This window comes from Methylobacterium cerastii (assembly GCF_022179125.1).
Taxonomy (GTDB): Bacteria; Pseudomonadota; Alphaproteobacteria; order Rhizobiales; family Beijerinckiaceae; genus Methylobacterium; species Methylobacterium cerastii.
Genome location: NZ_BPQG01000035.1, coordinates 1 through 41,773, shown reverse-complemented (window position 1 = coordinate 41,773; position 41,773 = coordinate 1). Strand labels below are relative to the sequence as shown.

The window sequence follows — 41,773 nt, the reverse complement described above, 5'->3', positions numbered from 1 at the left end:
CTTGGTGCAGTAGACCGGCGCTCGGGGTGATGCCGGCGCCGGTCTACTGCACCAAGATCGCCTCGAAGCTCGCGCGCACCTACACCGACCGGCACGGGCTCAAGGACGTGGTCCGCGAATGCGTCGGCGTCGATCTGTCGAAGGCGCAGCAATCCTCGGATTGGGGCGCCGACACGCTCACGCCGGCGCAGGTGGAGTACGCGGCGTCCGACGTGCTCCACCTTCATGCGGCGCGCGACCGGCTGAACCGGATGCTGGCCCGCGAAAACCGGGCGGACCTGGCCGAGGCCTGCTTCGCCTTCCTGCCGACCCGCGCGCGGCTCGACCTCGACGGCTGGCCCGAGGTCGACATCTTCGCGCACACCTGAGGCGGCCCGGCGGGGCAACCGGGCCGGGGGCCGTCAGTCGTCGCAGGGCAACAGGTCGGCGCCGTCGGAGATGAACTGCGCGGTGTCGCGCACCGGGCGCGGCGTGCGCGGATCGCGGGCGACGAGGCCGGCCTCCTCGCGCAGGCGGTCGTTGCAGGCGCAGTGCGCCAGCCGGCCGGAGGCGCGGTCCGGCGTGCAGGCGTCGTGGTGGGCGCAGGCGAGGTCGAGGGCGTCCACCGGCGGGTGGTTCGGCCCGCGGTTGCCCGGGCCGCAGAAGTTGCCGTGGATCAGGAAGGCGTTGTGGGCCCTGTCGATGCGCGGCATCTCCTGCGCGTGGCCGAGCGCCGGCAGGAGGGCGAGGACGCCCACGAGGACACCCATGCGGGCGGGCGCCCGGAGGCGGATGGTCGGAGAAACGGTCACGGTCGATCCTGTTCGCTGAAGCCGCCCACGCCGGAAAGATGGGGCGTCGCCTCCGCGAGGCAACCGTTGGACGCGCTGGGCGGTCCGGTCGTCGAGTCGAAGGTCGCGTCCGGGCTCGAAGCCGGCAAGAGTTCGCGCGGCCGGCGAAGGACCAGTCGAGCACGAGCGAATTTCGCAAATGTTAAATCGAATGCTGGGCGTTGCTGCCTCGCGCAGCAAATCCCGGTGCCGGTTGCAGGATAATGCCGCCTCTCAGCCCGCGTGGGTGTCCTGTGGGCGGTCGAAATCCAACGCCGCGGTGTCGATCACGATCTGCGTGCGGCTGATCACCTCGAGCTTGCGCAAGATCTCGGAAACGTGAGCCTTCACGGTCGAATCGCCGACTTGGAGTTCGTGGGCGATCTGCTTGTTGAGCTTGCCCTGGCGGATCATCACCAGCACCCGCACCTGCTGCGGCGTCAGCCGGGCGACGCGCTCGGCCAACGGCGCCTTGCGGCCCGCGCCGCGGGCGGGCGGGCTCGTCTCGGTGAGGCCGGCGGGAATCGAGAGCGCGCCGGAGAGCACGTCCCGGATCGCCCGCGTCAGCGTCGCCTTGTCGACCGCCTTCGGCACGAAGCCGGCGGCGCCATGGTGCAACGCCTCGCGCATGATGCGCCGATCCTCGTGGCCCGAGACCACCAGGATCGGCACGCGGGGGAAGCGGGCGCGGATGGTGACGAGGCCGTCGAAGCCCGAGACGCCCTGCATCGACAGGTCGAGGAGCGTCAGCTCGATGCCGCGGTGGGCAGCGAGCGCGGCGCAGGCCGCCGCGATCCCGTCGGCCTCGTGCAGGACCGCCTCCGGGTAGGACAGCCCGATCGTGCTGGCGAGCGCCTCGCGGAACAGCGGGTGGTCGTCGACGATCAGGAGTTCCATGGCTTCGTCCGCCCGGCCGGCCGCAGGATAGCCGCCGCCGCCAATCAGGCGTTGCACATTCGCCCCCTTCGGCCAAGTCCCGGGGTGCGCCCCTACGGACGGCGGATGGTGAGACGCGGCGGATCTCCGCCAGCCCGATCCGGGCCGTCACGGGTGCGGCGCGGACGTGTTCCTCGCCTGCAACATCGGCCTGCGATCGCGGCGGGTCTTCGGGACGTGATTGGATTTCGCCGACCGCACTCCGTTTGTTCGCGCGAGCACCCGAACGCGGAGCCGGCACGACCGGGCTTCGAACGGGCGGGTGCCGATTTGCTCGATCTCGGACCGCCTTATGTCAACCTCGTCGCATCGGGCGCGCAGCCCGATGTCACCGTCCCGACCAAGCGCCCCGCGACGGACGCCTTCCAGATCCTCGTCCTCGTGGCGGGCCTGCTCACGATCGCCGTCGTGTGGGTCGGCCTGTCGTACCACCTGCACCTGCGCGAGCAGACCGCCCGGGAGCAGGCGACCCGCGACGTGGTCAACCTGTCGGTCGGGGTCGAGCAGCACGTCGAGCGGCTCCTCGTCGGCGTCGACCAAGTCATGGGCTTCATCGCCGACGACTTCTTCCGCGACCCCAAGACGTTCGACTTCCACGCCTGGCTCCGGCGCGCGACCTCCCTCGAGCACGTCGTCCACCAGATGACCCTGTTCGACGAGCACGGGGACCTTCTCTATGCGCGCACGCCGCTGCCGGCGGGCTCGCCGCGCATCAACGTCCGCGACCGGGCGTACTTCCAGGCGCTGGCCGCGAACCCGGACCAGGGCCTCTACATCGATCGCACGATGAAGGGTCGGATCACCGGCGCCTACGTGATGCAGGTGGCGCGGCGGCTCGCCCACCCCGACGGACGCTTCGCCGGCGTCATCGTCACCTCGATCGATCCCGATTACCTGGCCGGCCAGTTCAAGGCCTTCGACCTCGGCCCCCAGGGCAGCATCGCCCTCGTTGGCAACGACGGCTTCGTGCGCGCCCGCGCGCCACAGACAGCGGGCATGTACGAGCTGGATACCCGCACCCTCGACCTGCCCAGCAAATACTTCCAACAATTTCAACAAAAGACCTCGGACTCGTTCCGGATGGCGAGTCCCTACGATCACGTCACCCGCATCTACGGCTATCGCTCGGTCGGGACGCTGCCGCTCATCGTCAACGTCGGCAAATCCCTCGACGCGGTGATGGCTCCGCTGGCCGCCGAGCGGCTGCACGCCCAGGTCGCCGGCGCCATCGTGACGGCCGTGCTGCTGGCCGTGATCCTCGTTCTAATGCGTGGCTTGGAGCGCGGCAGCCGGCAGCGGGCGGCGCTGGCGCGGACCAACGCGACCCTGGCCGAGAAGGAGGGCGTCGCCCGCCAGGCCGAGGGCCGGGCGCAGGAGGCCAACCGCCTGCTGAGCCTCGCCGCGCAGATCGCCCATATCGGCCACTGGCGCATCGAGCTGCCCGGAAACGCCCTGTTCTGGTCCGACGAGGTGTTCCGCATCCATGGCCGCGACCCGGAAGCCGGGCCACCCTCTCTCGAAGCTGCGCTCGCTTTCTACCACCCGGACGACCGCGAGGCCGTCGCGCGCCACGTCGCGGACGCGGTCGAGACCGGCCAAAGCTTCTCCTTCGCTGCCCGCATCGTCACGTCCGACGGCCGCTTCCGCGACATCGTCTGCCGCGGCCTGTGCGAGCAGGACGCGGCCGGGGCCACGACGGCGGTGTTCGGGACCGTCATGGACGTGACCGACCTGCGCCAGACCGAGCGCGCCGTGATCGACAGCGAGGCGCGCTACAGGCTGCTGGCCGACCACACCAGCGACATGATCGTCCAGGTCGACCTCGACACCACCCGCCGCTACGTCTCGCCCGCCTCGCGCGGGCTCCTCGGCTACGAGCCCGAGGAGCTGATCGGGACGAAACCGATCGACATGGTGCACCCCGAGGACCGGCCCGCGGTCGCCGCCCTGCTCGCGGAGCTCGGAGACGGCCGGCGGACCGAGGCGCTGAAGCGCCAGCGCTACCGCCGCAAGGACGGGGACTACGTCTGGGTCGAGGTCGGCTACCGCCTGGTCCAAGACGCCGCGGGCCGACCCCTCGGCTGCGTCGCCTCGACCCGGAACATCACCGCCCGGGTGGAGGCAGAGCAGCGCATCCGCGCGAGCGAGCACCGTTTCCGCCTGCTGGCGGAGAACACCGGCGAGCTGATCATCCTCGGCCACGACGACGGCCGGCGCTCGTACATCTCGCCGGCCTCCGAGCGCCTCCTCGGCTACGCGCCCGAAGAGCTCGGCGCGATGCGGCTCGCCGACTACGTCCACCCCGACGACCTCGGCCTGCTCTACGCGGCGACGCGCATGCTGTCCCGCGGCCAGGCGGAGGCGACGTGCGAGTACCGGGCGCGGAACAAGGCGCGCGGCTGGATCTGGGTCGAGGGCGTGTTCCGGCGCATCCCGGACGCCCAGGCCGGCGAGCCGACGATCGTCGCCACCTTCCGCGACGTCTCGGAGCGCCGCGCGCAAGGAGAGGCCCTTGCCGACGCCAAGGCGTCGGCGGAACGCGCGAGCGCGGCCAAGACCGACTTCCTCGCCGCGATGAGCCACGAGATCCGCACGCCGCTCAACGCCATCATCGGCTTCACCGACCTGATGGTCGCCTCCGGCCGCCTGCCCCAGGACCTGCAGCGCCAGGCCGAGCTGGTGCGCACGTCGAGCGCGTCCCTGCTCATGGTGGTCAACGACATCCTCGACTTCTCCAAGGTCGAGGCCGGCGCCGTCGCCCTCGACCGGCAGGCCTTCGACCCGCGTGCGCTGGTCTACAACAGCCTCGCGATCGTGCGCGGCGCCGCCGCCGGGAAGGGCCTGGAGGTCCGGGCGGTGATCGATCCGGCCCTGCCCAAGGGCTTGGTGGGCGACGAGGGGCGGCTGCGGCAGGTGCTGCTCAACCTGCTCAACAACGCGATCAAGTTCACGGCGCGCGGCTCCGTCACCCTGAGCGTCCAGCACGGCGGCGCGACCGAGGCCGGCGAGCGCCTGCGCTTCAGCGTGGCCGACACCGGCATCGGCATCGCCCGGGACAAGCAGGACCGCCTGTTCCGGCGCTTCTCGCAGGTGGACGGCTCGATCGGGCGGGATTTCGGCGGCACCGGCCTCGGCCTCGCCATCAGCCGGCAGCTCATCGACCTGATGGGCGGCGAGATCGGCGTCCTGTCCGACGAGGGCGTCGGCGCCACGTTCTGGTTCTCGGTGGTGCTGCCGCACGGGACGGTGGCGCGCAGCATCGCCCTCGTCACGCAGGCTCCGGCGGCGCGGCGCTCGGGCCACCTGCTCCTCGTCGAGGACAACGCGATCAACCAGGAGCTGGCGCGCGCCGTCCTCGAGGTCGGGGGCCACACGGTCGACGTGGTCGACGACGGCGAGGCGGCGATCCGGGCAGTGGAGCGGAGCCGTTACGACCTCGTGCTGATGGACGTGCAGATGGCCGGCATGGACGGGCTGACCGCCACGCGCCGCATTCGCGCCCTCGGCACCCACGCCGCGACCGTGCCGATCGTCGCCATGACCGCCAACGTGCTGACGGACCAAATCGAGGCCTTCCGCGCGGCCGGCATGGACGACCACATCGGCAAGCCGTTCGAGCGGGCGGCGCTCTACCGCCTGATCGACAAGTGGCTGGCTTGGAACGCCGGAACCGCGCCGTCCGATCTGAGCGTTGCCGGGCTTCGTGCCGGCCTGCCCGATCAGCAGACCTACGACGCGATGTCGGCGCAGGTCAGGCCCGAGCGGTTGGCCGGCCTGCTGGAGGCGCTGGCCGACGAGTTGGGCGCGAGCTTCCTCGGCGGCGATGCCTCGGCGGAGGAACGCGACCAGCTTCGCTTCGAAGCACATACGCTCACCAGCTCGACCGGCATGCTCGGCTTCACGGCGTTGTCCGATGCCTGCCGGGCGCTGGAGGGCATCCACGAGCAGCGCGTGGTCGGCGAGGGGCTGGAGGTGTTCCGGCAAGACTTGGAGCAGGTCCGCTCGCTCTGCCGCCAGGCGAAGGCGGCATCGCTGGTCCTGCTTCGGGAGGCGCAGGCCGGCGGCGCCCGATCGATCGCGAACACGTAGCTCGGGCGTCGGTGCGCCGCGGGCCGAAGGACCCCGTCTCGAACATCCCCAAGCGGCGGCTCGGGGTTTCCGGCCCCGTTGCAGGTTTCGATGGCGCGCCACATACTCGCGCACCTCAACAACCCGCGGATCAACCGGGGGCGGACGACGATCGGGAGCGGGACGTGGCGGACGGAACGCAGGTGCGCACGCATCTGTGCGGCATCAGGACGGCCTGGACGGAGCGCGGCTCCGCCGGCGAGGCCGTGGCCGAGATCGCGCGGGCGTTCGGCGCCGGGGTGGCGCAGCTCCTGGTGTTCTTCTCCCCCGACTACGATCCCGAGACCCTGAACCGCCGGCTTGCCGAGGCGTTTCCGCGGGCCGAGATCGCCGGCTGCACCATGTCGGGCGGGATCGCCCCGGCCGGCGGGCTCGACCGCGGCCTGGTGGCGATCGCGTTCCCGGCCGACGGCTTCCGCATCGTCTCGACGGTGCTCGACGCGATCGACCACCTCGACGTCGAGCGCACCGCGGGCGCGGTGCGGGCCCTGCGCCGCCGGTTGGAGCCGCAGGGGCCCGACCACACCCAGCCGACCCAGTGCTTCGCGCTCTCGCTGATCGACGGGATGACCAACGCCGAGGAGACAGTGGTCTCGGCCATCACCTGGGCCCTGGAGGGCATCCCCCTCGTCGGCGGCTCGGCTGGCGACGGCCTCACCTTCCGCGACGCGGTGCTGCTGCATGGCGGCGCGATCCACCGCAACGCCGCCGTGCTGCTGCTCGTCGAGAGCGACTTCCCGGTGCAGATCTTCAAGAGCGACAACTTCGAGCCGACCGACGTCAAGTTCGTGGTGACCGCCTCGAACGGCGAGGCCCGCACCGTCTACGAGCTGAACGCGGAGCCGGCCGCGCGCGAATACGCCATGGCGGTGGGGCTCGACCCCGAGCGGCTGACACCGATGAGCTTTGCCGCCTACCCGCTCGCGGTGAAGGTCGGCGGCGAGTACTTCTGCCGCTCGATCCGGCGGCTCAACGCCGACGGCTCCCTCAGCTTCTTCTGCGCGATCGACGAGGGCGTGGTGCTGACGCTCGCCGAACCGCGCGACATCGTCGCCACGACCCGGGCCGAGCTCGCCCGGCTCGATCTGGCGCTCGGCGGCGTCGACCTGATCATCGGCTTCGAGTGCGTGCTGCGCCGCCTCGACGCCGAGAGCCGGCAGGTGCGCCAGGGCATCGCCGACCTCTACCGCCGCTACGACATGGTCGGCTTCGAGACCTACGGCGAGCAGTACCGGGCGATGCACCTCAACCAGACCCTGACCGGCATCGCCATCGGCAAGCGACCGGCTGATGTGATGAGGCCGGCCGACGCGCCGCCGGCCCCTCCGGCGACCCCATGACCCCGCACGCGCCCGGGCTGGAGGGCGAGGCGTCCCTGCGCCGGCGCATCGCCAAGCTCGAGCGGATCAACGCCGCGCTGATGGCCCATGTCGAGCGCAGCACCGACCAGCGCGGCGGCGCCTACGCCCTGTTCCAGACCGCGATCACCCTCGAGGGGCGCATCCGCACCCGCACCGAGGAGATGACGGCGCTGATGCACCGCCTGGAGCGCTCGAACGAGGCGCTGGCGGCGGCCAAGGACGAGGCCGAGACCGCCAACCGCTCCAAGACCCGGTTCCTCGCCGCCGCGAGCCACGACCTGCTGCAGCCGCTGAACGCCGCCCGGCTCTCGATCTCGGCGCTCGCCGACCTGCCGCTCGGGCCGGAGGCGAGCCTGATCGGGGCGCAGGTCGAGCGCGGGCTGCAGACCATCGAGGACCTGATCAAGACCCTGCTCGACATCTCCAAGCTCGATGCCGGCATCGTCCGCCCGCAGGTGCGGCCGGTCGCGCTGCCCGACCTGCTGGCCGGGCTGGCGGCGAGCTTCACGCCGTTCGCCGCGCGCAAGGACCTGCGCCTGCTGGTGCGCAGCCCGGACCTGGCGGTGTCGAGCGACGGCCTGCTGCTGCGGCGCATCCTGCAGAACCTGCTCTCCAACGCGATCCGCTACACCGCCTCCGGCGGCGTCGCCCTGGTCGCCCGCCGCCGCGCCGGCGCCGTGCGGATCGACGTGATGGATTCCGGCTGCGGCATCGCCGCCGACGAGCACGCGCTGGTGTTCGACGAGTTCTACCGCGGCAGCGCCGCCGCGGGCGATTCCGGTGGAGCCGAAGCCGACGGCCCGGGTCTCGGCCTGGGGCTGTCGATCGTGCGCCGCATGGCGCTGGCCCTCGACCACCCGCTGGCACTCGCCTCCCGCCCCGGTCACGGCACGCGGGTGTCGCTCACCGTGCCGGAGAGCGACGCGCCGGCCGGGGCGGAGGCCGAGACGCGCCGGCTGCCGGTGGCGACGCCGCTCTCGGGCGCCCGCGTCGTCGTCGTCGAGAACGACGCCGCCACCGCCGACGCGCTCACGCGTCTGCTCCAGACCTGGGACGCCGAGGTCGCCACCTTCCGCGACCTGGCCGGCGTCAACGCGGCCCTGCGCGCGGGCGGCCTCGAGCCCGACATCCTGATCCTCGACTACCACCTCGACGACGGCGCCTGCGGCCTCGACGTCGCCGTCGCGCTCAAGGCCGGGCGCACCGCGCCGCTGCCGGTGATCGTCACCACCGCGGACCACGCCCCCGAGATCGCGGCGGAGGCGGCGCGCCTGGGCGCAGAACTCATGCACAAGCCGATCAAGCCGGCGCAGCTGCGCGCGCTGCTGACCTACCTGCTGGCGTGAGGGCGGCGCCCGGCGATCAGGCCGCCGGCGCGACCTCGGCTGCAGCGGGGGCATGCTTCTTCCGCTTGCGCTTGCGCGCCCGGACGACGGTGTCGGCCTCCTCGTCGGCGCCGCGCTCGGACAGAGCGAAGCCGTGCAGGTCCGCCAACGCGCCCGCCGGAGCCTCGGCCAGGGCGTAGAAGGCGGCGCGGACGATCTCCTTCTTGCTTGCCTCCGGGTGCTTCTCCCGGATCGCGGCGCGGATCTCCTTCGGCTTCATCCCCGGCGTGACGACGTCGCGCATCGTCGCCGCGACTTCCGCGATGGACGCCATGTGTGGTCTCCTCGACGCAACCGGCCGGTCGATTCCGGCGGCGAAGCTTAACCCATGTGACAATGCGACGACACGGCCACACCTCTGGTATATCGCCGACCAGACCTCGTCCGCGCAGGCCCGACGCCGTATCGAAATTCCGTTCCTTCACGAGACCGGAACCAACTTCCAGGGCGCACCTCTGCCGAGAGGCGCGCCTTGTTTCGTCGGGGCTGGATGTTTCGCGACTGAGTCACCGTCCCGAGCCGCGCAGCAGCATCTTGAGGCGCTGGTCGGCGTCGTCGATGCGGGCGGCGATGCCGCGGCGGATGCATTTGCCGAGGGTGTCGCCGGCATAGAAGCCGAGTTTCGCCTCCTGCTCGCGGCAGGCGGAGGTCGGCGGCCAGGCCAGGAACGCGGCGGCGGCGATGGCGATGACGAGGATCTCGATCACCAGCCAGCTTCCCCAGCCGAGGCGGAAGCCCTCGCGCTTGCCCGCGCCGTGCCGGGGCCGGCGCGGCGCGGCCGACGCGGCCTGGGTCTCCGGCCGGGTCAGGCTGTCCGGGTTCTGCGCGGGCGCCACGATTCGGTTCAGGCGGGTGCGCGCCCGCTCCGCGTCGGTGAGCGGGCGCGGTGCGGCGCCGTCGGTGGGGTGGGCGTACATGGTCGGCTCGTTCAGAAGAGGGCGCATGGGGGCTCGGTGCCGCGGCTAAACCGGCCGCGGACCGAAATCAGTTCATCGCCCGGCGCAGGGCGGCGAGGTCGGTGGGGAGCGACAGGGCGCCGTTCAGGATCTCGCCGCGGGCGCAGGCGCCGGCCTTGAACAGCTGGCCGAGGCCGGCGCCGGCGCGCGATCCGCAATCGGTCACGAGGTAGCTCGCGGCGAACAGCGCCGTCGGGGCGAGGAACAGCGCGAGCTTGAGGAGCGAGAACGCCCGCCCGAACACGCCCCGGCGTCGCGGCCGCGGCTCGTCCCAATCCGCGTCGCGCGCGTACCGCTCGTCATCCTGGTGCATGGCCGGACCGACCTCCCGGGGCGCCTTCGATGGACCGCATGGCCGGCCGCAGCGTGAGAATGCCGTCCCGACTTGAACATCTCGCTAAGCGACGTGCTTAACGGCGGCGCACGCCCCCGGCCCTGCCGTCGCCCAAACCTTGGCGAAGCAATTGCAAAGGCCTAAGCCGCGGGGTGGGATCGGGCCGGCCGCGCGAGTCGTCCGCGGGCGGACATCCGCGCCGCCGCATCAAACCGGGAGCAGCCCTTGGCCACCATCATTCCCGTCGCCTCCTTCGACTACGTCGTGTTCGGCGCGACCGGCGACCTCACCACCCGCAAGCTGCTGCCGGCCCTGTACCACCGCTACAAGGACGGCCAGATCCCGCCGACCTCCCGGATCATCGGCGCCTCGCGCTCGGAACTTGCGGTCGAGGCGTTTCGCGCCCGCACGCGGGACGCGCTGAAGCGCTTCGTGGCGGCCGACGACCTCGACGAGGCGACGCTCGCCGCCTTCCTCGACCACCTCGACTACGTGGCGGTGGACGGGGCCGGCGACGACGGCTGGCCCGACCTCGTGGCCAAGCTCGACGAGCGGCCCGACCAGGTGCGCCCGTTCTACCTCGCGACCTCGCCCGACCTCTACGGCTCGATCTGCCGGAACCTCGCCAAGTTCGGCCTCGTCGGCGAGAAGTCCCGCGTCGTTCTGGAGAAGCCGATCGGCAAGGACCTCAAGTCGGCCCGCGCGATCAACGACGCGGTCGGCGAGGTGTTTCCGGAAGAGCAGATCTTCCGGATCGACCACTACCTCGGCAAGGAGACGGTGCAGAACCTGCTGGCGCTCCGCTTCGCCAACACGATCTTCGACCGGCTTTGGACGGCGGACGTGATCGACCACGTCCAGATCACGGTGGCCGAGACCGTCGGCGTCGAGGGCCGGGCCGGCTACTACGACACGTCGGGGGCGCTGCGCGACATGCTGCAGAACCACATCCTGCAGCTCCTGTGCCTGACCGCGATGGAGAGCCCGCTCAACCTCGATGCCAACTCGGTGCGCGACGAGAAGCTCAAGGTGCTGCGCGCCCTGAAACCGATCACGGCCGGCGACGTGCAGCAGGTGACGGTGCGTGGCCAGTACGTGCAGGGCGCCGTCGACGGCAAGCCGGTGGAGGGCTACCTCAACGAGCTCGGGCACGACAGCCGCACCGAGACCTTCGTGGCCTGCAAGGTCGAGGTTCAGTCGTGGCGCTGGGCCGGCGTGCCGTTCTACCTGCGCACCGGCAAGCGCCTGCCGCAGAAGCTCTCCGAGATCGTGGTGCAGTTCCGCGCCGCGCCGTTCTCGATCTTTCCCGAGGAGTCGTTCGGGCGCGAGCCGAACCGCCTCGTCATCCGCCTGCAGCCGCAGGAGGGGATGAAGCTCGAGGTGATGACCAAGGATCCCGGCCCCGGCGGCATGCGCCTCCGGCCGACCAACCTCGACATCTCCTTCGAGGAGACCTTCAAGCAGCGCTACCCGGACGCCTACGAGCGCCTGCTGATGGACGTGGTCCGCGGCAACGCCACCCTGTTCATGCGCCGCGACGAGGTCGAGGTCGCCTGGGCCTGGGCCGACAGCCTGCTCAAGGCCTGGGCCGACCGCCGGGAACCGCCGCGCGCCTACCCCGCCGGCAGCTGGGGCCCCACCGCCGCCATCGCCCTGATCGAGCGCGACGGGCGGACCTGGCATGAGGAGCTTCGATGACCTCGTTCGCACGCTGTCTGGCAGGCCTCGCGCTCCTCGCGACGCCGGCGCTCGCCGAAGGCCCCGGCACCGGGCAGGACTACGCCCCGAGCGGATCGCCGGGCGGCGCGCGGCCCGACACCCGGGCGCTGACCTGCGCGGACGCCGCCGCCCTCGTCGCCCGTGCCGGCGCCGTGGTGATGACCACCGGCGCGATGACCTACGAGCGGATCGTCCGCGACGGCGGCTTCTGCACCATCGAGCTGACGGCGCGGCCGGCCTTCGAGCGAGCTGACGGCGCGGCCGGCCTTCGAGGCCACCCGTGACGTGCGGATGTGCTTCGTCGGCTACCGGTGCGTCGAGCGCATGCAAGAGGGTCGAGACGGGCCGTGACGGGATCGACTGGCCTCAGGCTGCGGGGACGCCGATCAGCTCGGCCTGAAGGTCGCCGAGATAGGCGCTGAGCCGGGCGGTGATCGCCGAGTCGGCGCATTGGACCCAGAGCGGCACCGGCAGGGCGGCGCGCGGGCAGCGCAGGATGATCCGCTCGGCCGAGAGGGCGGCCTGCCGCTCGGTCGCCGCCGCCAGGAGCTTCGAGCCCGCGGGCGTCCCGATCATGATGGCGATGCTCGTCATGCCGGGCCAACCCGCGAGCGCGCCGTCCGTTGCCTGCGTGCGGGTGGCCGGGACGGCGTGTCGCGTGCGCTATCCCGCCCGTCGGGCGTACCCTATCTTGGCCGCGGCCCGCGGGAGACGGAGGCCCGGGCAAATGGGGGTTGGAACGCCGTGCGACGCCTCCTGAAGTTCCTGCACACGATGGGCGCGATCGGCCTGATGGGGGCGGCGGCCTGCCTGCTGGTGCTGTGCGTGTTCGTACCGCCCACCGCCGACCGGGCCGGATACGCGCTGATGCGCGGGGCGATGGGTGCGGTCGCCACCTGGATCTTCCTGCCCTCGCTCGCGCTCACCCTGCTGTCCGGCCTGCTGGCCCTGGCGCAGCGCGCCTTTCACCGGGCGGTCTGGGCCTGGGCCAAGCTCGCCACCGGCGTGCTGATGTTCGAGGGCGGGCTCGTCTACGTGCAGGGGCCGATGCGGCAGGAGGCCGAGTTGAGCGCCGAGGCGCTGGCCGGCCGCCTCGATCCCGGCCTGCTCGCCCAATCCCTCGGGCCGGAGCGCAACACCCTGTGGCTGCTGCTGTTCGTCGCCACCGCCAACGTCGTCCTCGGCGTCTGGCGCCCGCGGCTGATGCGGCGGGTCGTAACGGCCTCGCGCTCGGCGGGATGACGCTGCGCGGGCTTGTGATGACGCTGCGCGGGCTCGCGACGGGGAACGGATGCACCGGAGATCCGTTGCGCACGAGCGAAATCCGGAGGCCCCCATGGTCGCGATGCCCGTCCGCTACAGCCCCGACCTCGAGCAGGTGAAGCCCGACGAGGGACAGACCATCGAGCGGCTGAACCAGACCTTCGACACCATCCTGACGCGGGTCGCCGACGATTCGGGGCACGCGGTGCGCTCCGTCCACGCCAAGTCGCACGGCATCCTCGAAGGCGTGCTGACGATCGACGCGAACCTGGCCCCGGAGCTGGCGCAGGGCCTGTTCGCCGCGCCCGGCACGCACCCGGTCTACATGCGGCTCTCGACCAACGCTGGCGACATCCTGCCCGACGCCGTGTCGCTGCCGCGCGGCCTCGCCCTGAAGGTGCTCGACGTGCCCGGCGAGCGCCTGCCCGGCGCCGAGGGGACGACGCAGAACTTCATCTTCGTCAACGGCAAGGTGTTCCAGGCGCCGAACGCCGAGAAGTTCCTGGGCAGCCTCAAGCTGCTCGCGGGCACCACCGACCGGGCCGAAGGCCTGAAGGTCGCCGCCTCCACCGTGCTGCGCGGGGTGAACAAGGCGCTGCACGCGGTCGGCATCGACAGCACCACCGTGGGCGCCCTCGGCGGCGCGCCGAACGTCGACCCGCTCGGCGAGACCTATTACAGCGTCACCCCGTTCCGGTACGGCGACCATGTCGCCAAGTTCTCGATCGCCCCCGTCGCCCCGGCGTTGACCGCGCTCACCGGCACCGAGATCGACGCCTACGGCCGGCCGAACGCGATCCGCGAGACCGTCAGCGCCGAGATGCAGGGCATCGAGGGCGTGTGGGAGTTCAGGGTGCAGCTCTGCCGCGATCGCGAGCGCCAGCCGGTCGAGGACCCGACGGTCGAATGGGACGAGGCGGAGGCGCCGTTCCAGCGGGTCGGGCTGATCACCGTTCGCCCGCAGGACAGCTGGGAGCCGGGCCGGGTCCAGGCGGTGGACGAGCAGATGCGCTTCAGCGTCTGGACCGGGCTCGCCGCGCACCGTCCGCTCGGCAACATCAACCGGGCGCGCAACGCGCCCTACAAGCACTCGGCCGAGTTCCGCGAGCGCTTCAACGGTTGCCCGATCCACGAACCGTCCGCCTGAGCGCCGCGAGAGGGCGCCCGGGGCGTTTCATCGACGAGCCGGAGCGGGGCTCACGCCGCGTCGGCGGCCGCGACCCGGACCGGCTCGCGCGGGGCGGGCCGCTTCGGAGGCGATGGTGCGCGGGTGCCGGCGAGGTCGGCGAGCTCCGGGGCCTGGGCTGTGTCGTCGATCGTGAGGAACAGGCCGCGGGCGCGGGCCGCCCGGCCGAGGTCGGCGCGGCTCGTCAGCACGCTCTGGGCCGGGCTGGTCAGCAGGGCGATCACCACCGGCGACAGCCACAGGGCGAGCCACGGGTCGCCGACGAGGGCAAGCGCGAGGCCGGCCAGCGCGCCGACCACGAGGGCGTCGGCCTGGAGGCGGCAGGCCTCGGCCCAGCTCACCTTGCGGTCGTCGCGGGCCTGGGCGTCCCAGCGCACCACCCGGCCGAAGAAGGTCGAGATCACCGCGCCGGCGGTGAACAGCGTCATCACCGGCCAGAGCAGCACCCAGATCGCCTGTTCGAGCGCCGCGCTCGCGAGCAGCGCGCGGGTTCCGCCGAAGGCGTCGCGGCGCCCCTTGTCGGCGAGCGCGTGGCCGAGGCTCAGGAGCTTCGGCAGGGCCAGCACCGTGACGGTGAGGGCGGCCAGCGCGTGCGCGGCGGCGCCGGCGCCGGTCAGCCCGTAGCCGAGCAGGCCGAGCTCGCCCGTGCGCGCGGCGAGCCACGCGCCGGCGACGAGGTAGGCGATCCAGAGCGGCAGCATCGCGTAGGAGACGATGCCAACCGCGAGGTGCCAGCGGCTCGCCGCCTTGAGGCCGGGCCAGGGCAGGACGCGCAGGTGCTGCATGTTGCCCTGGCACCAGCGGCGCTCCCGCCCGAGCAGGTCGACGAGGTTCGTCGGCATCTCCTCCCAGGTGCCGCCCATCTCCGGCAGCAGGCGGACCTCCCACCCGGCGCGCACCAGCATGCCGCCCTCGACGATGTCGTGGCACAGGATCTCGCCGCCGAGCGGCGCGCGCCCCGGCAGGACGGGGAGCTGGGCGTGGTCGGCGAAGGCCGCGATCCGCAGGATCGCGTTGTGGCCCCAGTAGCTGCCCTCCGGCCCCTGCCAGGTCTCGAGGCAGCGCAACGCCAGCGGCGCGTAGAGCCGCACGGCGAATTGCTGGATGCGGGCGAACAATGTGTCGCGGCCGGCGGCGTAGGAGACGGTCTGGATCAGGCCGGTGGCCGGGCTCTCCTCCATCAGCCGGGCGAGGCGGCGCATCGTGGCGCCGCTCATCAGGCTGTCGGCGTCGAGCACGATCATGAAATCGTATTCGGGGCCGTAGGTGCGGGTGAACTCGGCGATGTTGCCGGCCTTGCGCCCGACGTTCTCGGTGCGGCGGCGATAGCGGATCTCGGGGATGCCGGGGCCGGCGGTCTCGCGCCAAGCCTGGATGCGGGCGAACTCGTGCTCCTCCACCGCGGCGATCGCGCCGTCGCGGGTGTCGGAGAGGACGAACAGGTCGATGTCGCCGCCATCGACGGCGTCGCGGGCGAGCGAGCGCGCCATCACCCGGAGCGCCGAAAACACCGCCACCGGGTCCTCGGCGTGGATCGCCACCACCGCGGCCGTGCGCGACAGGCCCGAGGCGCGGGCCGGCACCGTCTCCGAACGGCGCTCCAGGGCGGATTTCGCCCGCGCGCCGAAGCCGGACGCGACGAGGCCGTAGAGGTACTGCCACGCCACGAACGCCTGCCAGGTCATGACCACCGCGAACAGGACCAGTACCGTTCCCCCGAGCCAGGCCTCGGTCGGGTCGGCGCGCACCGGCTCGGCGAGTGCGGCGAGCCACGCGATCACGGCGCCGACCCCGAGCGAGGGCAGGGCGAGCGCCATCCGCCGCCCGAGCAGCGCGCCGGCCTTGCGACGGCCGTCGCGCTGCCAGGTTTCGGCGCCGCACCTCTCGACAGGGCGCCCGTCGGCGTGGGAGGCCGGCGCGGTCGTGGACGGAATGGGACGCGTGGCGGGCATGGAGCGCATCGAACTCGAAGGTGAGGACACCCCGCCGGCGGCGGGGCCGCGGCTCGGCGCCGGCGAGGGCCGGGGCGACGGGCCGGGGCACGGCCTGCCGGCGCAGGGCGGCCCCGAGGCTCCCCCGCAACCATCCGCCAGCGTATCCCCCTCCCGCCGCCGCGTTCTTCGCACGGCCCTGACCGCGATGGTCGGCAGCGTCGTTCCTAGCGTCATCGATCTGAATGAGGCCCGAACGATGGCGCAAGAGGCCAAGGCACAGGAGCCCCAGGCGGTGACGGACGGGCCGACGACCTTCGCCACGGTGGCCCGCCTCGCGGAGCGGTTGGCCGGCGCACCCTACGTCGCGCCCCCCGAAGACCTGCCGCCGGCGCTGGCCGGGCTGACCTACGACCAGTACCGCGCCATCGTGTTCCGCCCGGCCGCGTCCTTGCGCTTCGGGCGACACTTCAGCGCGCAGCTGTTCCACCGCGGCTTCCTGCAGCGCAAGCGCTGCGCCCTGTTCGTGCAGCCGAAGGCCGGGCCAGCGCATCCCATCGCCTACGAATCCGGCCTGTTCGACCTCGGCACCGCGCTGGCCGGCCAGAGCTTCCCGGCCGGCCTCGGCTTTGCCGGCTTCCGGTTGCACTTCGCCGCCAGCGACACGCCGCCCGGGCGGCCGCGCGGCTTCCAGGAGGAGTTCCTGGTGTTCCTCGGCGCCTCCTATTTCCGCCTGCGCGGCGAGGGCCAGGAATACGGGCTCTCGGCCCGGGGCGCGGCCATCGGCACCGGGTCTTCCACCGGCGAGGAGTTCCCCGACTTCACCGCCCACTGGATCTGCGAGCCCGAGGACGACGCCCGCACGATCACCGTGCTCTCGCTGCTCGACAGCCCGAGCCTGGCCGGCGCCTACCGCTTCGACATCACGCCCGGCGATCCGGCGCGCATCCAGGTCACGGCCTCGCTCCACCCGCGCAAGAGCATCCCGCAGCTCGGCCTCGCGCCGCTGACCAGCATGTTCCTGCACGGCCAGAACGGGCCGGGCGCGCGGGGGGCGAAACCCTTCGACGACTTCCGGCCGCAGGTGCACGATTCCGACGGGCTGGTGGTGCGCGCCGGCGCCGACCAGCTGTGGCGCCCGCTGGTCAACGGACGGCCGAGCCCGCAGATCTCGTCCTTCCGCGCGGCGCCGCTCTCGGGCTTCGGGCTGATGCAGCGCGAGCGGAACTTTGCCGCCTACCTCGACGTCGAGGCGCGGCACGAGGCGCGGCCGGGGCTGTGGGTCGAGCCCGGCGCTCCGAAGCTCGAGATGGTCGCGGCCGGCGCCTCGCCGCGGGCCGGCGACGTGTTCGCGGCCGGCCAGGTGCAACTGTTCGAGATCCCCTCGGTCGAGGAGTACATGGACAACATCGTGGCGGCCTTCGTGCCGGACGCGCCTGTCCGCCCCGGCCACCCGATCGCGCTGACCTACGGGCTGACCACGGTGGGCGCCGAGCCCGTCCCGGCTCTGCCCGGCACGCTGGCCCGCGTGGTCTCGACCCGCGTCGGCTCGCCCGACCGCCTGCGTCCGGTCGACCCGCCGATCGCCGGGCGGCGGCTGTACTGCATCGACTTCGCAGGACCGGACCTGCCCCAGGGCGCCCTCGACGCCGAGGGTGCGGGCGTCGGCGCGGAGGTCTCGGCCAGCGCCGGAACGATGCACGACCCCGTCGCCGCGCCGGTGCCGCAGACCGGCGGCTGGCGCATCTACGTGGAGTGGCGCCCCCCGGCCGCGCTGCCACCGGGCGACGTGGTGCTGCGCGCGCACCTCACTCGCGGCGGCCGCCGCATCAGCGAGACCTGGGACGCGTCGGCGTGAGCCCCAGCTGACGGGGGCGGGGTCATCCCCTCTCCCCGCCAGCGGGATGCACGGCTCCGCGTTCGCATCACGTCAGCCCGTAGCCGCAACCCTGGCGTGAAACCGAACGCAGCCCGGCAGCTACAACTGACCAAAGGTTGCTCTCGGTGCGTCGATGCCGACAAGCTCGGCCGAGTATCGCGAATCAGGTCGGCTTCGAAGCGGGGCTAGGGTGGACGAGGACGATTCCCAAGCGGCGGAACCGGCGCCGCGCCGACGCCGTCACCTGCCGGCCGCCGAGCGCGAGCGGCAGATCGTCGAGGCGGCCACGCGCTTCTTCGCCGAGCAGGGCTTTGCCGGGCAGACCCGCGAGCTCGCCGCGCGTATGGGCATCACCCACTCGGCGATCTTCCGCTACTTCCCGACCAAGGAGGCCCTGATCGAACGGGTCTACGACCAGGTCTTCGTCGCCCGCTGGAACCCGGATTGGGGACCGATGGTGCGGGATCGCAGCCGGCCGCTCGAGGCGCGGCTGGTCCAGTTCTACCGCGAATACGCCGCGCGGATCTTCGACTACGAATGGGTGCGGATCTTCGTCTTCGCGGGCCTTCGCTCGGTCGACATCACCCCCCGCTACCTCGCCATCGTGCGCGAGGCCCTGATCCTGCCGGTCTGCGCCGAGTTGCGCGCCGAGTTCGGCCTCGAACCGCCGGACGCGCTGCCGCTGCAGGAGCGCGAGATCGAGGCGGTCTGGGCGCTGCACGGCAAGGTGTTCTACATCGCCGTGCGCAAGTACGTGTACAACCTGCCGACGCCCGAGGATGTCGGCCCGATCCTCGCCGACGACGTGTCCGTCTTCATGTGCGGGGCGCCGGCTCTGTTCCGGGCGATCCATGCGGATGCGGCGGCGCGGGGGCAGGCGGCGGGCTGACCGCCCTTACCCGAACGCCCCCCGGTCCCGATGGCAGGCGACCGTGTGCGCGGCTCCGACCGGGCGGGGCAGCGGCAGCTCCGTCCGGCAGACGGCGATGGCGGCGGGGCAGCGCGGATGGAACGGGCAGCCCGGCGGGGGCGCGAGCGGGGAGGGCGGCTCGCCCGGCAGCGCCTGGAACCGGCGCTTGCCCGGCACCAGCTTCGGCGTCTGGGCGAGCAGACTGATCGTGTAGGGGTGGGCCGGCTGCGCGAACAGGGTCTCGGCCGGCGCCACCTCGACGAGGCGGCCGAGATACATCACCGCCACCCGCGAGGCGATGTGCTCGACCACCCCGAGGTCGTGGCTGACGAACAGGTAGGTCAGGCCGAGGTCGCGGCGGAGCTCCAGGAACAGGTTCAGCACCTGCGCCTGGATCGAGACGTCCAGCGCCGCCACCGACTCGTCGCAGACCAGCATCCGCGGCTTCACGGCCAAGGCCCGCGCGATGCCGATGCGGGCGCGCTGGCCGCCGGAGAACTGGTGCGGGTAGCGCGCCATCGCGTCCGGCCCGAGGCTGACGCGGGCGAGCTGCTCGGCGACGTAGGCGCGCCGGTCGCGTGCCGGGACGAGGCCGTGGGTGACCGGCGCCTCGCCGACGATGTCGAGCACCCGCAGGCGTGGGTTGAGGGCGGCGGTGGCGTCCTGGAAGATCATCTGCACGGCGAGCGCCGCCGTGCGGCGTTCCGCGGCGCTCATCCCGGCGCGGTCGCGCCCGTCCTGCAGCACCCGCCCGCGGCTCGGGGCGTGGAGGCCGGCGGCGAGCCGGGCCAGGGTCGACTTCCCGCAGCCGGATTCGCCGACGAGGCCGACGACCTCGCCGGCCTCGATCGACAGATTCACGTCGGTCACCGCCTGCACCGCGCTCGGCGGCCGGCGCTCCCCGAGGAGGCCGGCCAAGCGCGCGGCGAGCGACGGGCTGGTGCCGAACCGCTTCGAGACGGCGTCGAGGCTGAGGAGAGGTTTCACGTGAAACGTGCCGGCTGCAGGGGATGGCGGCAGAGCGCGAAGCGCGACGGCTCGGCAAGGGCCGTAGGCGGCGGCGCGGCGCAGTCGGGCGTCGCGGCGGGGCAGCGCGGCGCGAAGGCGCAGCCCGGGGGGCGGTCGACGAGCGAGGGCACCATGCCGGGGATCTGCGTCAGCGGCACGCCGCGGGCGTTGCGGCTCGGGGCGGAGCCGATCAATCCGGCGGTGTAGGGATGGAGCGGCGCCTCGATCACGTCGGCCACCGGCCCGCCCTCGACGATGCGGCCGGCGTACATCACGCACAAACGGTCGGCGAGGCCGGCCACCACCGCGAGGTCGTGGGTGATCCAGATGAGCGCCGTGCCCATCTCGGCGCAGAGCGCCTGCGCCTCGGCCAGGATCTGCGCCTGGATCGTCACGTCGAGGGCCGTGGTCGGCTCGTCGGCGATGAGGAGGGCCGGCGCGTGCAGCAGCGCGATGGCGATGGCGATGCGCTGGCGCATGCCGCCCGAGAGCTGGTGCGGGTAGGCGCGCAGGCGTTCGTCGGGCGCCGGAATCCCGACCTTGACCAGCGCCTCGCGTGCCCGCGCCCGGGCGGCGGCCGCCCCGACGCGCTCGTGCGCGCGGATCGCCTCGACGACCTGGGTCTCGACCCGCAGCACTGGGTTCAGGGTGGTCATCGGGTCCTGGAAGATCATCGCCATGCGCTTGCCGCGCAACGGGCGGAGCTCCGCTTCCGGCAGGCCGGCGATGTCGCGGCCCTCGAACAGGATCCTCCCGCCCGATACCCGGCCGGGCGCCTCGATCAGCCCCATCAGCGCGAGCCCGGTCACCGACTTGCCCGAACCGGATTCGCCGACGAGCCCCAGCACCTCGCCCCGGTTCACGGTGAGGCTCACCCGGTCCACGGCGACGTGCTCGCGCCCGCCGGCCCGGAAGCCGACGCTGAGGTTCTCGAGGGCGAGGACGGGGGCGGTCATGACATGCGCCGCCCGGCGGCACGGAGCGCTGCCGTTTTCCCGGACGCCTGCAGCGTGAGCGGAAGGCGATCCGGGATCCAGCACGACGAGCGCCGCGAAGCGGCGCCTGCGCCCTGGAGCACCCGGAAATACGCGGCGCTTCGCCCGTTCCTGTGCTGGGTCCCGGATCGTCCCTCCGCTGCGCTCCGGTCGTCCGGGAAAGCGGAGGCTGGAGCTGCGAGCCTTTCGCTCCACGACGTCCCGAACGCCATCAATCCGAAAACCTCGGGTTCAGCACGTCCCGCAGCCGGTCGCCGACGAGGTTGATCGCGACGATGACGGCCACCAGCGCCAGGCCGGGGAAGGTCGAGATCCAGTACTTGCCCGAGAGCAGGTAGTCGTAGCCGTTCTTGATCAGCAGCCCGAGGGAAGGCTCGGTCACCGGCACGCCGACGCCGAGAAAGGACAGCGTCGCCTCCAGCGCGATGGCGTGGGCCACCTGCATGGTCGCGACGACGATCACCGGGGGCAGGCAGTTCGGCAGCAGGTGGCGGACGATCAGGCTGCGGCGCGGCAGGGCGAGGGCGCGGGCGGCTTCCATGTACTCGCGGCGGCGCTCGACCAGGGCGGTGGCCCGGATGGCGCGGGCGTAATAGGCCCATTGCACGGCGATGAGGGCGATCACGACCTTGTCGACCCCGCGGCCGAAGGCGGCGAGCAGCACCAGCGCGATCAGGATCGCCGGGAACGAAAGCTGGAGGTCGGCCAGCCGCATCAGCACGGCGTCGACCCGGCCGCCGGCGTTGGCCGCGAGCACGCCGACCGCCGAGCCCAGCGTCGCCGCGACCAGGGTCGCCGAGAGGCCGACGACGAGGGAGACGCGCAGGCCGTAGACGATGGCCGAGAGCATGTCGCGCCCCTGCGCGTCGGTGCCGAGCACGTAGAGCAGGCCGGAAACGCTGCGGCTGCCAGGGGGCAGGGTGCCGTCCATCACGTCGAGGTTGGCGAGGTCGTAGGGGTCCTGCGGGGTGATCCAGGGGGCGAGGCACGCGGCCAGGATCGTCAGCACCAGGATCGCGAAGCCCAAAGCCGCCCCGGGGCTGCGGAAGAAGGCGCGGAGGTGGGCGCGCCACACCGGCTCGGCCGTCTCGACCCGAGCCGACGCGGCGGGCGGGCCGTCGGCGGGCAGGCCTTCGGAAGGTAGGATCTCGGGACGGCTCACGCGGCCTCCGACAGGCGGACGCGCGGATCGAGGCCGGCATAGATCAGGTCCACGATTAGGTTGATGACCACGAACAGGCTCACCGTCAGCATCAGGTAGGCGACGATCACCGGGCGATCGAGGCGGTTGATCGAGTCGATCAAAAGCTTTCCGATGCCGGGCCAGGCGAACACCGTCTCGGTGACGACGGCGAAGGCGATCATCGAGCCGAACTCGAGGCCGATCACCGTCACCACCGGCAGCAGGATGTTCTTCAGCACGTGCACCCCGACGATGCGGGCGGGCGAGAGGCCCTTGGCGCGGGCGAAGCGCACGTAGTCCTGCAGCATCGCCTCGCGGGTGCCTGCACGCGCCAGCCGGATCACCACCGCGAGCTTGAACAGCGCGAGGTTCACCGCAGGGAGGACGAGGTGGCGCAGGCCGTCGAGGGTCAGCAGGCCGGTCTCGACGCCGAGCACGTTCACCGTCTCGCCGCGGCCGCCGGCCGGGAACCAGCCGAGCGTCACCGCGAAGACCAGCACCAGCATCAGGCCCTGCCAGAAGTTCGGCAGCGAGAACGCGAGGATCGAGCCGGTCATGATCGTCCGGCCCGAGGCTGCGTTCGGCCGCAGGCCCGCCCAGAGGCCGAGCGGCAGGCCGACCGCGACGGCGAGCACCAGGGCGGTGAGCGCCAGCTCCAGGGTCGCCGGCAGCCGCTGCACGATCACCGACAGGGCGGATTCGTTGTAGACGAACGAGCGCCCGAGATCCCCGTGCAGGGCGCGCCAGGCGAAGGTGCCGAACTGGACCAGCAGCGACCGGTCGAGCCCGAGCCGGGCGGCAATGGCGGCGCGCTCGTCCGGCGTCGCGTCGGGCGCGGCCAGCATGTCGATCGGGTCGGCGATGGCGTAGACGCCGAGGAACACCAGCGTCGCCATCGCCGCGACGGTGACGAGCGCCTGACCGAAGCGCTGGATCAGGTAGGTCAGCATGGGGACATGCCGCCGAACGGGGTGCGCATTCCCTCTCCCTGCATGCGGGGAGAGGCCCGGCTGCACCTCGTCGTGCAGCCGGGAAGAGCAGGCGAAGACGAAGCGGCGGTGAGGGGGCGCGAACGGACGACGCTCCTCCGTCGAAGCCCCCTCACCTTCGGCTTCCGCCTCGCTGCGACGACGACGGGGTCGTCGCAGCCCTGTCCCCGCATGCGGGGCGAGGGGGGGCGCGGCGGCCGCGAAGCCCGACCCCTCACTTCACCACCACGACGTCCATCGCCAGCGTGTACTGGTCGATCCGCGGCGTGTAGCGCAGGCTCTTCACCGTGGCCCAGGGGGTCACCTCGAAGTGGAGCGGGATCAGCGGATAGTCCGCCATGGCCAGCGCCGAGGCCCGGCGCAGCAGGGCGGAGCGTTCGGCTTCGTCGAAGGTGCGCATCGCCTCGATCGTGAGCCGGTCGACCTCGCGGCTGCAGTAGCGGCCCCGGTTGGTGAAGCCGCGGCCGGTCTCCGGGTCGAAGCACAGCAGCAGCGAGTTCAGCGAGTTCGACATCTCGCCGGAATCCGCGCCCCAGCCGGCGAGATACGCCGAGAACGAGAACGTGTTGCGCCGGGTGAAGAAGGTCGAGGAGGTCGAGGCGTCGAGGCTCGTCTTCACGCCGATCCGGCTCCACATCTGGGCGACGGCCTGCGCGATCTTCTCGTCGTTGATGTAGCGGTCGTTCGGCGTACCGAGCGTGATCTCGAAGCCGTTCGGGTAGCCGGCCTGGGCGAGCAGGTCCTTTGCCGCCTTCGGATCGTAAGGGACGACGGGGAAGTCCTTGGTCGTGCCGGAGAGCGGGAAGGGCAGCAGCTCGCCGGCTGCCTGCGCCACCCCGCCCATCACGCGCTCGACGATGGCCTTGCGGTCGATGCCCTTGGAGAGCGCCTCGCGCACGCGCTTGTCGAGCAAGGGGTTCTTGTCGGTCCCGCGGATCGTCGGCGTCTTCCAGCCCGCGCCGTCGAACTGGTCGAGGTGGATGTAGATGATCCGGTTCGACAGGCCCTTGGTGACGGTGAAGCCCGCCGCCTCGATCCGCGGCAGGTCCTGGATCGCCGGGTTCTCGATCAGGTCGGCGTCGCCGGCCAGCAGCGCCGCCACGCGCGGGCCGGTCGAGACGATCGGCTTCATCGTCACCGTGTCGAAGGCGGGGGCCGCGCCCCAGTGGGTCGGGTTCTTGGAAAGCACCACCTGCGTGCCGCGCACGTACTCCTTGAGCGCGTAGGGGCCGGTGCCGACCGCGACCTTGGGGTTGCCGAAATCGATGGATTTCGGCGGGGTGCCCATCCCGGTGCATCCGCCCTTGGCGAACGCGACCGGGCCGGCGGCGCCCGACGCCTTGGCGCTGAGCATGCCGAGCGCGGTGATGTTGGTCGGCAGGAGCGGCAGGGGCCCCGCGGTCTTGATCACCACGGTCAGCGGGTCGGGGGCGGCGACGCTCTCGAACGGCCGGACGAAGGTGGCGAAGGAGGAGGGCGAGTTCTCGACCAAAGGGATGCGGCAGAAGGTGTAGATCACGTCGTTCGCGGTGAACGGCGTGCCGTCGGAGAAGGTCACGTTCTGGCGAAGCTTGAACGTCCAGGTGTGCTCGTCGTCGGCCGTCCAGGACAGGGCGAGGGCCGGCACCACCGCCATCGCGGCGTCCGTGGTGACCAGCCCTTCGAAGATGTGGCGCCGCAGCGAGTTGTTGGGGCCGAGGTTGTGGAAGTGCGGATCCATCGAGGTGGCTTCCGCCGCCAGGCCGATGCGCAGGTCGCGGGCTTGCGCCTGGCCGGTCCAGGCCGCCGGCAGGACCAGCCCGCAGAGGACTGATCCAGACAGGGCAACGCGCGACAGGGTTCGGCGCGGACGACGGCGCGTCTCGATCATCGACGGTTCCGTGTAGGAGGAGCGGGCACGCGAGGGTGGCGCATCGACGGCGCTAGCGTCAATCGTGCCAACCGACGGTTTTGCTGCACGGTTCGAGGACACGCGATGGGTATGAAGACGACGTTCGTGGTCCAGACCTTTGTGGTCAAGCGCAAGCGTCTGGTTCCGGGCGACCGCGAGGTGGCTCCGACCGAGAGCGGCGCGCTGAAGAAGGCGCAGGCCATGGCCGGGCGGATGCCCGGCACCGCGGCGCTGAAGGTGGTGGCCGACGACGAGACCGGGGAATTGGAAAGCGTGACGATCCTCGGGCAGTTCGGCGAGGTGCCGGAGGATTTCGCGGAATCGCTGCAGGGCGGGTGACCGTCGGCCTTCGAGCGGAAAAAGGCGGAGCGGGCCGCCCGGCCCGCTCCGCCTCGACGCGACCGCCTCAGGGCGATCGCGTCAGTCCGATCGTCCGGCGATCACTTGTCGCCGATCACTTGTCGCCGATCACTTGCCGCTGGGAGCTGCGCCGCTGCCGGTGGTGCCGTTGCCGCCGCCGCTGCCGGCGGGCGCGCCGGCGGTGCTGGTCGAGGGGCCGCCGCTCGCGCCGGGGGGCGGCGAGCCGGCGCCCGGGGCCATCGTGCCGGCCGAGCCGCTCATGGTGCCGCCGGTGGATCCCGTCGTGCCCGTGGTGCCGCCGGAGTTCATGGTGCCGCCTGCGGTCGGACCCGCGCCGGGGCTTCCGGTGGTGCCGGTCTGGGCGAAGGCGGTGCCGCCGAGCGGCAGGATCAGGCAGGCGGCGAGCGCAAGAGTCTTGTACGACATCAAGTTTCCTCCGAGTTTCTATGTGTGAGCAACGGCGTCGCGACCGGGTTGTTCAATATCCATGGTCGCGGCCGCCGATCTGAACCGTATCGCCACGGCTCCCGTCCGCCCCCGTGCCGACCCGGGAGCTTCCGCATGGGAGAGCGCAGGAACGACAGCCCCGTCGAACCTCGCCGCGCCGGAGCCCCGCCTCATCCGTGATAGACCGACGCGGCCGCCCCCGCGCGGCGCCGACCGAGAGCCCCGCCGCATGATCGAGCCGAAGCCGGTCTTCGACGACCTCACCGCCTTCCACCTCGCCCGCGGCATCGCGCGCTGGGGCTGGACCGTGGGGGCGCACAGCTACGGCAACCCACGGGTGCTGGAGCCGGAATCGGCACGGCTTCACATCGGGCGCTTCTGCTCGATCGGACCGAACGTCACCATCGCGCTCGGCAACCACCGCACGGACCTCGTGACCACCTACCCGTTCAAGGCGCTCGCGGCCTTCTGGCCGAACGCGGCGGCCGGCGCGCACGACCACGCCACGCGCGGCGACGTCGTGCTCGGCGACGAGGTCTGGCTCGGCGCCAACAGCACGATCCTGTCCGGCGTCACCGTCGGCAGCGGGGCGGTCGTGGGCGCCGGCGCCGTGGTGCGCCGCGACGTGCCGGCCTACGCCATCGTCACCGGCAACCCGGCGACCGTCCTGCGCCATCGCTTCGATGCCGAGACCATCGCGCGGCTGCTGCGCGTGTGCTGGTGGGCCTGGGACGACGCGCGGATCGCCGACCACCTGCCGCTGATCCTCGGCGCCGACATCGAGGCCTTCCTGGCGCGGGCCGAGGCCGTGCCGGACGCGCGCAAGCGGGCGCCCAGGCCGCGCAAACCGAAACCGAAACCCGAGGCGTGAGGTCGGGCGCAGGTGCGCCGTCGCCGTTGCGCGTCGGGGCCGGTTCTCGCTATCCCTCTCGTCATCCCCTTGAGTGCCGGCCTCCCGGCCGCCGCGCCGCGCCGTCGAAGGACCGTATGCCCACCGCACCCACGCCCAGGGACATCATCGCCACCCTCGTGGCGTTCGACACCACCAGCGCGCTGACGAACCTGCCGCTGATCGACTGGGTCCAGGACTTCGCGGAGAGCCACGGCGCCGCGGTCGAGCGGGTGGTGGACGAGACCGGCGAGAAGGCCGCCCTGTGGATCACGGTCGGGCCGGCCGAGGTGCCGGGCTACGTGCTGTCCGGCCACAGCGACGTGGTGCCGGTGGCGGGCCAGGCCTGGACCCACGACCCGTTCCAGCTCGCCGAGGTCGACGGACGCCTCTACGGCCGCGGCACCTCGGACATGAAGGGCTTTTTGGCCGTCTGCCTCGCGCTCCTGCCGGAGATGGCGGCGGCGCCGCTCGCCCGTCCGCTGCACATCGCGCTGTCCTACGACGAGGAGGTCGGATGCCTCGGCGTGCGCCCCCTGATCGCGCGGATGCGGGATAGGGGGCTCGCGCCGCTCGGGTGCTTCGTCGGCGAGCCGACCGGCATGGAGGTCGTCACCGGGCACAAGGGCAAGCACGCCGCCCGCGTCACCTTCCGCGGCAAGGCCTGTCACTCGGCGCTGGCGCCGTCCGGCGTCAACGCGGTGGAATATGCCGCGCGCTTCATCCTCCACGTCAAGCAGGCGGCCGACGCGCTGGCCGCGTCCGGCGCCCGCGACCCGCTCTACGACGTGCCGCACACGACCGGGCTCAGCAGCGTCGTCCACGGCGGCACCGCGCTCAACATCGTGCCCGATCTCTGCAGCGTCGACTTCGAGTTCCGGGCCATCGGCGCCGACGACGCCGGTGCGCTCGCCCGCAGCGCGATCGCCTTCGCCACCGAAACGCTCGCTACGGAGATGGCCGGGCGCGACCCGTCCTGCGGCGTCGAGATCGCGCCGCTGATCGACTATCCCGGCCTCGAGACCGCGGTCGATTCCGAGCTGGTGACGCTGGCCAAGCGCCTCGCCGGGCGCAACGGCCACGCCAAGGTCTCGTTCGGCACCGAGGGCGGGCTGTTCCAGGCGCTCGGCGACGTGCCGGCGGTGGTGATCGGCCCCGGCTCGATCGCACGCGCCCACAAGGCCGACGAATTCATCACGCTCGCCGAGCTCGACGCCTGCGCCGCCTTCGTGCGCCGGCTGATCGCCGACAGCCGCGCGGGGTGAGGCCGGTCGACCCGGCACGGGGCGGCCCTATCTATCGAAGTCGAACCGCCGCTTCCGGTGGGGACGCAGGTCCCCTCTCCCGTTCGGGAGAGGGGCAGGGTGAGGGGCGAGCCCTCTCCGGATGAACCTGTCCCCTCACCCCAACCCTCTCTCGAACGGGAGAGGGAGCCGGGACGGCGATCCCCACAGGACACCCCATGCGCCAGAACAAGCTCGGCCGGACCGGCCTCTTCGTCTCGGAACTCTGCCTCGGCACGATGACCTTCGGCGGCGGAGAGGGGATGTGGCGGCAGATCGGCGCCCTCGACCAGGCGGAGGCCGAGCGCCTCGTCGGCCGCGCGATCGATGCCGGGATCAACTTCCTCGACACGGCGGACGTCTACGCCGAGGGCCTGTCGGAGCAGATCACCGGCCAGGCCCTGAAGAACCTGAAGGTGCCGCGCGAGAACGTGGTGGTCGCGACCAAGGCCTACGGGCCGACCGGCACGGGTGCGAATTCCCGCGGCGCTTCGCGGGTGCACCTGCTCGATGCGGTGAAGGCGAGCCTGAAGCGGCTGCAGCTCGACCACATCGACCTCTACCAGATCCACGGCTTCGATCCGGCGACGCCGATCGAGGAGACGGTGCGGGCCCTCGACATCCTCGTGCAGCACGGCCACGTCCGCTACGTCGGCGTCTCGAACTGGGCGGCGTGGCAGATCGTGAAGGCGCTCGGCATCTCCGAGCGCGAGGGGCTGGCCCGCTTCGAGAGCCTGCAGGCCTACTACACGCTGGCCGGCCGCGACCTCGAGCGCGAGATCGTGCCGATGCTCGAGAGCGAGCGCCTCGGCCTGATGGTCTGGAGCCCGCTCGCCGGCGGCCTGCTCTCGGGCAAGTATTCCGGAGACGCGAACGGAGACGGCCGCCGCGCCGCGTTCGACTTCCCGCCGGTGGAGCGCAGCCGCGCCGAATCCTGCATCGACGCGATGCGGCCGATGGCGGCCGCCCGGAACGTGTCGATCGCACAGATCGCGCTGGCGTGGCTGCTGCACCGGCGCGTGGTGTCGAGCGTCATCGTCGGCGCCAAGCGCCTCGACCAGCTCGACGACAACATCGCCGCGACGCAGGTGGACCTGAGCGAGGCCGAGCTCGACGCCCTCGACGCGGTGAGCGTGCTGCCGCGCGAGTACCCGGGCTGGATGTTCGAGACCCAAGGCGCGCGGGCGAAGCAGCTCGCCGAGGCCGGGCGCAAGAACGCCCGATGACGACGAAGCCGGCGTGACGGACCCGAGGTGACGCGATCCGCCCGCCCGCGATCGCTTGCGGGTGGCCGCCATTGCCACGGCGGGGGTCGAGGCCTAGCTCGTGCCTGCCCCCAAGAGGGTCGGCGCCGGGTCCTCCGGCGCGCGCCGCCATTTCGTCGGAGACGCCCATCATGATCCGGACCCTCGCTCTGCCCGTCCTCGCGCTCGTCGCCGGCACGGTGCCGGGCTACGCCATCGACGTCGCGAAGACCGCCACCGTCGCCACCCCGCCCGCCAAGGTCTGGCAGACCATCGGCGACTTCTGCGGCATCGGCGACTGGCACCCGGCGGTCGAGAAGTGCGCGCCCTCCGAGAAGGACGGCATGAAGGTCCGCACCCTCTCGCTCAAGGGCGGCGGCACGCTGGTCGAGGAGCAGGTCTCCCGCGACGACAAGGTGATGAGCTACACCTACACGATCCTGTCCGGCCCGCTGCCGGTCTCCGACTACAAGTCGACCCTCTCGGTCGCCCCGGACGGCACCGGCTCGAAGCTGAGCTGGACCGGCACCTTCAACGCCAAGGGCGCCCCGGACACCGTCGCCACCGACGCGATCTCCGGCATCTACGAGTCGGGCCTGAAGGCCATCGCCGACAAGGCGAAGTAAGCCGGCGAAACAAGATCTGCTCGGGCTTCCCCTCTCCCCGCTCGCGGGGAGAGGCCCGCAGGCACCTTGTCGTGCCTGCGGGAAGCGGAGGCGAAGCCGAAGCGGCGGTGAGGGGGAGCGAACGGACGAGCCTCTCTCGTCGAAGCCCCCTCACCGTCGGCTGCCGCCTCGCCGCGCCGACGACGGGGTCGTCGCGGCCCTCTCCCCGCGTGCGGGGAGAGGGGGACGCACGTCCACTGGGCGATCCACGGACGCACTGGCGGATCGCATCGAACGATTGACCGGCCGGCGGCGCGGGCTCAAAAACCGTCCGGCGCACGCTGCGCCGTATCAGGGAAAGCCGCCCGTGCCGACCAAGATCTCTGGATTTTCGCTCGCCGCCCTCCTCGTCGCCGGCGCGCTCGCCGGCTGCCAGCAGAAGGCCGCGGCGCCCGCAATCGTCGCGGCGGCGGCGCCCGCGCCCGTGGTTCTGCCGCAGGGCTCCGGCTGCGGCCCGGCGATCGGCCGGACGCAAGCCGTGGTCGACAGCGACGTCGCCACGGGCAACCTCAACAAGCCGGTCGGGGACCGGTTCAGCGCGGACCTCGCCCACGCCTCGGCGGCCTGCGCCGCCGGCCGCGACGGCGAGGCCTTGCACCTGCTCGCCGCCGCCAAGAGCCGCTACGGCTATCCGTAGGCTCGCGACGCGGGGTCGGCGTTGAATCGGCCTGGTCCCGAACGGCGAAAGGCGCCCCGCCGTGGCGGAGCGCCTTCCTGGATGCAGACCTGAAAGCCGACGGGCGTGGAGCCCGCCGTCCTACCGATGGCTCAGCGGCCGCCGCTGCTGCCGGTCGAGCCGATGCGCGATGGCTGGCCCGCGTTGCCGGCGGCGGCCGAGTCGGTGGCGATGCCGTCGGCGGCCCGGCCGGTCGGCGAGTAGGTGGCGGCGGCGTCCCCGCCGGTCGAATTGGTCTGACGCGTCACGACGCCCGGCGCGCCGGGCGGCACGATCACGGTGGTGCTCGTCGGCGTCTCGATCATCTGGGCGAGGGCGGGGCTGGCGAGGGCGAGCGCCGCGGCGAGGGCGAGTCTGGTCATGGTCGGGCCTGAAATGGAGGTCGGGACGCGAACGCCCCCGAGCCTCCACAACGTGGCTTGCGCGCAATCGATCCCCGGCCCGCGGCGATGGGCGCCATGCCGCACGAGGCGGGCTTGGCGCGGGGCCACGCAAGACCGCGTCAGATCGCGAAAGACCGCGTCAGATCACGAAGAGCGGGTTCAGGCCCGACTTGCGAAACCCTTCCTCGACGATCTTGAGGTCGAGGCCGTAGGAGGCGACGTCGTCGGCCACCGGGTCGAGCACGGGGTCGCGGTGCTGGTGCAGGTGCTTGATGTAGCTGTGGCAGGTGCCGCAGGTCTCGACCTGGATGTCCTTCGAGACCTCGTCGAGGCTCTGGTAGCTGATCGCCTCGCCCGAGCCGCAGGCGGTGCAGCGGATGCGAACGTGGTTCCACTGGCTGCCGCAGAGCGAGCAGGCGAGGTAGCGCGCCTTGTCGGCGGGAGTCCAGGCGACGATCAGGCTCGCCACCGGCGCCCCGCCGCAACACGGGCAGACGCCGTCGGCCACCGCCTTGAGGGCGGTGCGGTCGAGGCCGGCGGCGGCCTCCGACAGGCAGACCTGGAGGGCGGCCGCGACGAACACGCATTCGGCCATGCGCGCCACCGGGAACGCGCCCTCGAACACCTGCATGCCGAGGTCGAGGCGCTCGTCCGCGCTGGCCGCACGGAGCGCCGCCACCGCGTCGTGGGCGGCCTGCGGCGCCGGGCCGAGGTCGAGGGCGTCGAGCAGCGCGTCGAGGCAGGCGGGGAAGGCGTCGGGCGCCTCGAGGGTGTGCCGGGAGATCGGCGGCATGCCGTGCTCGAGCCGCATCGCCACGTCGGGATGGGGCTCGGCGGGCGGGACGCCCCGCGCAGCGCGAGAGGCTTGAACCGCGGCTTGCGCCGTGGCGATGCGGGCGAGCAGGTCGAGGTAGCCGCCCATCGGGTGGTCGGGCGCGAGGCGCTGCAGGCGCAGGGCGCGGTTCGCGAACAGGTCGGCGGGGACGGGGAGCTGGACGAAAGGCACCGAGCCGGCGATGCCGATCCGGTCCGGATCGGGCTGCAACTCGTGGAGCTTGGGGCGTTTCGGGGCCTGGGCGGCTTCGTCGCCCGCGGGATTTTGCCCCGCGGGCTCGGCCGCGGGGGTGCGCTTGAAGAAACGGGCCAAGGCGTCAGTGCCCGCGCTTGTCGGTGGAGCCGCGCTGGCGCTTGCCGCCGGCGATCTGCCGGAACCACTTGCGATGGTGGCGATAGGCCCAGCCGCCGGTGACGGTGCCGCGCACCATCGCCCGGCCGGTGCCGCGCACCCAGATGCCGGCATAGATGTGCACGACGATGATCGCGATGGCGATGACCGCGGCCAGTGAATGCGCCAGCAGCGCCCAGCGCTTCGTCTCGATGACGGTGTAGGTGTAGAAATACTGGTCCCAGATCACCAGGCCGGTGACGAACATGATCCCGATCAGGGCGGTCTGACCCCAGAACACGCCCTTCTGGCCGGCATTGTACTTACCGAGCTCGGGCAGCCGGTCCTCGCGGTTGGTCACCACGTCGCCGATCTTCATCGACCAGGCGACGTCGTCCTTGTTGGGGATGTTGAGCTTCCAGAACCGCAGGAACAGCAGCGCGAAGCTGACGGCCAGCGCCACGCCGAACCACGGGTGGATCGCCCGCGTCGCCTGGCCGCCGCCGAAGATGCCGGTGAGCGAGAACAGGTAGGGCGTGAACATCGCCAGGCCCGAGAGGGTCAGCAGGGTGAACAGGATCGCGGTGATCCAGTGGTTGACCCGCTGCAGACCGGTGTAGCGCGGGACGTACAGCACCTCGGGCGCCTCGTGCACCTCACGCAGGGGGCGCGCGTCGCCGTCTCGGATGTCGGTGTGAACGGTCATCGAATCTGCTTCTCTCGAATGGCGGCACGAAACGGAGCCGGGACGCGGGCGGTCGCCGCGCCCGCGGCCACCGATGCGTCCCGGCGATCTCGACCCGAGGCGGCGGCGAATGTGCGCCGCCTCGATTCCGTCAGTGCGGCCGGTTCTCGCCGCCCTCGGCGCCACGGCGTTTCTCGTGGTCGTACTCGATCGCCTCTTCCTCTTCCTCGGCGACGACCTCGTTCGGCCCCGCCGTGACGTAGTGGAAGAAGCCGGCGACCGCAGCGAAGCCCATCGCGGCGAGCCCGAACACCTTGGCGCCGCCCTTCCAGAAGGCGACCAGCGGCGAGATCTTCGGGTCGAGCGGCAGGCCGGCATAGAGCTGCGGCTTGTCGGCGTGGTGGAGCACGTACATCACGTGCGTGCCGCCGACGCCGGCCGGGTCGTACAGGCCGGCATGCTCGAAGCCGCGCGACTTGAGGTCGATCACGCGGGTCTGCGCCTGCTCGATCATCGCGGCCTTGGTGCCGAACATGATCGAGCCGGTGGGGCACGCCTTGGCGCAGGCGGGCGCTTGGCCGACGGCCACGCGGTCCGAGCACAGCGTGCACTTGTACGCCTTGTGGTCCTTCTCGGAGATGCGCGGGATGTTGAACGGGCAGCCCTTCACGCAGTAGCCGCAGCCGATGCAGTTCTCCTCGATGAAGTCGACGATGCCGTTGGAGTACTGCACGATCGCGCCCGGGGACGGGCACGCCTTGAGGCAGCCCGGATCGGTGCAGTGCATGCAGCCGTCCTTGCGGATCAGCCATTCGAGGTTGTTGGTCGCCTCGTTCTCGTATTCCGTGAACCGCATCAGGGTCCACGTCTTCGGCGTGAGGTCGTGCGGGTTGTCGTAGACGCCGACGTTGACGCCGACGTCGTCCCGCAGGTCGTTCCACTCCTCGCAGGCCGACTGGCAGGCCTTGCAGCCGATGCACTTCGACACGTCGATGAGTTTGGCGACCTCCATGTGGGAGCGGATGGCCGGCGGCGTCTCCGTGGAGGCGGAGCGCTGCCGGATGTCGAGGGAGCTGTAATCGGCCATTGTCTGATGCTCCCCTTACGCGACCGCGTCCGACGGCGGCGTCGTCGGCTCGATGTTGACGAGCCACGCCTTGAACTCGGGCGTCTCGGTGTTGGCGTCGCCGACCACCGGGGTGAGCGAGTTCGGGTGCCATCCCTTCTTCGTCTGGCCCATGAAGCCCCAATGCTGCGGGATGCCGACCACGTGGACGGCCTTCCCGTCGCACATCAGCGGCTTGATGCGCTTGGTGACGACGGCCTTGGCCTTGAGCGAGCCGCGCTTGGACCAGACCCGGACCCAGCCGCCCTTCACGATGCCCTTCTCCTTCGCGAGCTGCTCGGAGATCTCGACGAAGGCCTCCGGCTGGAGGATCGCGTTGATCCGGGCGTGCTTGGTCCAGCCATGGAAGTGCTCGGTCAGCCGGTAGCTCGTCGCCGCGTAGGGGAACTCTTCCGCGGTGCCGAGGTCGGCCAGGTCGTCCTTGAAGATCCGCGACGCCGGATTGCCCTTCACCCGCGGGAACGGGATGTTGGCCATCGGCGACTCGAACGGCTCGTAGTGCGTCGGGAACGGCCCGTCGCGCATCAGGCCGCGGGTCCACAGGCGGGCGACGCCCTCCTGGTTGAGGATGAACGGGCCGACGCCCTTATCGGGGGCGACGGTGACGCCGTAGTCCGGCACGTCGAAGCCGACCCACTGCTTGCCGTTCCACTCGATGAGCTTCTTCTTCTCCGACCACGGCTTCCCTTCCGGGTCGCACGAGGCGCGGTTGTAGAGCACGCGGCGGTTGGCCGGCCAGGCGAAGGCCCAGTTCGGCGCGATGCCGCGGTCGCCCGGATCCGCGTTGTCGCGGCGGGCCATGGTGTTGCCCTTCTCGGTGTAGCAGCCCGAGTAGATCCAGCAGCCGCAGGCGGTGGTGCCGTCGTCCTTGAGCTGGGCGAAGCCGTCGACCTGGCGGCCGGCGGGCAGGGTCTGCCCGTCGAGGCCCGGCGTCGGGGCGAGCGTGTAGCCGTTCATCTCGCGAGCGAGCTCGGTCGGCGTTGGCTCGTGGGCGATCGCGTAGTTCCAGGTCAGGTTGACGATCGGGTCCGGGAAGGCGCCGCCCTCCTTCTGATACATCTCCTTCATGCGCAGGAAGATGCCCGCCATGATGTCGATGTCGGGCTTGCACTCGCCCGGAGCGTCCTGAGCCTGCCAGTGCCATTGCAGCCAGCGGCTGGAGTTGGAGAGCGAGCCCTCCTCCTCGGCGAACAGCGTGGTCGGCAGCTCGAACACCTCGGTCTGGATCGAGGCGGTGTCCACGTCGTTGTACTCGCCGTGGTTCTCCCAGAACCGCGCGGTCTCGGTCTTGAGCGGGTCCATCACCACGATGAACTTCATCTTGGAGAAGGCTTCCGTCATCTTGGCGCGATTGGGGAACGACATCAGGCAATTGAAGCCCTGGATGAAGTACCCGGTCATCTTGCCTTGCTTCGCCAGCTCGAAGCCGCGCAGCACGTCGTAGGTCGGCACGTCGAGCTTGGGCAGGTAGTCGTAGGCCCAGTCGTTCTCCTTGGTCGCCTTCTCGCCCCACATCGCCTTCTGGAACGAGACGAAGAACTTGTTGTAGTTCTGCCAGTAGCTGGTCTGCCCCGGCCGCAGCGGCTTGAACTCGCGCTTGGACGCGTAGTCCTTGTAGGTCGGCTCCTTCTCGATCGGGATGTTCAGGTAGCCGGGGATGAGGTTGCTCATCAGCCCGAGGTCCGTCAGCCCCTGGATGTTGGAGTGGCCGCGCAAGGCCTGCATGCCGCCACCCAACATGCCGATGTTGCCGAGCAACGTCTGCACGATGCACATCGAGCGGATGTTCTGCGAGCCCTTGGAGTGGTGCGTCCAGCCGAGAGCATAGAGCGAAGCCATCGTCCGGTCGGGCGTCGAGGTCGTGGCGATGAGCTCGCAGACCTTGAGGAAGGGCTCCTGCGGCGAGCCGCAGATCCGCGACACCATCTCGGGCGTGTAGATCGCGACGTGCTTCTTCAGCAGCTGCATGACGCAACGCGGGTGCTGCATCGTCTCGTCGACGACCGCGTACCCGTCGGGACCGATCTCGTAGTCCCAGGTCGACTTGTCGTAGTCGCGCTTCTCGGGATCGTAGCCGGCAAACAGCCCGTCCTGGAAGTCGTAGCCTTCGCGCACGACGTAGCCGGCGTTGGAATATGCCGCGACGTAGCGATGCTGCAGCTTGTCGTTGTCGAGCAGGTACTTGGTCACGCCCGACAGGAACGCGATGTCGGTCCCCTGGCGGATCGGGCAGTACAGGTCGGCCACCGACGCCGTGCGGGTGAAGCGCGGGTCGACGACGATCAGCTTGGCGTTGTTGTGGGCCTTGGCCTCGACCACCCACTTGAAGCCGCAGGGGTGCGCCTCAGCGGCGTTGCCGCCCATGACGGTGATGACGTCCGCGTGCTTGATGTCCATCCAGAGGTTGGTCATCGCACCGCGGCCGAAGGAGGGCGCCAGACTGGCGACCGATGGGCCGTGTCAAACCCTGGCCTGGTTATCGAAGACCAGGGCCCCCATGCTTCGGACCGTCTTGTAGGTGAGCCACGCGGTCTCGTTGGAGGTCGCCGAGGCGCCGAGGAAGCCCATCGTGGTCCAGCGGTTGACCGTGAGGTCGCCGTTCTTGGCCACGAAGTTCTTGTCGCGATCCTCCTTCATCAGCCGGGCGATCCGCTCGAAGGCGAAGTCCCAGGAGACGCGCTTGAACTCCTTGGAGCCGGCCTCGCGGTGCAGCGGGTACTTCGTCCGGGTCTCGGCCTGGATGAAGTCGAGCAGCGCCGAGCCCTTCGGGCAGAGCGTGCCGCGGTTGATCGGGTGGTCGGGGTCGCCCTCGACGTGCATCACCGCAGAGCGGGCGTTCTTCGACTTGTCGCCGAGGCTGTAGAGGATGACGCCGCAGGCCACCGAACAGTAGGGGCAGGTGTTACGGGTCTCGCGCATCTGCGCGAGCTTGAAGGGGCGGACCGCCGCCGCCATCGCCGGCTCGAGGCCGCCGAAGCCGAGGGCGCCGAGGGAGCCACCCGCGAGGGCGATGGCGCCACCCTTCAGCAGGCCGCGCCGTGAGACCTGAATCGTCATCCGAGTATCCCGATCAGAGCTGGACTAATTCCAGCATGCTTCCCAGGATTGCCGGCCCGAGGCAAGTGCGGTTCCGTGACACAGATCGGGCGGATATCGCGCTGCAATACGCACGATTTACCAGCTCGTTCAATCCGCTAGCGGAAACCGGAATTATTTCGACGGAATGGCCGGGTTCTGTCCTGACGGCCCCGGGGTGCGGTGGTCGAGGGGTGCCTGCGGCTCGGTGCCCGAGGAGGAGCCGGTGTCGGCGCCCGGCACCTTCCGCTCCCGGTTCTCCGCCGTGGAGTTGCCGCCCGGGTTGGGCGCATCCTTGGCCGCTGATTCCTCGCGCGGCACGGGGGCCTGGCTCCAGCCGTCGTTGGCGCTGCGGCTCTTGTCGCCCATCGCGTCGACGCCCTTGATGTCGCCGGGCTTGGTCTGGGCGTGGCCGGGGGTGCAGGCGAGCGCGAGCGCCAGGGCTGCGGCTGCTGAGAGGAGGCGGGGGAGGAGCACGCGGGGTCCGGGGTTCTGGGCGGGGGCGAGGCGTCGAACGGGTCTCATCCGGCAAACACGCCCCCGCCGCGGGCGGTTCCGATTCCGCGGCGTCGCCGCCCGTCGGTGACGGGCCCTTAACCAAGCTTTGCCATTCTCCCCGTGTCGAACGTGCGTGAGGGTCGGGTGGTGATGGCGAAGCCGCAGATGTCCCGGCCGGGCGAGACGCCGCAGGCGCAGCCACCCCTGAACCCGAGCGTGCGCCGCCACCTCGGCCAGAACCTGCGCAACCTCTACGCCGACACCCTCTCCGCCCCGGTGAGCGAACGCCTCGAAGCGCTGATCGCGCAGCTGGACCGGCCGAAGGGGTGAGCACGACTTAGGGGAGGGAGGCGGAGCCTGCGGTGCGAGCCGCCGCGTCGTCCGCTTCCCACACCGCGCCCACATGCGAGACCGTACGCCACGAGGACACGCGCCCCGCGCGGCGCTTGCGCGTGCCGTCTGCTCGGCGCGGTCAGTTCGCCCGGGCGACCTCGACGAGGTTGTCCGAGAAGGACGGCGCGTGGCCCATGTCGGTGAAGGCGCCCGACGAGATGCTGTTGACCGTGCCCTCGTTGAGCTGGCGCCAGTAGCCCAGCGTCGCGACCACGATGCCCGCCTTCACGTCGTCGGTGATGCGGGCCACGCCCTTGAACGCGCCGCGGTCGTTGGCGACCCGCACCCGGTCGCCGTCCCGGATGCCGCGGGCGTCGGCGTCGGCTTGGCTGATCATCACGAACTGCTCGCCCTGGCCCTTCTGCTTGTCCTCCATGTTCGCGTAGCAGGAGTTCAGGAAGTAATGGCTCTTGGGCGAGACGATGTTGAGCGGGAAGCGCTTGGCGAGCTCCGGGTCGTTGGTGTGGGATTCCCGCGGGCCGAGGTAGTCGGGCAGCGGATCGAGCGCCTCGCCGGGCTGGAAGCCTTCGTACATCTGCCGGAACGGCGGGGCGACGAAGTTCGTGGCGCCCTCCACCTTCAGCATGCACTTGCCGGTCGGCGTCGGGAAGTTGCCCTCGCGGTGGGGCGCCCGGTCGTCCGGCGTGCCGACCTTCAGGCGGGCGAAGCCGTGCTCGCGCATGTACTGGAGGTCGATGCCCTCGCAGGCCGGGGCGTTCCAGTCGACGTAGTGCTCCAGGCACTCCGTGTCGGTCCACTTGAAGTTCTCTTCCTCGAAGCCGAGCCGGGCCGCGAGCCGGCGGAAGATCTCGTTGTTCGGGATCGCCTCGCCGGGCGCGTCCGCGCACTTGGTGTTGTAGGTGAGATAAAGGTGGCCCCAGGAGAGGATCATGTCCTCCATCTCCGCGCCCATCGTCGCCGGCAGCAGGATGTCGGCGTAGGACGCCGTGTCGGAGACGAAGTGCTCGGCCGAGACCATGAACAGGTCCTCGCGCATCAGCCCTTCGACGACCTTGTCGGTCTCGGGCGCCTGCGTGACGGGGTTCGAGTTCCAGCACATCATCGACAGGATCGGCGGGTCGAGCTTCAGCTCGCCGGTGAGCGCGCGCCCGATCTGCAGGTTCGAGACGACGCGGGTGCCCTCCGGGATCAGGTCGGGCCGGCACATCACGTCGAACTTGTAGGGGTGCTCCCACACGCCGAACTGGGTGACGCCGCCGCCGACGTGGCGCCACGCGCCGGTCAGCGCCGGGATGCAGGTGACGGCGCGGATGGTCTGGCCGCCGCCGTAATGCCGCTCCAGCGCCACGCCCATGCGGATGCCGACCGGCTGCTCGGTCGCCATCTCGCGGGCGAGCGTGCGGATGTCTTCCGCCGAGACGCCGGTGATCGCGGCGGCCCATTCCGGCGTGCGGGTGCTCGCCCGCTCCTTCAGCTCCTCGAAGCCGACCGTGTGATTGTCGACGTAGTCCTGGTCGACGAGGCCTTGGGCGATGATGGAATTGATCAGCGCCATGGCGAGCGCGCCGTCGGTGCCGGGCTTCGGCGCGATGTGCCAGTCGGCGGCCTTCGCGGTGCGCGAGGCGTAGGCGTCGATCACGACGACCTTGGCGCCCTTCTTCTGGGCGTCCTTGACGATGGCCCAATGGTGCAGGTTCGTGCTGACCGAGTTGCAGGCCCAGATCACGATGTACTTCGAGTGGATGTAGCTGTCCGGGTCGAGGCCCGCCGTCGGGCCGACGGTGAGGAGCCAGGCCGTGCACGAGCCCTCGCCGCAGAAGGTGCGCTCGGTGACGGTGGCGCCCATGCGGTTGAAGAAGGCGTCGCCGCCGTTCAGCCCGTGCACGAGGCCCTGGTTGCCGAGGTAGCTGTAGGGCGCGATGGCCTGCGGGCCGTGACTGTCGATGATCGCCTTCCAACGGGTGACGATGGTGTCCAGCGCCTCGTCCCAGGTGATGCGCGCGAACTGCTTGGAGCCCTTCGGGCCGACCCGCTTCATCGGGTAGAGCAGCCGGTCGGGATGGTAGTGGCGCGTCTCGTAGTCCTTCAGCTTCACGCAGAGAGTGCCGCGGGTCATCGGGTGGTCCGGGTTGCCCCGCACGCCGAGCAACTCGCCGTCACGCACCTCGAACAGCATCGAGCAGGTGTCCGGGCAGTCGTGCGGGCAGCCGCCGAAGAAGGTCTCGGTCAGGCTCTCGGCCTCGGCGACGATCAGGGAATCCGGCTTGACGATCTCGTTCATGGTTCCTCCACGGCCGGGCGTCCCGCTTTATTGTTCCAGCGAGCGGACCCGGTTCGCCCACAGGATGCACGGAAGTGCAAACAATTCCAATCTCCGTTCCCACCTGCGCCTCGGGGACCGCCTATGTCGCGGCGACTGGGCGGCGTAGGCTGGCCGCGCTCCGCCGCGAGACTGCAGGACTTCGCATGCCCCTCGATCCCGCCCTCGCCGACCGCATCGCGGCCTCCGTCGCGCACGGGTTCGCCGAGCAGGTCGCGCACACGCAGGCGCTGGTGCGGTTCGGCTCGACCCGCGGCGCCGAGCACGCGATTCAGGACTTCGTGCTCGGCGCGTTTCGCGCCCGCGGCTACGCGACCGAGCGGTTTGCCATCGACGCCGCCGCGATCGTGGGCCATCCCGGCGGGGCGAGGGTCGCGGACGGGCATTCCGAGGCGCCGATCGTGGCGGGCCTCCACCGGCCGCGGGGCGTGGGCGGACGCTCGCTGATCCTGCAGGCGCATGTCGACGTGGTGCCGCCCGGCCCCCTCGACCTGTGGACGCACCCGCCCTTCGATCCGGTGATCGACGGCGACTGGCTATACGGGCGCGGCGCCGCCGACATGAAGGCGGGGCATGCGGCCAACCTGTTCGCCCTCGACGCGCTGCGGCGGATCGGCCTGCAGCCCGCCGCCGCCGTGACGATCCTGTCGGTGGTCGAGGAGGAATCCACCGGCAACGGCGCGCTCGCGGCGCACCTGCACGGCTACCGCGCCGACGCGGTGCTGATCCCCGAGCCGATGGACGAGGCTCTGGTGCGGGCCAACACCGGCGTGCTGTGGTTCACGGTCGAGGTGCGCGGGCGGCCGGTGCATGTCCGCGCGATGGGCGCGGGCGCCAACGCCATCGACGCGACCTACCGGGTGATCGGCGCGTTGCGCGACCTCGAGGGGCGCTGGAACGCCGACCGGGCCGGCCGGCCGCACTTTTCGGACGTGGCGCACCCGATCAACCTCAACGTCGGCCGGATCGAGGGCGGCGACTGGAACTCGTCGGTGCCGGCCTGGTGCCGCGTCGGCTGCCGGATCGCGCTCTATCCCGGCACGCGCGCGGCGGACGCGGCCGCCGAGGTGGAGGCGGCGGTCGCCGCCTTCGCCCGCGCCGACCCGTTCCTCGCCGACGCCCCGCCGCGGGTCACCTTCGACGGGTTCTTCGCCGAGGGCTACGTGCTGGAGCCGGGCTCGGAGGCGGAGGGCGTGCTCGCCGCCGCCCACCGCCGCGCGACCGGAGCGGAGCTGACCGGCATCATGGCGCCCTGCTACCTCGATACGCGGGTGCACGCCCTCTACGAGCAGGTGCCGGCGCTCTGCTACGGCCCGGCCAGCGAGAACATCCACGGTTTCGACGAGCGCGTCAGCCTGCGCTCCGTCCAGCGCATCACCACGGCGATGGCGCTGTTCGTTGCCGAATGGTGTGGGACGGAACGTCTTGAGGCGGGCGGCTGAGGCTTCGTTCGAAGCAAGGCGCGGATCGCAAAAACCCGCGTTTTCGCACCCTCGCCGTCATCCCGGGGCGCCAGAGGCGAGCCCGGGATCCAGAACCGCAGGTCGTTCTCCTGATTGCGCCGTCGGCGGCTCTGGATCCCGGGCTCTGCCGCGCAGCCCCGGGATGACGGGGAGGATCGGCTCAGGCGGCGCGGACGGTGGCGAGGAAGCGATCGACTTCCGCCGCCAGGTGCTCGGACTGGCGCGAGAGCTCGGAGGCGGCGCCCAGCACCTGGCTCGCCGCCGCGCCGGTCTCCTC

38 protein-coding genes are annotated in these 41,773 nt (G+C 71.4%); 18 read left to right on the top strand and 20 right to left on the bottom strand.

Going from position 1 to position 41,773, the window contains the following annotated elements:
- A partial coding sequence (locus MFF13_RS12365) for a 3'-5' exonuclease family protein (protein WP_505744297.1) occupies positions 1–368 on the top strand: 368 nt, incomplete at its 5' end.
- 33 nt (positions 369–401) lie between these two features.
- On the opposite strand, the gene MFF13_RS12360 is transcribed toward MFF13_RS12365, so the two are convergent.
- Together MFF13_RS12360 and MFF13_RS12355 are read right to left on the bottom strand one after the other, a co-directional pair.
- Entirely contained in the window at positions 402–791 is a 390-nt protein-coding gene (locus tag MFF13_RS12360) for a phospholipase A2 family protein (protein ID WP_238272264.1), read from the bottom strand.
- A gap of 252 nt (positions 792–1,043) precedes the next feature.
- Positions 1,044–1,706, bottom strand: coding sequence for a response regulator (locus MFF13_RS12355; protein ID WP_147831774.1), 663 nt, complete (start codon positions 1,704–1,706; stop codon positions 1,044–1,046).
- Between the two features lie 309 nt (positions 1,707–2,015).
- On the opposite strand from MFF13_RS12355, the gene MFF13_RS12350 reads away from it, so the two are divergent.
- The 3 genes from MFF13_RS12350 (at position 2,016) to MFF13_RS12340 (ending at position 8,580) form a co-directional block, all read left to right on the top strand.
- Positions 2,016–5,834 carry a PAS domain S-box protein gene (locus tag MFF13_RS12350; RefSeq protein ID WP_238272263.1) on the top strand — a complete coding sequence of 1,273 codons (3,819 nt, stop codon included), beginning with the start codon at positions 2,016–2,018 and terminating at the stop codon, positions 5,832–5,834.
- Between the two features lie 164 nt (positions 5,835–5,998).
- Positions 5,999–7,213, top strand: a complete 1,215-nt coding sequence (locus MFF13_RS12345) for an FIST N-terminal domain-containing protein (RefSeq protein ID WP_147831770.1) — start codon at positions 5,999–6,001, stop codon at positions 7,211–7,213.
- A complete protein-coding gene (locus MFF13_RS12340) occupies positions 7,210–8,580 on the top strand; it encodes a hybrid sensor histidine kinase/response regulator (protein ID WP_238272262.1) in 1,371 nt (456 codons plus the stop codon). Before MFF13_RS12345 ends, MFF13_RS12340 begins: the two co-directional genes overlap by 4 nt.
- A 16-nt stretch (positions 8,581–8,596) precedes the next feature.
- On the opposite strand, the gene MFF13_RS12335 is transcribed toward MFF13_RS12340, so the two are convergent.
- From MFF13_RS12335 to MFF13_RS12325, 3 genes are all read right to left on the bottom strand, one after another.
- Entirely contained in the window at positions 8,597–8,893 is a 297-nt protein-coding gene (locus MFF13_RS12335; RefSeq protein ID WP_147831766.1) for a hypothetical protein, read from the bottom strand.
- A 232-nt stretch (positions 8,894–9,125) separates the two neighbouring features.
- Positions 9,126–9,563, bottom strand: coding sequence for a hypothetical protein (locus MFF13_RS12330; RefSeq protein ID WP_147764822.1), 438 nt, complete (start codon positions 9,561–9,563; stop codon positions 9,126–9,128).
- 40 nt (positions 9,564–9,603) lie between these two features.
- On the bottom strand, positions 9,604–9,888 hold the full coding sequence (locus MFF13_RS12325; protein ID WP_147831765.1) for a hypothetical protein: 285 nt from the start codon (positions 9,886–9,888) through the stop codon (positions 9,604–9,606).
- Between the two features lie 246 nt (positions 9,889–10,134).
- Between MFF13_RS12325 and zwf the strand changes: the two genes are divergently transcribed.
- A complete protein-coding gene (gene zwf, locus MFF13_RS12320; protein ID WP_147764820.1) occupies positions 10,135–11,607 on the top strand; it encodes a glucose-6-phosphate dehydrogenase in 1,473 nt (490 codons plus the stop codon).
- Complete coding sequence (locus MFF13_RS12315) at positions 11,604–11,912, top strand: hypothetical protein (protein ID WP_238272261.1); 309 nt, start codon at positions 11,604–11,606, stop codon at positions 11,910–11,912. Before zwf ends, MFF13_RS12315 begins: the two co-directional genes overlap by 4 nt.
- Positions 11,913–11,994: 82 nt before the next feature.
- On the opposite strand, the gene MFF13_RS12310 is transcribed toward MFF13_RS12315, so the two are convergent.
- Entirely contained in the window at positions 11,995–12,222 is a 228-nt protein-coding gene (locus tag MFF13_RS12310) for a hypothetical protein (protein WP_147831763.1), read from the bottom strand.
- Positions 12,223–12,372: 150 nt separating this feature from the next.
- On the opposite strand from MFF13_RS12310, the gene MFF13_RS12305 reads away from it, so the two are divergent.
- Positions 12,373–12,870, top strand: coding sequence for a hypothetical protein (locus MFF13_RS12305; RefSeq protein ID WP_147831761.1), 498 nt, complete (start codon positions 12,373–12,375; stop codon positions 12,868–12,870).
- Between the two features lie 94 nt (positions 12,871–12,964).
- A complete protein-coding gene (locus MFF13_RS12300; RefSeq protein ID WP_147831759.1) occupies positions 12,965–14,038 on the top strand; it encodes a catalase family protein in 1,074 nt (357 codons plus the stop codon).
- Between the two features lie 50 nt (positions 14,039–14,088).
- Here MFF13_RS12300 and mdoH read toward each other — a convergent pair whose 3' ends face one another.
- Complete coding sequence (mdoH, locus tag MFF13_RS12295; RefSeq protein ID WP_238272266.1) at positions 14,089–15,894, bottom strand: glucans biosynthesis glucosyltransferase MdoH; 1,806 nt, start codon at positions 15,892–15,894, stop codon at positions 14,089–14,091.
- Positions 15,895–16,267: 373 nt separating this feature from the next.
- Here mdoH and MFF13_RS12290 point away from each other — a divergent pair, with 373 nt between their 5' ends.
- Positions 16,268–17,866, top strand: coding sequence for an OpgD/OpgG family glucan biosynthesis protein (locus MFF13_RS12290; protein ID WP_238272265.1), 1,599 nt, complete (start codon positions 16,268–16,270; stop codon positions 17,864–17,866).
- A 211-nt stretch (positions 17,867–18,077) separates the two neighbouring features.
- The gene (locus tag MFF13_RS12285; protein ID WP_238272260.1) at positions 18,078–18,776 is read left to right on the top strand and encodes a TetR/AcrR family transcriptional regulator; all 699 of its coding nucleotides are present in this window, start codon (positions 18,078–18,080) and stop codon (positions 18,774–18,776) included.
- A 6-nt stretch (positions 18,777–18,782) separates the two neighbouring features.
- On the opposite strand, the gene MFF13_RS12280 is transcribed toward MFF13_RS12285, so the two are convergent.
- From MFF13_RS12280 to MFF13_RS12260, 5 genes are all read right to left on the bottom strand, one after another.
- Positions 18,783–19,784 carry an ABC transporter ATP-binding protein gene (locus MFF13_RS12280; protein ID WP_238272259.1) on the bottom strand — a complete coding sequence of 334 codons (1,002 nt, stop codon included), beginning with the start codon at positions 19,782–19,784 and terminating at the stop codon, positions 18,783–18,785.
- Positions 19,781–20,761, bottom strand: a complete 981-nt coding sequence (locus tag MFF13_RS12275) for an ABC transporter ATP-binding protein (protein ID WP_147830907.1) — start codon at positions 20,759–20,761, stop codon at positions 19,781–19,783. Before MFF13_RS12275 ends, MFF13_RS12280 begins: the two co-directional genes overlap by 4 nt.
- A gap of 250 nt (positions 20,762–21,011) precedes the next feature.
- Entirely contained in the window at positions 21,012–21,875 is an 864-nt protein-coding gene (locus tag MFF13_RS12270) for an ABC transporter permease (protein WP_210250932.1), read from the bottom strand.
- A gap of 83 nt (positions 21,876–21,958) precedes the next feature.
- Positions 21,959–22,933 (bottom strand): ABC transporter permease, encoded by a 975-nt coding sequence (locus tag MFF13_RS12265; RefSeq protein ID WP_238272258.1) that lies wholly within the window; start codon positions 22,931–22,933, stop codon positions 21,959–21,961.
- Positions 22,934–23,186: 253 nt separating this feature from the next.
- Positions 23,187–24,842 (bottom strand): ABC transporter substrate-binding protein, encoded by a 1,656-nt coding sequence (locus MFF13_RS12260; protein ID WP_238272257.1) that lies wholly within the window; start codon positions 24,840–24,842, stop codon positions 23,187–23,189.
- A gap of 105 nt (positions 24,843–24,947) precedes the next feature.
- Here MFF13_RS12260 and MFF13_RS12255 point away from each other — a divergent pair, with 105 nt between their 5' ends.
- Entirely contained in the window at positions 24,948–25,202 is a 255-nt protein-coding gene (locus MFF13_RS12255; protein WP_147754399.1) for a hypothetical protein, read from the top strand.
- A 129-nt stretch (positions 25,203–25,331) separates the two neighbouring features.
- Here the strand turns inward: MFF13_RS12255 and MFF13_RS12250 are convergent, their stop codons facing one another.
- The gene (locus MFF13_RS12250) at positions 25,332–25,649 is read right to left on the bottom strand and encodes a hypothetical protein (protein WP_187273729.1); all 318 of its coding nucleotides are present in this window, start codon (positions 25,647–25,649) and stop codon (positions 25,332–25,334) included.
- A 250-nt stretch (positions 25,650–25,899) separates the two neighbouring features.
- Between MFF13_RS12250 and MFF13_RS26390 the strand changes: the two genes are divergently transcribed.
- The 5 genes from MFF13_RS26390 (at position 25,900) to MFF13_RS12225 (ending at position 30,388) form a co-directional block, all read left to right on the top strand.
- Positions 25,900–26,541: a CatB-related O-acetyltransferase gene (locus MFF13_RS26390; RefSeq protein ID WP_147753868.1), complete on the top strand. Its 642-nt coding sequence runs from the start codon at positions 25,900–25,902 to the stop codon at positions 26,539–26,541.
- 116 nt (positions 26,542–26,657) lie between these two features.
- The gene (argE, locus tag MFF13_RS12240) at positions 26,658–27,824 is read left to right on the top strand and encodes an acetylornithine deacetylase (RefSeq protein ID WP_238272256.1); all 1,167 of its coding nucleotides are present in this window, start codon (positions 26,658–26,660) and stop codon (positions 27,822–27,824) included.
- 197 nt (positions 27,825–28,021) lie between these two features.
- Positions 28,022–29,068 (top strand): aldo/keto reductase, encoded by a 1,047-nt coding sequence (locus tag MFF13_RS12235; protein WP_147830897.1) that lies wholly within the window; start codon positions 28,022–28,024, stop codon positions 29,066–29,068.
- A gap of 170 nt (positions 29,069–29,238) precedes the next feature.
- Positions 29,239–29,712 (top strand): SRPBCC family protein, encoded by a 474-nt coding sequence (locus MFF13_RS12230; RefSeq protein ID WP_147830899.1) that lies wholly within the window; start codon positions 29,239–29,241, stop codon positions 29,710–29,712.
- A gap of 346 nt (positions 29,713–30,058) precedes the next feature.
- The gene (locus tag MFF13_RS12225) at positions 30,059–30,388 is read left to right on the top strand and encodes a hypothetical protein (protein ID WP_147753873.1); all 330 of its coding nucleotides are present in this window, start codon (positions 30,059–30,061) and stop codon (positions 30,386–30,388) included.
- Positions 30,389–30,519: 131 nt separating this feature from the next.
- On the opposite strand, the gene MFF13_RS12220 is transcribed toward MFF13_RS12225, so the two are convergent.
- The 6 genes from MFF13_RS12220 to MFF13_RS12195 form a co-directional block, all read right to left on the bottom strand.
- Positions 30,520–30,789: a hypothetical protein gene (locus MFF13_RS12220; protein WP_238272255.1), complete on the bottom strand. Its 270-nt coding sequence runs from the start codon at positions 30,787–30,789 to the stop codon at positions 30,520–30,522.
- A gap of 160 nt (positions 30,790–30,949) precedes the next feature.
- Positions 30,950–31,957, bottom strand: coding sequence for a formate dehydrogenase accessory protein FdhE (gene fdhE / locus MFF13_RS12215; protein ID WP_238272254.1), 1,008 nt, complete (start codon positions 31,955–31,957; stop codon positions 30,950–30,952).
- 4 nt (positions 31,958–31,961) lie between these two features.
- Positions 31,962–32,681, bottom strand: coding sequence for a formate dehydrogenase subunit gamma (locus tag MFF13_RS12210; protein ID WP_147764735.1), 720 nt, complete (start codon positions 32,679–32,681; stop codon positions 31,962–31,964).
- A gap of 130 nt (positions 32,682–32,811) precedes the next feature.
- Entirely contained in the window at positions 32,812–33,747 is a 936-nt protein-coding gene (gene fdxH / locus MFF13_RS12205; RefSeq protein ID WP_147753877.1) for a formate dehydrogenase subunit beta, read from the bottom strand.
- A gap of 15 nt (positions 33,748–33,762) precedes the next feature.
- The gene (gene fdnG, locus MFF13_RS12200; RefSeq protein ID WP_238272253.1) at positions 33,763–36,843 is read right to left on the bottom strand and encodes a formate dehydrogenase-N subunit alpha; all 3,081 of its coding nucleotides are present in this window, start codon (positions 36,841–36,843) and stop codon (positions 33,763–33,765) included.
- Positions 36,844–36,996: 153 nt separating this feature from the next.
- Positions 36,997–37,338 carry a hypothetical protein gene (locus tag MFF13_RS12195; protein WP_238272252.1) on the bottom strand — a complete coding sequence of 114 codons (342 nt, stop codon included), beginning with the start codon at positions 37,336–37,338 and terminating at the stop codon, positions 36,997–36,999.
- 171 nt (positions 37,339–37,509) lie between these two features.
- Here MFF13_RS12195 and MFF13_RS12190 point away from each other — a divergent pair, with 171 nt between their 5' ends.
- Positions 37,510–37,689: a NepR family anti-sigma factor gene (locus tag MFF13_RS12190; protein WP_147754839.1), complete on the top strand. Its 180-nt coding sequence runs from the start codon at positions 37,510–37,512 to the stop codon at positions 37,687–37,689.
- A gap of 142 nt (positions 37,690–37,831) precedes the next feature.
- On the opposite strand, the gene MFF13_RS12185 is transcribed toward MFF13_RS12190, so the two are convergent.
- Positions 37,832–39,994, bottom strand: coding sequence for a molybdopterin-containing oxidoreductase family protein (locus tag MFF13_RS12185; RefSeq protein WP_238272251.1), 2,163 nt, complete (start codon positions 39,992–39,994; stop codon positions 37,832–37,834).
- A 185-nt stretch (positions 39,995–40,179) separates the two neighbouring features.
- Between MFF13_RS12185 and MFF13_RS12180 the strand changes: the two genes are divergently transcribed.
- A complete protein-coding gene (locus tag MFF13_RS12180; RefSeq protein WP_147832368.1) occupies positions 40,180–41,475 on the top strand; it encodes an ArgE/DapE family deacylase in 1,296 nt (431 codons plus the stop codon).
- The last annotated feature ends 298 nt before the right edge of the window (positions 41,476–41,773 follow it).

Excerpts from the sequence above, each read along its gene's own strand:
- MFF13_RS12355 (WP_147831774.1), bottom strand. The coding sequence starts at position 1,706 with ATGGAACTCCTGATCGTCGACGACCACCCGCTGTTCCGCGAGGCGCTC.
- MFF13_RS12340 (WP_238272262.1), top strand. The coding sequence starts at position 7,210 with ATGACCCCGCACGCGCCCGGGCTGGAGGGCGAGGCGTCCCTGCGCCGG.
- MFF13_RS12335 (WP_147831766.1), bottom strand. The coding sequence starts at position 8,893 with ATGGCGTCCATCGCGGAAGTCGCGGCGACGATGCGCGACGTCGTCACG.
- MFF13_RS12330 (WP_147764822.1), bottom strand. The coding sequence starts at position 9,563 with ATGCGCCCTCTTCTGAACGAGCCGACCATGTACGCCCACCCCACCGAC.
- MFF13_RS12325 (WP_147831765.1), bottom strand. The coding sequence starts at position 9,888 with ATGCACCAGGATGACGAGCGGTACGCGCGCGACGCGGATTGGGACGAG.
- MFF13_RS12315 (WP_238272261.1), top strand. The coding sequence starts at position 11,604 with ATGACCTCGTTCGCACGCTGTCTGGCAGGCCTCGCGCTCCTCGCGACG.
- MFF13_RS12310 (WP_147831763.1), bottom strand. The coding sequence starts at position 12,222 with ATGACGAGCATCGCCATCATGATCGGGACGCCCGCGGGCTCGAAGCTC.
- MFF13_RS12300 (WP_147831759.1), top strand. The coding sequence starts at position 12,965 with ATGGTCGCGATGCCCGTCCGCTACAGCCCCGACCTCGAGCAGGTGAAG.
- mdoH (WP_238272266.1), bottom strand. The coding sequence starts at position 15,894 with ATGGCGCTCGCCCTGCCCTCGCTCGGGGTCGGCGCCGTGATCGCGTGG.
- MFF13_RS12290 (WP_238272265.1), top strand. The coding sequence starts at position 16,268 with ATGGCGCAAGAGGCCAAGGCACAGGAGCCCCAGGCGGTGACGGACGGG.
- MFF13_RS12275 (WP_147830907.1), bottom strand. The coding sequence starts at position 20,761 with ATGACCGCCCCCGTCCTCGCCCTCGAGAACCTCAGCGTCGGCTTCCGG.
- MFF13_RS12265 (WP_238272258.1), bottom strand. The coding sequence starts at position 22,933 with ATGCTGACCTACCTGATCCAGCGCTTCGGTCAGGCGCTCGTCACCGTC.
- MFF13_RS12260 (WP_238272257.1), bottom strand. The coding sequence starts at position 24,842 with ATGATCGAGACGCGCCGTCGTCCGCGCCGAACCCTGTCGCGCGTTGCC.
- MFF13_RS12255 (WP_147754399.1), top strand. The coding sequence starts at position 24,948 with ATGGGTATGAAGACGACGTTCGTGGTCCAGACCTTTGTGGTCAAGCGC.
- MFF13_RS12250 (WP_187273729.1), bottom strand. The coding sequence starts at position 25,649 with ATGTCGTACAAGACTCTTGCGCTCGCCGCCTGCCTGATCCTGCCGCTC.
- MFF13_RS26390 (WP_147753868.1), top strand. The coding sequence starts at position 25,900 with ATGATCGAGCCGAAGCCGGTCTTCGACGACCTCACCGCCTTCCACCTC.
- argE (WP_238272256.1), top strand. The coding sequence starts at position 26,658 with ATGCCCACCGCACCCACGCCCAGGGACATCATCGCCACCCTCGTGGCG.
- MFF13_RS12235 (WP_147830897.1), top strand. The coding sequence starts at position 28,022 with ATGCGCCAGAACAAGCTCGGCCGGACCGGCCTCTTCGTCTCGGAACTC.
- MFF13_RS12230 (WP_147830899.1), top strand. The coding sequence starts at position 29,239 with ATGATCCGGACCCTCGCTCTGCCCGTCCTCGCGCTCGTCGCCGGCACG.
- MFF13_RS12220 (WP_238272255.1), bottom strand. The coding sequence starts at position 30,789 with ATGACCAGACTCGCCCTCGCCGCGGCGCTCGCCCTCGCCAGCCCCGCC.
- MFF13_RS12210 (WP_147764735.1), bottom strand. The coding sequence starts at position 32,681 with ATGACCGTTCACACCGACATCCGAGACGGCGACGCGCGCCCCCTGCGT.
- fdxH (WP_147753877.1), bottom strand. The coding sequence starts at position 33,747 with ATGGCCGATTACAGCTCCCTCGACATCCGGCAGCGCTCCGCCTCCACG.
- MFF13_RS12190 (WP_147754839.1), top strand. The coding sequence starts at position 37,510 with ATGGCGAAGCCGCAGATGTCCCGGCCGGGCGAGACGCCGCAGGCGCAG.
- MFF13_RS12185 (WP_238272251.1), bottom strand. The coding sequence starts at position 39,994 with ATGAACGAGATCGTCAAGCCGGATTCCCTGATCGTCGCCGAGGCCGAG.
- MFF13_RS12180 (WP_147832368.1), top strand. The coding sequence starts at position 40,180 with ATGCCCCTCGATCCCGCCCTCGCCGACCGCATCGCGGCCTCCGTCGCG.